Genomic DNA, 57,671 nt, shown 5'->3' with positions numbered 1-57,671 from the left:
AGTCGTCTTTGGCGCCCGACGTCGGCCCTGCTGGGGCCGGTAGCGCCACTATGGATGTCACCGTGACCTTCTCTGACAACGTGGCGATTGATGTGTCCTCAATCGATACCGGTGACATCACCGTCACCGGTCCGGGCGGTGCGCTTTTGGTCAGCGCCGTCAGCGTCGATATCAGCGGTGATGGAACCCCGCGCACGGCGACCTATACGGTGGACGCGCCGGGTGGAACCTGGGATGTGGCGGACGAGGGCAGCTATAACGTTGCCCTTCTGGCCGCCGAGGTTGAGGACACCAGCGGCAATTTCGTGTCGGCCGACCCGTCTATGCAGGGCTTCACGGTTGATCTATCGGCGGCGCCGCCGGATCCGTTCCGGGTCGAAGCTGAGACGTTCACTATCCTCAGCGGTTTTAACGTCAAGAACAACAATCAGGCTTCGGGCGGGCAGTATCTGCAGGCTGGCGGCAGCGGCGAGCAGCGGGCGTCCTACACGTTCGCAGCGGCCAGTGGCAGCTATGATCTGGGGATTGGCCATTTCGACGAGTCCGACGGCCAGTCGCAAATGAGCATCCTGGTGAATGGGACCGAGATCCATAACTTTGTCTGGGACATCGACGCCGGAGGCTCCACCGCCAACCAGACCTCCTTTGTCGAACACGCGATCAGTGGCGTGTCGCTGTCTGCCGGTGACGTGATCGAGATCGTCGGCGTCAAGGATGGCAGTGAGCCGCTGCGCACCGACTATATCGACTTTGTGTTTGTCGATGGCGGCGGCGGCGGTGATACGACATCGCCTTTCATCCAGTCGTCTTTGGCGCCCGACGTCGGCCCTGCTGGGGCCGGTAGCGCCACTATGGATGTCACCGTGACCTTCTCTGACAACGTGGCGATTGATGTGTCCTCAATCGATACCGGTGACATCACCGTCACCGGGCCGGGTGGTGCACTCACGGTCAGCGCCGTCAGCGTCGACATCGGCGGTGATGGAACCCCGCGCACCGCGACCTATACGGTGGACGCGCCCGGCGGAACCTGGGATGTGGCCGACGAGGGCAGCTATAACGTTGCCCTTATGGCCGCCGAAGTTCAGGACACCAGCGGCAATTTCGTGTCGGCCGACCCGTCTATGCAGGGGTTCACGGTTGACCTGTCCGCGGCGCCGCCGGATCCGTTCCGGGTCGAAGCTGAGACGTTCACTATCCTCAGCGGGTTTACCGTTAAGAACAACAATCATGGTTCCGGCGGCCAATATCTGCAGGCCAACGGCAGCGGCGAGCAGCGCGCATCTTATGCATTTGCAGCGGCCAGTGGCATCTATGATTTGGAAATTGGCCATTTCGACGAGTCCGACGGCCAGTCGCAAATGAGCATCCTGGTGAATGGGTTTGAGGTCGACAGTTTTATCTGGAATGCCGATGCCGGATCGGCGACGGCCGACCAGACCTCCTTTACCGAACACATCATCAGCGACCTGTCGCTGACAGCCGGTGACGTGATCGAGTTCGTCGGCTTCAAGGATGGTAGCGAACCGCTGCGCACCGACTATATCGACTTTGTGTTTGTCAATGGCGGCGGCGGAGGCGCACCGACCGATATCGTCTTCCTCCCAGGCCAGGCCTTGGTCGAGAATGCGCCGGGCGTCGTCGCCGGAACTCTCAGCGTGACAGATCCTGATGCGGGCGACACCCACAGCTTCCTGCTCAGCGATCCGCGGTTCGAGGTCGTGGGCAGCCAGCTAAAACTCAAGAATGGGATTCGCCTCGACTACGAGCTGGGCGACGAGATCGATCTCGATGTCACCGCCATTGACCCGGGCGGGCTTAGCGTCACCCGCAGCCTGACAGTCGCGGTCACGGATATCGACGAAGTGCGCTTCGCGGCCTTTGGAGACTACATAGTTAGCCCGGGCATGCTGTCTATGGCTGATATGATTGACGGCATGAATGTCGATTTCATCATTACCACCGGAGACAATGGTTACGCGCTACCAATCGATGACCAGATCGGGCCCTCCTTTGGTGACTATATCGGCAATTATTCCGGGGCCTACGGACCGGGAAGCGAGGTCAACCGCTTCTTCCCGTCGCTCGGCAACCACGACTACAGCGATGTCGGCTTGGGTGCTTACCTGGATTACTTCTCCCTTCCGGGCAACGAGCGCTACTATGATTTCCAGACGGGCCCCGTCCATTTCTTTGCGCTCAACAGCAATGGTCAGGAACCCGATGGTCGATCCAGCACCTCAGACCAAGCACAGTGGCTCGAAACGGAGTTGGCAAATTCCGATGCGTTATACAAGATCGTCTACTTTCACCACGCGTCCTATTCCTCCGGGTTTCACGGATCGAACTCGGCTCTGCAGTGGCCCTTCGAGGACTGGGGCGTCACAGCGGTCCTTACCGGCCACGATCACGATTACGAACGGATTCTGCGCGACAACAATGGCGACGGGGAGACGCTGCCTTATTTCGTCACGGGGCTTGGCGGGCGCATTATACGTGAATTCGACACCCCGATCCCGGGCAGTGAGGCGCGCTACAATGACGATTACGGCACCATGTTGGTCCAGGCCAGCGACGCGTCGATCACCTTTGAGTTTTGGTCGATTGCGGATGGCGGCACACTGATTGACAGCTACACAATCGACCTGCCGGGCGCTGATCCGTTACTTGCTGGCAGCGCTGACTTGATCTACGGCGACCCATACAACGACAGCTTGAACGGGCTTGCAGGCGACGAGCAACTCTTTGCGCAGGGTGGCGACGGCGAACCCGTTGGTGGAGCAGAAGACGATGCGCCATCCGGCAATCCTGGCAACGATTGGCTGTATGGTCAGGATGGCGCGGACGTTTTTCAATTCACTGACGAGTCTGACGGGGCGAATTTTATTACCGACTTCGAAGACGGCATCGATGTCATCCGCTTCGAGAACATCACCAATGTGAGCGACTTCGAGGATCTCGGTTTTGCGCAATCGGGCCCTGATACCGTGATCACACTAGATGCGTTCACGATCACTTTGCGTGATATCGATATCGATGTCCTCGGCCCACCTGACTTTGTCTTTGCCTAATCTCCCGCTGACGCTGCCTGACTGCGAAGATATAATCCTTCACGATTCTGATGCCGCCCGTAAAATGATACTTATCACGCAACCGTTCAAAGATGCGCTTTGACGTATGGCTCTGCTTCTTTGGAACCCGTTTTTTCGGCAGTGTCAGACGGATGCGAACCAGTCTCTGTAAGGTCAGTAACGCTGTCCCTTATAGCGCACAAAGCTGGCGCCACTCGGCGAGAGCGGTAGCGCGGTTGAGCGTGAAACTGACGCGTGAGTAAAGGGGGCGCTTCACCCCTCTCGGGCATGTAAACATACCCTGCCGGGCAGTGGGTGAGAATTCTCCCCCCAATTATTTAGCCAACGGCCAGTTTCCTGGTTCTGTGCATTGCCTACGACTTTCATGGCAGCACCGTAGGATCGAAGTTTGTCCGTTACGATGACATGCGGACCCCCACAGCGTTTTATGGTTTTTCGTAGGGGTTTCAACGCCACCTTTCGATCCCGGCGTTTGGTGACATAGGTTTCCAACTCCTCAGCTTGGTGATCCACAGTACGCCAAAGACTTGCGTCTTGCCGTTGATCTTCACAAAAACTTCGTCCATGTGCCATTGCCAATTGGACTGGGCGCGCATCTGCTGGATACGTTTTCTGCGGGTCTGCGCGGCGAACAACGACCCGAACCTATTCCACCAGAAACGGACCGTCTGGTAACGTATTGTATATGCGGTGATATATTGATTGCGGGAGTAGGATTTATACCTACGACCTTCAGGCTATGAGCCTCATAGGCGAGTTATTGACGAACATTGAAAACCAGTAAATTTCGTTATTTATCAGTATGATATCAAACTATCAAGCCACCCCGCCCACTCCCTACGTTGCGCTAGATCGCTCAGAAACGTAGCACCAGTGTAGCACTGTTGTAGCACGAGATTTGAGGGATACATTTTGACCAACCATAGATTGAACTTCACCAAGGCCGCTTTGTTGAAGGCCCCGAATGCTGACAAAGGCAAGAAGGATTACTATTACGACGACCGGGAAAAGGGCCTGGTGATGGCGGTGACGCAGACCGGAACCAAGAGCTTCTACCTTTACAAGCGGATTGACGGACGCCCTGAACGCGTCCTCCTGGGGCGGTTTCCGGATATCAGCATCGAGAACGCCAGGAAGGCGGCAGCGGCGGCAAAGGGTGATATTGTCAGCGGTCAAAATCCGCAGAAAGAGCGCCGCGCCATTCGGGATGAAATGACCTTTGCGGCGCTGTTCACCGAATATATGGAGAAGTACTCAAAGGTGCATAAACGCTCATGGACCTATGACGAGCGTGAGGTGAACAAATTCCTGTCGCATTGGTTCAAGCGAAAGATATCGTTGATTGATCGAAGTGAGGTGGAGCGACTTCACGCCAAGATCGGCAAAGAGAATGGACTTTACCAAGCTAATCGCTTGCTGGAACGCATCCGCTCCATCTTCAACAAGGCAATAGATTGGGGCTGGGATGGATCAAACCCAGCCGTTGGCGTCAAAAAGTTCAAAGAAAGGAGCCGTGATCGGTTCTTGCAACCTGATGAACTGCCTCGCTTTTTCGAGGCACTGGCCAATGAGCCAAACGGGGCCGCTCGGGATTTCATCATGATTTCCCTTCTCACCGGGGCGCGGAAGTCGAACACCTTGGCAATGCGGTGGAAGGATATCAACTTCAGCGTTGAGACCTGGCGTGTGGAAGAGACCAAAAACGGCGAAGCACAGACCATCCACCTTCCCAAGCAGGCAATGGCAATCCTGACCGAACGCAGGTGGCAAAGTGAAAGCCCCTGGGTGTTTCCAGGGGCGGGCAAAACGGGGCATTTGGCGGACCCCAAGAAAGCCTGGGCACGCATCCTGATCGAGGCTGGCATTGAAGATCTGCGCATTCACGATCTGCGGCGCACATTGGGCAGCTACCAGGCCGCGACGGGGGCAAATGGCTACATCATCGGTAAATCACTGGGGCACCGCAGCCAGCAATCAACTGCGATTTATGCACGGCTCAACCTAGACCCGGTTCGTGAATCCGTGAACAAGGCGACGGATGTAATGTTTGGATATATGCAACCGGAGCAAGGCGACGATGAGCAAGAAATTACGGAATGAAGTCTGGCAACGATTGATGGTCAGCAATGATCTATTTTCTGACCTAAGCGACGTCTACACGCCTGATTTTTTTATTAATTTCACCCGCCTCTTCGATAAATCACCGCAGCCAGTTGAGCTTGTATTGGGAGTTCACAACACTGCACGCGCCTACCTGTCCGGAAAGCAGGCAAAGACCATCGAGAAAAGCGGATTTCTCAAGCACACAGGCAAGCATCTATTTAGTGCAGGTCTTGCTGCACAGCAATTGGCCTATGCCCTTCGCCAAGTATCCAAAAGCGATATCGCGGCATCCATGATCCAAGAGGGCGTTAGCAAGTACCTCACCTCTTCTCAAGTAAGGGGAACGCAAGCACATCGGTCTGCCGAGGCGCGAAACGGGCCAGAAAAACCTCTGAACTATCTCCAAGACATTTCAGAGGCGCTGACGCAATCGATTGGAGAGATCATTCCCCTTCCTGGCGAGGATGATGACGAAAGGGAGTTTCGCCACGAAGCCAAGTTCCATGCGATGGCCCTCAACAAGGAACTCTCTGAGCGCCGAGAGCCTCTTCCCAAGTTCCATGCCCTCGAAACCGCAGCAAGTGCCTTCCGACCCATCTGGGAGACCTACTCCAAACAAAAGTACATCAGGGGCAGATATCATCACGACCGTGGCGGCTATGTTTCAGAGCCAGGCTATACGCTCTATCAGATCATCTCCAAAATGGATTCCCAAGTGGCGGAAAGTCTTGCCGGTACGGCCATCGAAAATATCCGATCACAACTAAAGGACGAAACCCGTAGCGTTTAGAGGCAGTGTTTTCCCCGGCGTAGAAATAACCCTCTAGGCTCAGGAGCCATTAATCTGCTTGAGGCTATCTGTTCTGCATGATTCAAGGCCCCAAATTACGGGGGTTTTATGAGTAATCTTTTCTGGCTGAGCGAAGATCAGATGGCTCGGCTTCGGCCCTATTTTCCGAAGAGTCATGGCGTGCCACGGGTCGATGATTGTCGAGTGTTAAGTGGTATTATTTTCATCAATCGCAATGGGTTGCGTTGGTGTGATGCGCCCAAGGAGTATGGTCCACACAAGACGCTCTACAACCGCTGGAAACGGTGGAGCGACATGGGAGTGTTCGCGCGGATTATGATGGGGCTGGCAGCCGAGGTTCCTGACAACAAGACGATCTCAATTGACGCAACTTACCTCAAGGCACATCGCACGGCCTCCAGCCTGCGGGTAAAAAAAGGGGGCGTGGACGTCTGATCGGACGTACCAAGGGCGGTATGAACACGAAGTTGCATGCCGTGACCCCTCTCATGGTTTGCAGGCAAACCACTGCCGGGCAGTGGACGCGATTGGGCGGCCGATCCAGTTCTTCCTGACCGCCGGTCAGGTTAGCGATTACACTGGGGCAAGAGCTCTGGTGAATAGTCTGCCAGCGGCCGACTGGCTATTGGGAGATCGCGGATATGACGCGGATTGGTTCCGAGAGGCCCTTGTAGATATGGGAATAACGCCCTGCATCCCTGGACGAAAGTCGCGAGACAAAACCATCAAGTACGACAAGCGTCGTTACAAAAGACGTAACCGGATTGAGATCATGTTTGGTCGCCTGAAAGACTGGCGGCGCGTGGCTACCCGTTGTGACCGATGCCCGAAGGTCTTCCTGTCCGCCATCGCTCTCGCAGCAACCGTGATCTTCTGGTTATGAGTCCTGAGCCTAGGGGATGCGAATTGGCAGGCGGTCGCAATTACCGCCGAGGGTTGGCAGGTGGTCACCCATCCAATGGCCCGGTTTCGCCGGTCACCATCCATGGATGCTCTCCCCGTTCCAGAACGGCACAGCGGCGGCATCGAGCTTCTGCGCCCCTTCCTCAATGTCAAAGATGACGATGACTTCCGGATGCTTGTCGCCTGGGTTGTCGGCTGTTTTCACCCCAAAGGCCCCTACCCCATCCTGATCCTGTCAGGTGAACAGGGCAGCGCCAAAAGCACGACAGCGCAGATCTTGCGCAGCCTGGTTGATCCAGCCAATCCCAGCACCCGCAGCACACCTTCAACTGAACAGGATTTGGTAATCGCAGCCAAACACAACCATGTCCTGTCTTTCGACAATCTGTCTAACATCCGCCCAATGATGGCTGATGCTTTTTGCCGGATTGCCACTGGTGGTGGCTTTGGCACAAGGAAACTGCACACAGACACAGATGAAGTCTTGTTCAACGCGACCCGTCCCTGTCTGTTGAACGGCATTCCCGATCTGGCGGCGCGCCCCGATCTGGCCGACCGCTCTATTGGCGTCACCCTGCCGGTGATCTCATCACGTGAACGCCGCACACTTGGTAGTTTCAATCGAGACTTCGCCAAAGCGGCCCCCTTCATTCTGGGGGCGCTCCTGGATGCGGTTTCGACGGCCCTTTCCCGAATTGACTCCGTGAGTCTCTCAGAAGCCCCCAGAATGGCGGACTTTGCAAAATGGGTAGTAGCCGCCGCGCCAGCCTTAGGGTGGCCTGAGGGGGCATTTCTGGACTCCTACGCAGCAAACCGAGAGACCAGCGACCAATCCGCAATCGAAAACAACCCAGTAGCCCTGGCAGTCATGCGCCTCATGGGCGCTCAGAAGCATTGGGAAGGCACCGCGACCGATCTCAAACAAACCCTGCGCCAACGCTTTCCGACGCTCACAGATGACCCGTACAGTTTTCCACGCCAGGAAAACAAACTCAGTGCAGCGCTTCGACGTGTGCAACCGCCCCTTCGCAGAGGGCGCATTGCAATCAGCTTTGAACGTCGCGGGAAATCAGGCGAACGGCTCATCCAGATCACAAGCATTTAATCCATCTTCAGCATCGTCAGCCATGCACACGACCTCAGTCGGCTGACGATGCTGACGATGCTGACGATGCTGACGATGCTGACGATAAAATTTGAGATAGTGCCATGATACGACCATAGCCGACCTTCGTTTGGATCACAGCTTATGGTCGGAACGAGCCCATTGGGACCAATGCTGCTGTCGCACTCAGCATTCAGACGATCCCGCACTTCCGGACAATTCGATTGATCAAGCGTCCAGGTTGGTAAGTCATAACGCCGGATATGGACTTCTGTTGTCTACCGCGCCCTGTCGAGCGGGCGTTGCACCCTAAACCAGTCAGTCATCGACCCGCTCTTTTTCTGGATCAAGTTCCTGCAACAGATGTGCCACATTATGCTACATTAAGTCACAATTTCATGCTGAATTCCGCCGTTTTTTGTTGCGACCGTCCTTCTTAGCGTCGGCACGATGAAGGATTCCCCTCTTCGAAAGCCGACGAACGAAGAGTTTTTCAATTTGGAGTGTCCCAAATGCCATCAGATCCGGTACAACCTCGCCAAAGGCACCCCATACCCGCGCCACGCCTGCTGCTTCAGTTGTTGTTGGTGGCATTGGCCTCTGTGGCCCCCAGCATGGCTGCCGCGACAGGTAATGCCTATCTGACGGCCACCATTCAATTGCCACCGCCATCTGGAGCCAAAGCGCTGTGCCGACAGTACTCCTGGGCCTGTGAAGGTTCAAATTCTGCTAACTTGACTTATCCACAAGAATGGCGATTGATCCGCACTATTAACGCTAATGTAAATGCACGCACACGGAGCATTAGTGACCAAAGTCAGTACAATCGTGCGGAGCTTTGGGCACTCCCGACCCAGCGTGGCGGCGATTGCGAGGACTTTGCTCTTCTCAAAAAACGCGAACTAATTCGGCGCGGCGTCGATCCAAGAAAATTGCTGCTTGCCACAGTGCTGGACAGGCGGCGCAACGCACACGCCGTGCTGGTTTATCGCTCGGAGAACGGCGACCTAGTGCTGGACAACCTGACAAATAAAATTCGTTCTTGGAAAGACACGCGGTACCTGTTCCTACGCATGCAGAATCCGCAACTTCCATCTGCTTGGGTTGGCGGCTTCAAGACGGGCTGAATATCGCCTAACCAATAGACACGCGCCTAAAGGCGCGTGTCTGCATGCAAGCGGGCATTTATTACCTTAGGCGTAACCTAGGCCAGTTCATCCTTAGGTTTCGTCGTCATTGGCGCCACTTCCTTGACCAGGGCTGCCACCCTCGGGACCGTTACCGCCCCCATTATTGCCGTTAACTCCGCCACCACCGCCGCCACCACCGCCGTTACCACCGCCGTTGTCGCCGCCGTTGTCGCCGGAGCCACTATCACCGCTGCCGCTTTCGCCGGAGCCACTATCACCGCTACCGCTGTCGCCGGAGCCACTATCACCGCTACCGCTGTCGCCGGAGCCACTATCACCGCTACCGCTGTCGCCGGAGCCACTATCACCGCTGCCGCTGTCGCCGGAGCCACTATCACCGCTGCCGCTGTCGCCGGAGCCACTATCACCGCTGCCGCTGTCGCCGGAGCCACTATCACCGCTGCCGCTGTCGCCGGAGCCACTATCACCGCTGCCGCTGTCGCCGCTGCCGCTATCACCGCTGCCGCTGTCGCCGGAGCCACTATCACCGCTGCCGCTATCACCGCTGCCGCTTTCGCCGGAGCCGCTATCACCGCTGCCACTATCACCGCTGCCGCTGTCACCGCTGCCGCTGTCGCCGGAGCCGCTGTCGCCGGAGCCACTATCACCGCTGCCGCTATCACCGCTGCCGCTGTCGCCGGAGCCACTATCACCGCTGCCGCTATCACCGCTGCCGCTTTCGCCGGAGCCACTATCACCGCTGCCGCTATCACCGCTGCCGCTGTCACCGCTGCCGCTGTCACCGCTGCCGCTGCCGCTATCACCGCTGTCGCCGCTGCCACTATCACCGCTGCCACTATCACCGCTTCCGCCTGAGCCGCCATCACCGCTGCCGCTCTCACCGGCTTCGCCATCACCGCTGCCACTGTTACCACGACTACCGCGTTCCCCGGCCTCAGTTTCGCGATCTTCGCCTGACCTCTCTGGTTCGTCCGCTGCGAACGAAGCCGTAGGCAAATCGGTAAGAACAGCTGCAAAGGCGGGGCATTCGACAGACGTTCGCAGCAGAATCTCATCGAAATCCGGCCGCCTCTGTATGTAGCGGAGCATCCCAGTTGTAACCACGGTACACCCGCACAGTGCATCAGTAGCAACAGATTGCTTTACCGTTTTTTTCGTGCAGCGCTGTTCAGCACTAGCCGTTTGGCCTACCAAAGCCAGCGAGGAAACGCTGATAATAAGCGCTACAAAATTTACTCGACCAATCATGAATAACTCCACTATTAGTTCAAAAACCGAGCCAACCAAGCTCGATAAAAACGCGCAAATTCGGAAATACGCGATAAATGCAGGTCAGAAACCCTTACAATCTTAACGGATATTTAGGACAATTTACATCTAAGCCAAGGGAAGCACTTCGAATTAGTTAACAAATTTAATGAAACCGCCCGGCGGGCAAGTGATTTTCCCGCTCGGCTTTTAGATGAAATCGAAACCCCAGCCTTCACGAGTTGCCAAAGGGAGGGTCTGAGGCCCGGCTTGGCGCGGCCCTGCGCCGGGTTCAACCAGTGTTAAGGCGTAAGGGTCTAAACATAGGCTTTAGCCGCGAGGGAAAGGCAGGAATGAGGGTGGTTGAGTTGACCAGCAGGTAAGGGTCACACATCAGCTTCACACTGCAAAGGATGCTCAACCGGCAACGGCCGGGCACTTTTTCGACTGCTTCGCCCCGATTGGCTGACAGTGCTGACGGTAAATGCGCCGATCCGTTGTGGTTGGGTGATCTTCAGCATTCAATGGCCGCAAGATTCGCGTCCTTCATAGCGGCTCAACGTTGCTGTACTTTGCTGCACAGTGTAGCACCAGCGTAGCACCAGCGTAGCACCGAGCGAGATATCACAAACGCAAGCGACCACCCGTAGGTGGCGTTAAGTATCTGTGTTTGCTGCATAAGATATTGGTTGCGGGAGTAGGATTTGAACCTACGACCTTCAGGTTATGAGCCTGACGAGCTACCGGGCTGCTCCATCCCGCGACACTTATAGTGGGCTATCGCTTACGCTACTTGAGCCCTGGTATTTGTTTGTTCACCACGAGGGTGATTTCGAACATCTACCTTAGCCTCTTGCTATCGTAGCTTTCGGCCGTTTGTCTCTTCACCGGTCTGCGGAGAGACGTGTCATCCTTCAGGAGGTTTTGATTGTTCTGAAGGTATTCTATTTGTTTTATCGTTGGGGATTTTTCTAGGTTTGGCGGTGCCCTACTCTCCCACACCTTAAGATGCAGTACCATCGGCGCAACAGTGCTTAACTTCCGGGTTCGGGATGGGACCGGGTGTTTCACTTGCGCTATGACCACCAAACCGAGGAAAATCCCCGCTTTGGAGAGATATACGGCGTGCTTGCAGAGCAAGCGCGCCGAGCAGGAGACAGTGTCTTTGCGAAGCAAAGGCGCGTTCCTGCACCAACAATGTTGTGGCCTGCCCGGGGGCAGATGCCTTCGTTTTGTCCAAGTCTCGTATAGTCTGATACGTGTCGTGCCGCCAGTTATGGCGACCTATGACACGGTTGGAATGTATGCTTTGATTGTCGTTCACAGAGTTTTTGTTATTGCTAACAGTCTGTCTATTACTGGATCAAATCAAGCCTATCGGGCAATTAGTACCAGTCAACTGAACGTGTTACCACGCTTACATCTCTGGCCTATCGACGAGGTGGTCTACCTCGGCCCTCAGGGATACCTTGTTTTGAGGGGGGCTTCCCGCTTAGATGCCTTCAGCGGTTATCCTGTCCGAACATAGCTACCCAGCACTGCCGTTGGCACGACAACTGGTCCACCAGTGGTTCGTTCACCCCGGTCCTCTCGTACTAGGGGCAACTCCTCTCAAGTATCCTACACCCACGGCAGATAGGGACCGAACTGTCTCACGACGTTCTAAACCCAGCTCACGTACCTCTTTAAACGGCGAACAGCCGTACCCTTGGGACCTGCTCCAGCCCCAGGATGAGATGAGCCGACATCGAGGTGCCAAACACTGCCGTCGATATGGACTCTTGGGCAGTATCAGCCTGTTATCCCCGGCGTACCTTTTATCCGTTGAGCGATGGCCCTTCCACTCGGGACCACCGGATCACTATGACCGACTTTCGTCTCTGCTCGACTTGTCAGTCTCGCAGTCAGGCTGGCTTCTGCCATTGCACTCAACGACCGATTTCCGACCGGTCTGAGCCAACCTTCGCGCGCCTCCGTTACGCTTTAGGAGGCGACCGCCCCAGTCAAACTACCCGCCACACAGGGTCCCGGATCCGGATAACGGACCGCGGTTAGACATCAAGCAGAGCAAGGGTGGTATCTCAAGGGAGGCTCCACCAAAACTAGCGTTTTGGTTTCGAAGCCCACCACCTATCCTGCACATGCTCGGCCTAATGCCAATGTGAAGCTGTAGTAAAGGTGCACGGGGTCTTTCCGTCTAACCGCGGGAAGCCTGCATCTTGACAGGCAATTCAATTTCGCTGAGTCTATGTTGGAGACAGCGGGGAAGTCGTTACGCCATTCGTGCAGGTCGGAACTTACCCGACAAGGAATTTCGCTACCTTAGGACCGTTATAGTTACGGCCGCCGTTTACCTGGGCTTCAATTCAGAGCTCTCACCCCTCCTTTTAACCTTCAGGCACCGGGCAGGCGTCAGACCCTATACGTCGTCTTACGACTTCGCAGAGCCCTGTGTTTTTAATAAACAGTCGCCACCCCCTGGTTTGTGCCCCCAGCTTCCACTTGCGTAGAAACCGGGCCTCCTTCTCGCGAACTTACGGAGGTATTTTGCCGAGTTCCTTCAACATAGTTCTCTCAAGCGCCTTGGTATTCTCTACCTATCCACCTGTGTCGGTTTAGGGTACGATCTCATGGAAGGGCTATTTCCAGGGACCTCTCAGCAGCCCATTCAATCCGATAAGGATGAACTACCTCTGAGATCCGTCACCACTTCCTGGCCCAGGAATATTAACCTGGTTCCCATCGACTACGCCTTTCGGCCTCGCCTTAGGGGTCGGCTTACCCTGCTCAGATTAGCTTTAAGCAGGAACCCTTGGATTTTCGGCGAGAGTGTCTCTCACACTCTTTGTCGCTACTCATGTCATCATTCTCACTAGTGATCTCTCCACCGGATGGCTTACGCCCCGGCTTCATCGAAAGATCCGGTCCTCCAAAATGCCCCGAAGGACACTAAAGAGGATAGGATCTATGTCACACTACGCTCTGCTACCATGCACTTACGTGCATCCTCGGCTTCGGCTCATGGCTTGAGCCCCGTTACATCTTCGCCGCAGGACAACTTATTTAGACCAGTGAGCTGTTACGCTATCTTTAAAGGATGGCTGCTTCTAAGCCAACCTCCTGGTTGTTTTGGTCGTCCCACCTGCTTTCCCACTTAGCCATGAATTAGGGGCCTTAGCCGGAGGTCAGGGTTGTTTCCCTCTTCACTACGGACGTTAGCATCCGCAGTGTGTCTGCCATCTAGTACTCCTCGGTATTCGGAGTTTGGTTAGGGTCAGTAAGGCTGTATGCCCCCATTGCCCATCCAGTGCTCTACCCCCGAGGGTATTCGGATGACGCTCTACCTAAATAGATTTCGCAGAGAACCAGCTATCTCCGAGTTTGATTGGCCTTTCACCCCTTGGCACAGCTCATCCCGATCTTTTTCAACAGATGTGGGTTCGGTCCTCCAGTGCATGTTACTGCACCTTCAACCTGGCCATGCCAAGATCACTCGGTTTCGGGTCTGATCCCACAAACTCATGCGCCCTATTAAGACTCGCTTTCGCTGCGCCTACACCTAACGGCTTAAGCTTGCTTGTGAGACCAAGTCGATGACCCATTATACAAAAGGTACGCTGTCAGGCCTCCGGATCCGAAGATCATTGGGGCCCTCCAACTGATTGTAGGCGTTCGGTTTCAGGTACTGTTTCACTCCCCTCGTCGGGGTGCTTTTCACCTTTCCCTCACGGTACTGGTTCACTATCGGTCAGTAAGGAGTACTTAGCCTTCGAAGGTGGTCCTCCGATCTTCAGACAGAATTTCACGTGTTCCGCCCTACTTAATACGTCCATCAGAGCTTAGAATACGGGACTATCACCCGCTATGGTCATGCTTCCCAACATGTTCTTCTCACTCATCTGGCTCGGCTGGTCCCCGTTCGCTCGCCGCTACTAGGGGAGTATCATATTGATTTCCTTTCCTCCGGGTACTTAGATGTTTCAGTTCCCCGGGTTTGCCTTTTTAACCCTATGTATTCAGGTTAAAAATACCTGGTTTACCAACTTATTTTGCCCTACCGCGCGGAGCGCTACTTGAGGGCGAACCCTTTCGTAGTCTCAACAAAGTAGTATAAATAAGAAAGTATCAGGTGGGTTGCCCCATTCAGAAATTCATGGATCAAAGCTTATTCTCAGCTCCCCATGACTTATCGCAGAGTATCACGTCTTTCATCGCCTCTTACTGCCAAGGCATTCACCAAACGCCCTTTTCGCGCTTGATTTGATCCAGAAATAGAAAGACTTGCGTCAATCAGAGAACAGAAGCTGGTAAGAAACTGTTCCCATATATCTCTGATATCAAAAGCATACTTTCCCGCTCGCACCATAGTAATGATGCGAACAATTTGAGCACGTCCCGTATGCAATCACCATCCGTGCGGGAGGTGACTGAAGAACGTACTCGGGTTAGTTTACTTGACTTGGACAACACCGTCGTTTCAGTCCGGCATACCCATAAACATCCGAGGAAACAGATGTCGTACAGGCTTGCATCACGCCCCCGAAGGGAAGATCAGCACCAATCTGAGGTCTCTCCCTTACTCGGGCGACCAACAGTATTGTTGATTATATCTCTCTAAACGATGTCAAGGCTTCTTGCGAAGCCACGTCCGATTGGACGTTCAAACATTCAAAGGAATGCTTGAAGATCTAATCAAAGTAAATTGGTGGAGCCTAGGAGGATCGAACTCCTGACCTCCTGAATGCAAATCAGGCGCTCTCCCAGCTGAGCTAAGGCCCCAGTTAATTTGCGCCGCAAATTGACTGGGCGTGCTGGCAGCCGACTTTCAGGGAAAGTCTGCGAGAAGCACTCAGTCATGTTCTGCGAGGCAGGGTGTAATCCTGAGACCCGCTGTCGGGACAGTCCACTGCGTAGACTACCCTGTCGCTTGTCACCAAGAGGACCTGTTATTCCCACTTGTCCGCGAAGCGGAAAGTGGGGTGGTGGGTCGAGGAGGACTTGAACCTCCGACCTCACGCTTATCAGGCGTGCGCTCTAACCACCTGAGCTACCGACCCGATTTTCATTCTGCATAAGCAAAACAAAACCAGTGTGCGAGCAGCACTCAGTGGTTATGTCACCGAACAGCTGCCGATAACGGCTGCTGCCGCGTGTTTCTGAAGAGATATGAGGACGGCCTGGCTCTGTCTGAGATCTTGCGATCCCAAACTGAGACTTGCGTCTCTATGATCATACACCCATTTCGGGCGCCGCTTCGTGAGAAGCGGAGATCTGCTAAGTGTTTCACGAGATCAGCAAGCTGATCTGGCTAGAAACATCCTTAGAAAGGAGGTGATCCAGCCGCAGGTTCCCCTACGGCTACCTTGTTACGACTTCACCCCAGTCGCTGAACCCACCGTGGTCCGCTGCCTCCTGTTGCCAGGTTGGCGCACGGCCTTCGGGTAGACCCAACTCCCATGGTGTGACGGGCGGTGTGTACAAGGCCCGGGAACGTATTCACCGCGTCATGCTGTTACGCGATTACTAGCGATTCCGACTTCATGGGGTCGAGTTGCAGACCCCAATCCGAACTGAGACAGTTTTTTGGGATTAACCCATTGTCACTGCCATTGTAGCACGTGTGTAGCCCAACCCGTAAGGGCCATGAGGACTTGACGTCATCCACACCTTCCTCCCGCTTATCACGGGCAGTTTCTCTAGAGTGCCCAGCTTAACCTGCTGGCAACTAAAGATGTGGGTTGCGCTCGTTGCCGGACTTAACCGAACATCTCACGACACGAGCTGACGACAGCCATGCAGCACCTGTCACTATGTCCCGAAGGAAGGCTCCATCTCTGGAGTTGTCATAGGATGTCAAGGGTTGGTAAGGTTCTGCGCGTTGCTTCGAATTAAACCACATGCTCCACCGCTTGTGCGGGCCCCCGTCAATTCCTTTGAGTTTTAATCTTGCGACCGTACTCCCCAGGCGGAATGCTTAATCCGTTAGGTGTGTCACCGAATAGCATGCTACCCGACGACTGGCATTCATCGTTTACGGTGTGGACTACCAGGGTATCTAATCCTGTTTGCTCCCCACACTTTCGTACCTCAGCGTCAGTATCGAGCCAGTGAGCCGCCTTCGCCACTGGTGTTCCTCCGAATATCTACGAATTTCACCTCTACACTCGGAATTCCACTCACCTCTCTCGAACTCTAGACCAGGAGTTTATGAGGCAGTTCCAGGGTTGAGCCCTGGGATTTCACCCCATACTTTCTGATCCGCCTACGTACGCTTTACGCCCAGTAATTCCGAACAACGCTAGTCCCCTCCGTATTACCGCGGCTGCTGGCACGGAGTTAGCCGGGACTTCTTTACTAGATACTGTCATTATCATCTCTAGCGAAAGTGCTTTACGACCCTAAGGCCTTCATCACACACGCGGCATGGCTGGATCAGGCTTGCGCCCATTGTCCAAGATTCCCCACTGCTGCCTCCCGTAGGAGTCTGGGCCGTGTCTCAGTCCCAGTGTTGCTGATCATCCTCTAAAACCAGCTAAAGATCGTAGACTTGGTAGGCCATTACCCCACCAACTATCTAATCTTACGCGGGCTGATCCTTCTCCGATAAATCTTTCCCCAAAAGGGCGTATACGGTATTACTCTCAGTTTCCCGAGGCTATTCCGTAGAGAAGGGTACATTCCCACGCGTTACTAACCCGTCCGCCGCTCGATCCCGAAGGATTGCGCTCGACTTGCATGTGTTAGGCCTGCCGCCAGCGTTCGTTCTGAGCCAGGATCAAACTCTCAAGTTGAAACGATCTTGCGATCGTGTCCTTGACGTCGAACCTCTGCACATATCGTCCCATTGTTCAAATGGGACAGTTTAACCGTTTGGTTGTGCTTCAGTTTCAAAAGAAACCGAAACCCTCCAAACAGTGAAGCTGACACTGGTCATCGGTTCGTATGCATATACGACCCTACCAGCGTTGATATATGCACAGGTTGATCCATCGAATGAACCAAACCGCCCACATATCTCTTCAGATATATAAATTTTCAAAGAGCAACAGACCAAAGGTCCTAGGCTCGTAAGCCCCAGAGACCAAAATCAAACCGATGCGCCAATCTCTCAGCACGCCCGCTTCAACCCCAATCTCCACCCCCCGTCTCTCCGAAGCGTCCCCGGTAGCACATCTGCGCCGCCGGTAGGGGGGTTCTAGGGTTATCGCACCCAGCCCGCAACAGCTAAATTACGCAAACAGCATCTTTTTTCCAAACAAGTGAATAAATTTATGAAATCAATATGTTATGATCTTATATTCGGCTCCCTCACGGATCTGGCTGATAGTAAATGAAGCGCCCATTGAAGCCTGCGCAACGAAGCCACCAGATCTTGTGGGGTGATTGCGACAAGACACAAGGCGGCAGCAAAGCGGCGGTGAAAATCAAGGCGCCGACTGAGTCGGAATCAGTGAATACCCGGGCCGGTTGGCCGCCCTGGAGCTCGCGTCCGACCCCGGATCCGATCTCAGGCGCGATCTCAGGCGCGCTGTCGTCGGGGGCTGGAGGTCGGCCTGATGCGGCGAACTGGCAGCCGCAACAGCAGCAATCCGACGATCAGAGCGAGGTAGATCAGCGGTTCAAGCTGCAGGCCTTTGACCAGCATGACAAAATGCACCGCCCCCAGCACCCCGATCACATAGCTGGCCCGGTGCAGCTTGCGCCAGCTGGGGCCCAGCCGTCGGATCGACCAGTTGTTCGAGGTCAGAGCCAGTGGCAACAGCAATAAGAAGCCCGCCATGCCGATGGTGATGTAGGGGCGTTTGATAATATCCGCCACGATCTGTTCCGGCAGTTGCACATCCAGCAGTAGCCAGACCAGCAAGTGACAGGACACATAGGAGAAACACAGCAACCCGACGGCACGGCGGAACTTCAGCAGATTAACCCGCAAGTATTTGCGCAGCGGGGTGATGGCGAGGCCAAGCACCAGCAGCTGCAAGGCCAATTCGCCGTACTCATGCTCGAGCGCCTTGATGGGTTCAACGCCCAGCCCTCCGGTCAACCCCTGATAGAACAGCCAGGGCGCCGGCAGCAGGCCAAGACCATAGACCACCCAGGTCGGTAAACGGCGCAGCAACTGATTGAGCCGATCCCGCATCAAATGAATTCCGCCAGATCCATGCCGTCATACATGGACGCGACCTCGCCCTCGTAGCCATTGAACATCAGGGTTGGCTGGCGCTTGGAAAACAGGCCGCCGCCGATCCGGCGCTCAGAGGACTGGCTCCAGCGCGGATGGGACACCTGCGGGTTGACGTTGCTGTAGAAACCATACTCGCGGGAATTGGACATGTTCCAGCTGGTTGGTGGCTGCTGATCACTCAGGGTAATGCGGACAATCGATTTGATTGACTTGAAGCCGTATTTCCACGGCACCACCAGACGCAGTGGCGCACCGTTCTGATTGGGCAGATCCTTGCCAAAGATGCCGGTGGCCATCAACGTCAGCGGGTTCATTGCCTCGTCCAGACGCAGGCCCTCGCGGTAGGGCCAGTCGAGCACCCGGTAGGCGGTGCCGGGCATCTCATCAGGTCGGTACAGGGTTTCAAAAGCGACGTATTTGGCACTGTCCTGCACTCCGGCCATGGCCAGCAGATCTGCCAGCTCAAAGCCGTTCCAGGGCACCACCATCGACCAGGCCTCGACGCAGCGAAAGCGGTAGATCCGCTCTTCTATTGTCATCTCAGACAGGATGTCCTTGAAGTCATAGGCGCCGGGGCGATCCACCAGACCGTCAATGGTGACGCTCCACGGCGAGGTGGTGAGCAGATGGGCGTTGTCCGCCGGGTCATCCTTGCCGGTGCCGAACTCATAGAAATTGTTATAGCTGGTGACCTCGTCCCAGCTGTTGGGCTGCAGCGCCTCCTGGGCCTGAGCACCGCCAGCCATGGCGCCAAGCCCCAATCCGGCCATGCCCGCCATGATCTGACGGCGGTTCAGAAAGGCACTCTGAGAGGTGACATCATCATGGGTCAGGTCATTGGTCCAGCGATAGGCCATTTGGGGCTCCTTAAATCTCGTTTTCCCAGAGATACCCACAACGGACTAAACAACCAAAACATATCCTGTCACAATTCAGCGACGGAACTGTAACCTGGCATCAGCTCGTTCATCGGGCGGGAGCGCCCGCCCTCCATCATGATGCGCACATGGCGGCGGTGGATCTGGCGTGGCTCGGCCACCCCGACCGAGTGGGCGATGATCTCCACCTCGTGGATGATCTCGCGGGCATATTTGGCAACACGGGTATATTTGTCCGCGACCACCAGCCCCTTTTGGAACCGGGGATCATGGGTGGTGACACCGGTTGGGCAGGTGTTGCGATTACATTTCAGCGCCTGAATGCAGCCCAGCGCAAACATGAAGCCGCGCGCCGAGGTGACAAAGTCGGCCCCCGCCGCCAGCGCCCAGGCCACATCACCGGGGTTGACCAGCTTACCGGATGAAATCAGCCGGATCCGGTCTTTCAGCCCATGTTCATCGCGCAGGTTGGCCACCATCGGCAGCGCCTCGCGCACCGACATGCCGACCAGATCAATCAGCGGCATCGGCGCCGCGCCAGTGCCGCCCTCGCCGCCATCAATGGTGATGAAGTCCGGGGCGGCCTCATCGCCGCGTGCCACAATGCATTCAAACAGCTGGCGCATGACCGCCTCAGAACCGACAACGGTTTTGATCCCTACCGGCTTGCCCGTCACCAAACGGATGTGACTGATCATATCCAGCAGATCGCCAAAATTCTCCATTTCCGGGTGACGGTTGGGCGACAGGCTGGCCTGCCCGGCAGCAATCCCGCGAATGGCGGCGATCTCCTCGGTCACCTTGGCGGCTGGCAGGATGCCGCCCTTGCCCGGCTTGGCCCCCTGCGACAGTTTAAGTTCAAACATCCGCACCGAGTCATGGGCGGCAACCTGCTTCAGCTTATCATCGCATAACCCGCCCTGATCGCTGCGCACGCCGTATTTGGCAGTGCCGATCTGAAACACGATGTCGCAACCACCCTCAAGATGAAACGGGCTAAGCCCGCCCTCACCGGTGTTCAGCCAGACCCCAGCCTGTTTGGCGCCCCGGCTCAGCGCCTGTACGGCGGGTTTGGAAATGGCACCAAAGCTCATCCCTGAGATATTAAAGATCGACGGCGCCAGATAGGGGATGCGCGCCGTCGGGCCTATCTGCAAAGGTGTGGTGCGGGCACTTTCATCATCCAGTGGTGGAAACGGCGCATTCACAAAGATTGGCGTGCCCGGCACGTTAGTATTGCGGGTTGAGCCAAAGGCGATGGTATTGTCCGCCCCCAACGAGGCCCGCTTTACCCAATCGCGCTGTGCGCGGTTGAACGGCAGCTCCTCGCGGTCCATGGCAAAGAAATACTGGCGAAAGAACTCACCCAGCTCGCTGAACAGATGCCGAAAGCGCCCGATCACCGGATAGTTGCGCCGGATAGCATCGCTGGTTTGCAACCGGTCCACCACAAACAGCCCCGCAACACAGACCGCAATTGCGCCGAGAAGAAAGACAAAGCCCAGCGCCATAAACTCGATAACGTTTGCAGCAAAATCCATGCGCGATCTCCTGTATAGTAAATGTGGGGCCTGTTAGGTGCCGAAGATGGGTTTGATGTTGAGCGCGATCGCCGGCCTGCGCAAGCCAATGTTGCCGCAGGGCGGGATCAGATCCATCGCCGGAGCTTGGCCCAGTGGTGCAACCCACAGACCAAGATCACCCCAACAGCCGAAACAATCAGCAGCATTGGCCAGCTCAGCTCCTTCATCTGCGCCCCAAGATAGGCCAGCATCACGGTAAACGGCACGATGCCCAGGCCAGTGGTCCAGACAAAGGTCCACAATCGCACCCTAGTCAGGCCAGCGGCATAGTTGATCAGGTTAAAGGCAATCACCGGAATGAAGCGGCTGATCAACAGGGCAAGCGCCCCCCGGTCCTGGGTCCAATCGTTCAGTCGCTGGGCCTGGGCCGGTGCCAGCCATCCGAGAATAACCCTCTGCCCCAGCTTGCGCGACAGACCAAAGGCGGCAAGCGCCCCCAGCATGGCGCCAATCCAGATCAGCACACTGCCCATAACGGTGCCAAACACCGCCCCGGCACAAATCGCCAGGATCTCGGCCGGGAACGGCACAAAGCTGTGCAGGATCATCAGCACGATCACCGCCACCGGAGCCCAGGCGCCAAGGGCCCGCAACTGCTGCGCCAGCTCGTCCGGGGTCAGGGAATATTTACTCACCACGAAGCCCAGCGCGCTCCCGAATATGAGAAGCAGAACGGCGGCGGCAAAAACAGAGCGGCGGGGGCTGGATTGGTGAGAGTTTTCTTGTTGGTTGGACATATCGCTAAATATAGGAAGAGCGGCAGCATTGGCCACAGCCAAACGGATGGCATCAATGCCCCCCACTTACACGCAGCCACGCCGAAGCGCCCGGCTGAGCCACTGGCCCATCGGGTTGTGGTGGATATTTGTACTGTCTTGACTGCCTGTGTCGGCGCCTGTGTTGGTTACGAGTGGCGACGTCGCCAGAGCGGGTTTGGACGGGGATTTTATCCCCCGTGCGTAGATGCATCCCATAGCGCCCGCGGTACAACGCTAGGCCCTGTTCCTGTGCCGGGGATGTGAATCCCAGCGGTAATCGCGATTGCCGGGCAGTATGGGGGTCAGAGATAAAACTGCGGTGATCAGGGCGTGCGGTGGGGTAAGGTCCCAGACAGCCGCCGCTTTGGTCCCTTTGGCAAGACAAGAGAGCACTTTGCGCCCTCGTCTCGCTGGTTCGGGCGAAGTGGTACTAGCTGGCCAGTGCAGATCCAACCCGGTTTGAGCGAACCCTGTCGGCAAGGCCCTTGAGGTTACCGTCCAGGATCTTGCCCATCATCATTTTCATCATGGTCTGCCCCAACAGCCATCCTAAAGGTCCGAACTTCACCCGGTAGTCCATGCTCCATATCACCCGTGTCTGCCCGTTCAGCATTGGAGTGAGCGACAGTTCGGCGTGGCATTCATGAAGAGGCATCGCATCCATTTCCGACAAACGGACGCGATACCTGCGATTGACCTCCCACGCGGTCACCTCTTCTACCACCGAGTTGCCATCGTCGAAATGACAGCGCCGTTTTGAGCCGATCCCATCGGCGCCATTGGTAAGCGCCTCGACGGATTTCACCAGTGGTGCAAACTCGTCTATGTGCATGTAGCGACCGATGATCGCCCATACGGCGTCAGGAGTGGCTTGGATATCGCGTGTTCGTTGATGATGTATCACGTGTGGTACCTGCGGTTATGAAGATCGTGCCCAACGGAGGACTTGGGATCACGATAACACCCCCCTGATGACAGAAACTGTCACCAGCACAGCACCCTCACCGCAAAAAGGCCCGCCATTTCTGACGGGCCTGTTCTTGTTTAATGCACCACCGCGTCGTCCGGTTTGGGGCGGTTGGTACTGCCAAGGCGGTCGCCGATGATCAGACCTTCGGGGCCGGCCGAGACCGGCACGGTGTCGCCATCTTTGACATCGCCGCCCAGCAGCATTTCGGCCAGCGAGTTCTGCAGCGCGCGTTGGATCACCCGTTTCAGCGGCCGAGCACCAAACACCGGGTCATAGCCTTCATCCGCCAGCCAGGTCTTGGCCTCCTCGTCCAGCTGCAGGGTGATCTTGCGCTCAGCCAGACGTTTGACTAGCCGGCCCAGTTGGATATCAACGATACCGTCCATATCCTCGCGCTTGAGCCGGTCAAAGATGATGGTTTCATCCAGACGGTTCAGGAACTCGGGGCGGAAGTGCCCGCGTACCGCCTCCATCACATGGTGACGCGCCTCCGAGGCATCAGCCCCGTCTGGCAGTTGGCTCAGCGCCTGAGCGCCAAGGTTCGAGGTCAGCACGATCAGCGTCTGCTTGAAATCAACGGTGCGGCCCTGACCATCGGTCAGCACCCCGTCGTCGAGCACCTGCAACAGCACGTTGAACACATCCGGGTGCGCCTTTTCGACCTCGTCAAACAGCACCACCTGATAGGGGCGACGGCGCACCGCCTCGGTCAGCGATCCACCCTCGTCATAGCCGACATAGCCCGGAGGCGCGCCGATCAGGCGCGAGACCGAGTGTTTCTCCATGTATTCCGACATGTCGATGCGCACCATGGCATGTTCGTCGTCGAACAGGAACTCGGCCACCGCCTTGGTCAGCTCGGTTTTACCGACACCTGTGGGGCCAAGGAACAGGAAGGAGCCCAGCGGGCGGCCTTCGTCGTTCAGGCCCGCCCGCGCACGGCGCACCGCATTGGCGACGGCAGTGACCGCGTCGTGCTGGCCAATCACCCGGCCATGCAGCGCATCCTCCATCCGCAGCAGTTTCTCGCGGTCGCCTTCGAGCATTTTCGAGGTGGGGATACCGGTCCAGCGCTCGACCACCGCAGCGATCTGTTCCGGGCGCACCGCTTCGGCGACCAATCGCTCGCTGTCTTCGCGGCCCTCAGCCTGCGCCAGCTGTTTTTCCAGCTCGGGGATGACGCCGTAAGACAGCTCCCCCGCCTTGGCGAGATTGGCCTCGCGCTTGGCGATTTCCAGCTCGGCGCGGGCCTTTTCCAGCAGCTCTTTGATGTCGCGGGCGCCGGCCAGTTTGTCCCGTTCCGCCTGCCACTGCGCCGTCATCTCGGCACTGCGGTCCTGCAATGCGGACAGATCCAGCTCCAGCGTTTCCAGCCGGTCCTTGGAGGCGGCGTCATCTTCCATCCGCAGAGCTTCGCCCTCGATCTGCATTTGCAGGATCTGACGATCCAGTTGGTCCAGCTCTTCGGGTTTGCTGTCGACCTCCATCCGCAGACGGCTGGCGGCCTCGTCCATCAGGTCGATGGCCTTGTCCGGCAGAAAGCGGTCGGTGATATAGCGGTTCGACAGAGTGGCCGCCGCCACCAGCGCCGCGTCCGAGATCCGCACCCCGTGATGCAGTTCATATTTCTCTTTGATGCCGCGCAGGATCGAGATGGTGTCCTCAACCGTGGGCTCAGAGATCACCACTGGCTGGAACCGACGCGCCAGGGCGGCGTCTTTCTCGACGTATTTGCGGTATTCATCCAGCGTGGTGGCGCCGATACAGTGCAATTCACCGCGCGCCAGCGCCGGTTTGATCAGGTTGGCCGCATCCATCGCGCCGTCGCCCTTACCCGCGCCAACCAGCGTGTGCATTTCGTCGATGAACAGCAGGATTTCACCATTGGCCTCGGTCACCTCGGTCAAGACCGCCTTGAGCCGTTCCTCAAACTCGCCCCGGTATTTGGCACCGGCAATCAGCGCCCCCATGTCCAGCGACAGCAGTTGCTTGTCGCGTAAGGATTCCGGCACATCGCCATTGACGATGCGCAGCGCCATGCCCTCGGCGATGGCGGTTTTACCAACGCCGGGTTCGCCGATCAGCACCGGGTTGTTCTTGGTGCGGCGCGACAGCACCTGCATGGCGCGGCGGATTTCCTCGTCGCGGCCAATGATCGGGTCAATCTTGCCCTGGCGTGCCGCCTCGGTCAGGTCATGGGCGTATTTCTTCAGCGCCTCATAGCCGTCTTCGGCGCTGGCACTGTCAGCAGTGCGGCCCTTGCGGATATCGTTGATCGCCTCGTTCAGCTTTTGCGCAGAGACACCCCCGGCATCCAGCGCATCCTTGGCCTTGGATTTCACCATACACAGCGCCATCAGCACCCGTTCAACCGGGACAAAGCTATCGCCAGCCTTGGAGGCCAGCTTCTCGGCCTCGGCCAGCACCTTGGCGGTCTGGCCATCCAGATAGATCTGGCTGCCATCGCCGCTGACCTTGGCGTGTTTCGACAACGCGGTTTCCAGCGAGTCCACCACCCGCGACGGCTCGCCGCCAGCCCGGCTGATCAGATTGCTGGCCAGCCCCTGGTCGTCATCCATCAATGCTTTTAGAATGTGTTCAGGAACCAGTCGCTGATGCTCTTCACGCACCGCAATAGTCTGAGCGGCCTGCACAAAACCGCGTGCCCGCTCGGTGAACTTGTTCAAGTCCATCTGTCTCTCCTTTTATAAGCGCCCGGTTATTTGAAACGCCCGCTTGGCGGCACGCCCCGATCTGGGCCTCTGCATCAATGTGGGTAGTGTTGCCATCTGTTCAAGGGGCATAATCCCCGGAAATGATGAGAATTTCACTTACAAAAATCAATGCCGGCTGCCCCCGATCACCGCCATAGTTTCGCCGGCATTTTATGAGAATTTTAGAGAATCACAGCCGGAGGCCCTCATGCTTGCTCCCAAAACTCAGCCCGCTCAGCACCGCAATGGCGCCAATAGCGCCCGCCGCCGCGCCAACGCATCGCTCTCGATGAGCTATCGAGGCGTCAGCCTGTATTGTCAGATTACCCTGCCCAAGCGAAACACGGCCGCATCGCAGTTCACCAGCGCGGCCATCGCTCAGTTGCAGCCAATGCCCGGCAGTCGGTCAGGGCAGCCGGACCTCAGACTGGTGGGCCAATTGCGGCAGCGCCACTGATCCAAAAACTCGACAAATCCTAGGCCCTTGTGCTGGATCGCCGCTGACCTTAGACAGGCGCAACCCCCATCACACCCGGAGCTTTCCCCATGTCCGACGACCGCCTGATTGTTGCAATGGATGTCCCCAACGCTGTGCAAGGCCTGCAACTGGCCGAACAGCTGGGCGATGCCGTATCGTTCTACAAGATTGGTCTGGGCATGTTGACAGGCGGCGGACTGGCGCTGGCCAACGAGCTGAAGCACGAGATGGGCAAGCGCATTTTCCTGGACATGAAACTGTTCGACATCGGCGCCACCGTTGAGAAAGCGGTTCGCGGACTGGCGCAGTTTGATCTCGATTTCCTGACAGTGCATGGCGACCCCTATGTGGTGTCCGCCGCCAAGCAGGGCGCTGCGGGCAGTGATATGAAAATCCTGGCGGTGACCATCCTGACCTCGCTGGACCGGCAGGATCTGGACGGCGCGCTGATCAAAGACGGGGCTATTAAGGATCTGGTGCTGGAACGGGCCGGCAATGCCTTTGCCGCCGGAGCCGACGGCGTTATTGCCTCGCCCCAAGAGGCCGCAGTGATCCGCGCCCTGCCCGAGGCAGAGGGCCGCCTGATCGTCACCCCCGGCGTCCGTCCCGCAGGCGCCGATCTGGGCGATCAGAAACGGGTGGCAACCCCGGCCAGTGCCATTGCAGATGGCGTGGATCACATCGTTGTTGGGCGCCCCATCTGGCAAGCCAAAGATCCGCAGGCCGCTGCCCTGGCTATTCTGGATGAAATGAGAAACACAGCGGCCAGCCCTTTAAACCAGGGCTGAGGGCGCAAAAAATGACAGCTTGCCCGTGATATCGGGCAGCTGCACATTTTATCAGCAGAATAAAAACTTTCCGCAAAACCAGCATCATTTGCGGTTCAGGCTGTCAAAAAGAGAGTTGACGTCAGGTCAACCTCCTTACTGTAAACGAAAAATCGAATAACCGGCCGCAAAAGCGCGCCAAATTGTCCCTGTGCCGACAAAGGCACATTTATGACTCTCAATTGCGCTGGCTAACATTCCAGCCTTTGTGATTTGCCGAAAATAGAAGATCGTCAAAGTAAGACACTCCCCTACGGGCTCTCTTCCTGAGGTCCGTGACTATACCCCCGCCTCAGCAGCGGGGGCTTTTTCTTTGGGCTCAGGTCTCAGCCTCCTCAAGATACTCTTGCAACTGGATTGCGAAATGCGGCACCGCCAGCGGATTGATCTGGCTGCCAGATAAAGACAATACCTGGCCAACAGGCTAGACTGCAGCCACAGACGCCAGATCCAGACCCACCAGCGCCCAAATGAGCCCCACCATGCCTGCCATATGCCGAGATTGCCTGAGCCAGATCGCGCCGGCGCGACGCTGCCCGCACTGCGGCAGCCCAAGGGTGAAGGCGCATGACGAACTGTTCGCGCTGAACATTGCCCATATGGATTGCGACGCATTTTTTGCCAGCGTGGAAAAGCGCGACAACCCCGATCTGGCCGACAAGCCGTTGATCATCGGCGGCGGTAAGCGCGGGGTGGTGTCCACCGCCTGCTATGTCGCCCGCATTCGCGGCGTCCGCTCGGCAATGCCAATGTTCCAGGCGCTGAAGCTGTGCCCCACTGCAGTGGTGATCAAACCGCGTATGGAGGCCTATGTCGAAGTCTCACGTCAGATCCGCGCAATGATGGATGAATTGACGCCGGATGTTGAGCCGCTGTCGCTGGACGAGGCCTTTATGGATCTGAGCGGCACCGAGCAGCTGCACGGCGCGCCCCCGGCAGTAATGCTGGCGCGGCTGGTGAAGCGGATGAAGGATGAACTGGGGATTACCGGATCCATCGGCTTGTCCCACAACAAATTCCTCGCCAAGGTGGCCTCGGATCTGGACAAACCGCGTGGATATTCGGTGATTGGCAAAGCCGAGACCGGCGCCTTTCTTTATGACAAGCCCGTGGGCTTGATCTGGGGCATCGGCCCCGCAGCACAGGCCAGCCTGGACCAGGCCGGGATCCGGATATTTGCGGATCTGCTGCGCTGGGAGCGCCGCGATCTGGCGGCGCGCTTTGGATCAATGGGCGATCGCCTGTGGCATCTGGCCCGCGGCGAGGACCGGCGCCGCGTTTCAGCCAATACGCCGATGAAATCCATCACCAATGAAACCACATTCAATGAGGACACCGCCAATATCGAAATACTCGATGGTCATTTGTGGCGGCTAGCCGAAAAAGTATCGGGCCGGGCGAAAGCCAAACACTTGGCGGGGCGCGTGGTCACACTTAAGCTGAAGCGCGCCAACCATTCTGCGCTGACCCGGCGCCTATCCCTGCGCGATGCCACTCAGATGGCCGAAGTGATTTACCGCACCGCGCGGGATCTGCTGGATCAGGTCGGCGATCAGGGGCCCTATCGACTGCTTGGCTGCGGCATCTCTGATCTGGTGCCTGAATCCCAGGCGGATATTACCGGTGACCTTCTGGACCCTCAGGCCGCCCAACGGGCCAAGGCCGAACGGGCGACGGACGCGATTCGCAGCCGCTTTGGGGCCAGCGCCATCCTGAAAGGTCGGGCGCTCCGCTAATCCGCCTCCGGCGGCTGGGGCTTTGCCCCAGACCCCAGGATATTTACCGGCCAGATGAAAAGGATCCCTGCTTCATCTGGCCAGAAATATCCCGGGGGAGGAGCAGGCTTTGCCTGCGAAGGGGGCAGCGCTCCCTTATTCTGCGGCCAGAGAGGCCGGTTCGGCGCCAATCTGCGAGATTTCGATGATGACCCCCCGCAGCAGCGCCTTCAGGGCGGCAAAATTGCTGCTCGGTTGTATCGCCGCCTCATCCATATAGAGTGCCCGGTCAATTTCCACCTGCACCGCATGTTGACCGCGTGAGGGACGCCCATAGGCCTGAGTAATATAGGCGCCGGCAAAAGGTGTATTGCGCCACACATTCAGACCTGCGGCAACAAAGGCCGCCTCAATCTGGTCGGTCACCGCGCCGCTGGCTGAGGTGCCGAACCGATCTCCCAGAACCACCTGGGGCAAAGGACCACTGCCTTTGCCCATCGTTTGGAGCGCCTCATGCGGCATCGAGTGGCAATCCACCAGGATCGCCTGGCCAAACTGGCTCTGCGCCTGTTGCAGCAATCGTTGCAGTTCAGAATGATAGGGGATCCAGTAGCGGTTGATCCTCTGCTGCGCCTCAGCCAGCGTCAGCTTGCCCCGATGAATCGGCCGCCCCTGGGCGACAACACGGGGAATCACCCCGAGCCCGGAGGCAATCCGCGGGTTTTGCCCTCGGCGCGGGACATCCTCAATCAAGGCCGGGTCCAATTCGTCAATGGCGCGGTTGAGATCCACAAAGGCCCGGGGCGCCACCGCCGTCAGCAATGGCACTCCAAAGTCCGGCGCCGCGGCAAAAAGCTGGTCTACAAATGCATCTTCCGAGCTTCGGATTTGATGCGGCGACAGAATCGACCGGGAGATAAACGCGTCCGAGTATTCCGCACCGCTATGTGGCGAGGCAAAAACCACGCCAGATAGCAGTTTTTTCGGAGAAAATACGTGAAATGCAGCCTTGGACATCCTATCTCCGGTGCGTCTGGTTCAAGAAACAGCATAGAGCGGAAATTTCTGTGGTCAAAAGCTCTTGCGCCCCTGCACGACTCCTTTTATAGACCCCTTCACTGGCGCAGACCTCTCGGCCCCGATTAATTGGGGCTGGAAATAAACGCCGGTATTCATGGGCGCTTAGCTCAGCGGTAGAGCACTTCGTTGACATCGAAGGGGTCACAAGTTCGAACCTTGTAGTGCCCACCATGAATTCATTGTTGTGACTGTAAGGTCATGACACCCGTAACCCAGGCGCTGGTTCGCGCCGCAGAACAGGAGAAGACTGATGAAAGTCAAGAACTCGCTCCGCTCGCTCAAGAACCGGCACCGGGATTGCCGCATTGTGCGTCGTAAGGGTCGCGTCTACGTGATCAACAAAACTCAGCCCCGCTTCAAAGCACGTCAGGGCTAAGTTCTCGCATTGCTAGAGACGTTTTGAAAACCGCATCCCTGGGATGCGGTTTTTTGCGTTTAACAGCAATGTCTTGGCCGGGCCATTTAGCCAATGCCTAGCCGCCTATTTTCCGCTCCGCTGGACATCAGTTTTAGACACCTTCATTTTTCTGACTAATTTTGTCAGTTTAGATTTGCATCTGGATCAATTTCGTATAATTGACTAAATCAGTCGGGAATACTCTCCGAATCCGTGATTCACATTGGGACATGTCATGCTGAAATCTACTACAATCATCGCCTCTGCGCTCACTGCCGTGGTGGCCACTTCGGCTGCTGCAAGCGGCGAGTTGAACCTGTATTCTTCGCGCCATTATGACACCGACGAGCGGTTGTATTCTGATTTCGAAGAGGCCACCGGCATCACCATCAACCGCATCGAAGGCAAGGCCGACGAGCTGATTGCGCGGATGCAGGCCGAAGGGGCGAACTCGCCTGCTGATATCCTGCTGACGGTTGACACCTCGCGTCTGGCCCGGGCCAGGAATGCCGGTATTCTGCAGGCCATCGACAGCGACGTTCTTGAAGACAAGATCCCTGCCAACCTGCAAGACACCGACAATATGTGGTTTGGCTTCTCGCAGCGGGCGCGGATCATCTTTTTCGACAAGGCAGAGGTTGCCAACCCACCCGCAACCTACCTGGACCTGGCCAAGCCTGAATACAAAGGCATGGTTTGCATCCGGTCGTCGACCAACACCTACAACCAGACTCTGCTGGCGTCGATCGTGACACACCACGGTGAAGAGGTTGCCAAGGACTGGGCTGCAGGCGTGGTGGCCAATATGGCGCGTGACCCGCAGGGCGGTGACACCGACCAGCTGCGCGGCATTGTCTCTGGCCAGTGCGAAATCTCAGTTGCCAATACATACTACTTTGCCCGCTCGATCCGCAAAAATGTCAAAGGCCTTTCAGACAGTCGCGAGATGATCGGCTGGGCATTCCCATCGCAGGACGCTGAGGGGGCCCATATGAACCTGTCCGGCGCCGGTGTTGCAGCCCATGCCCCAAACAAAGCCAACGCCATCAAGTTCCTGGAATATCTGGCCTCGCCTCAGGCGCAGCAATACTTCTCGAACGGCAATGACGAATTCCCGGTAGTTGCCGGTGTAGAGCTGGCCCCAAGCGTGGCTGCGCTGGGTGACTTCAAGGCCGACGATGTTATTCTGGCTGACGTCGCCAAGAACATCCCTGTGGCCCAGAAGATCTTCAACGAAGTGAACTGGAAATAATCTCTCTCCCTTTGAGTGGATATAATTTGGACAAGGCGCGGACCGTTTCGCGCCTTGTTTGCGTTTGCCCTGATCTGACCTGACCTGAAGACATTTGGCAGCCAAGGCTCGATATGGTCGAACCTCTGTCACCAAACAGTTGGCCGCCGATAGAAGCCCCCCCCCGGTAGAAGGCCCCCCGGTAAAAAGCCAGAAAATGGGTGTTGAGCTGCGCTCCCAGGCGGGCCTGCCCGCAAGGCGGCAGCTGCGGCGACTGCGGCGGCTGCGGCGGCTGAGCCCGCTTTAGCGGCGGCGTCCGACCTGTCGGCAGATCAGGATGACCGGCAGCAGCCCCACCGCCATAATCACCAGTGACGGCACTGCAGCGCCCTCCAGCCGCTCGTCCGAGGCCAGCCGGTAGGCCTGGATCGCCAGCGTGTCATAATTGAATGGCCGCATGATCAAGGTGGCCGGCAGTTCCTTCATCACATCGACAAAGACAATCAGCAGCGCCGTCAGCAGGCTGGGCGACAGGATCGGCAGGTGGACCCGGCGCAGCATGCCAAAGGGCCCCTGCCCCAGCGATCTGGCGGCGGCGTCCATGTTGACATGTACGGTGCTCTGACCGCCCTCATAGGCGCCCAGGGCGGCGGCCAGGAAGCGCACCATATAGGCGGCAATCAGCAACCAGATCGAGCCGGTGATCAACAGCCCGGTGCGGATGTCAAAGGTGCTGCGCATCCAGGCATCCAGCGTGTTGTCAAAAGCGGCAAAGGGCACCATCAGGCCAACCGCAATCACTCCGCCCGGCACCGCGTAGCCCAGCCGCGCGGCATAGGCCGCAGCCGTGGCGGTGCGCCCCGGTTGCAGTCGCAGATAGAAGCCAATGCAGACCGCCGCGCAGACCGTCAGCAGCGCCGCGACACTGGCCAGTGTCAGGGAGTTCAGGATAAAGCCGATGTAACGGCGGCTGAACAGGTTCTGCTCCGACTCCAGCCCCATATCGACCAGAATAACCACCGGCAGCAGAAACCCCAACAGAACCGGAATGGCACAGAGCCCCCAGGCAATCAGCATCTTGCCGCCCGTCAGGGTGCTCGGTGGCATCTTGTTGTGTTGCTTGCCGGCCTGATGGTAGCGGGCTTTGCCACGGGTCGAGCGCTCAACCACGGCCAGGGTCAGTGCGAATCCCAGCAACACCAGGGCCAGCTGCGCCGCGCCAGCCCGGTCACCCATGGAAAACCAGCTGGTATAGATGCCGGTGGCAAAGGTCTGCACGCCAAAATAGGACACGGTGCCAAAATCGGCGATGGTCTCCATGATCGCCAACAGCACTCCGGAGGCAATGGCCGGCCGGGCCATCGGCAGGCTGACCCGCCAGAACGCCTGCCAGGCAGTATTGCCCAAAGCCCGCGCCGCCAAAAAGGCCCCGGCGCTTTGCTGCAGAAAGGCGGCGCGGGCCAGCAGGTAGACGTAAGGGTACAGCACCAGCACCAGCATCAATGCGGCGCCAACGGTCGAGCGGATCTCGGGGAACCAATAGTCGCGCGGCCCCCAGCCGGTGACCTGTCGCAGGGTGGACTGCACCACTCCGGGATGATCCAGAACAAAAGTATAGGCATAGGCCAGAACATAGGCGGGAAAGGCCAAGGGCAGGATCAGCGCCATTTCAAAGAAACGCACCCCCGGAAACTTGGTCATTGTCACCAACCAGGCGGCGCCGACGCCAAACAAAAACGTCCCCACGGCTACCAGACAGACCAACACAATGGTGGTGCCGGTATAGCGCAGCAACACGGTCTCCATCAGATGCGAGACAGTGTCGGTGCCGCCGGTCACTGCGGCCAGAACCACCGCCACCATTGGCAACAGACAGGCCAGCGCCACGGTCCAGGCCAGCACCGACAACAGGCGGCTGCCGCCTTTTTTGCCACGGCGGCTGCCCTTGCGGGCGTAATCAGGGGTATCGCTCACGGTTCAGTTGATCCGTCTTTGTAATTGGGACTGGGTAATAGGACTGGCCTCTTATGCGACAAAATTGCTCGGAAACTCCAGATCGAAAGCTCATCCAAGACAAAAAGCCCCGAATACCGGCGGGCATTCGGGGCTTCTTTGGCAAAATCCAGCGGGATCAGTCGTATTTTCGCTGATCCTCGATCACCAACCCGTCTTTGGGAAGGCTTCCCGGCGACACCATCTCGACCTTGGCCTTCAGTTTCAGCACCTCGATCACAGACCGCCCATAGGCGATCTCATCGCCGCCCGGAGTTTCGATCTGAACCGTCATCGCGTCCATCTCGCCCTCACGGCGGACAATCACCCGCGCTCTGGTCACCTCATCATGCCTGGCCACCAGTGTCGCCACCTGTTCGGGGCGCACAAACATGCCCTTGATCTTGGTGGTCTGGTCGGCGCGGCCCATCCAGCCCTTGATCCGCATATTGGTGCGGCCACAGGGGCTGAGGCCCGGCATCACCGCGCTCAGATCGCCAGTGGCAAAGCGGATCAGCGGATAGTCAGTGTTCAGCGTGGTGACCACAACTTCGCCGACCTCTCCCGGTGCCACCGGAGTGCCGGTGCCCGGCGTGACGATTTCGACGATGACCTTTTCGTCAACGATCATGCCTTCCATTGCCGCGCTTTCATAGGCGATGTTGCCCAGATCTGCGGTGGCGTAAGATTGCAGGCAGGCAATGCCGCGATCGGCGTATTCCTGACGCAGGCTGGGGAACAATGCGCCACCGCCCACCGCCGCCTTGGAGAAGTTCAGCTTGATCCCCATGCTGTCGGCCTTGTCCAAGATCACCTTCAGGTAATCCGGCGTGCCGGCATAAGCGGTGGCCCCCACATCGCGGGCCGCCGTCACCTGCAGTTCGGTCTGACCGGTACCAGCCGGCAGAACCGTGGCCCCAACCGCCCGGGCGCCGCTTTCAAAGATCATCCCCGCCGGGGTCAGGTGGTAGCCAAAGCAGTTCTGCACCACATCACCCGCACCGATACCGCAGGCATGCAGGAACCGGCCCATGCGCCACCAGTCATGGGTGATGCCACCGGGTTCATAGATCGGCCCCGGCGACTGAAAGATATGCGCGACATTGGACACCGCAATGCCCCCAAAGGGCGGATTTGCCTTTTGCCATGCGCTTAGCTCTGCCTTGCGCAGCACCGGGTATTGCGCCAGATCCGAGAGGTCTTGCACTTCGGGTCCGTCCAGATTGCAGGCATTCTTGGCGGCGCGGGCGCGGTCAATCTGCCCGCGCAGCCCGTCAAGCTGAGCCTTGGCCCGCTCATCTGCTGACCGGGTTTCAAGCGCGTCATAATAGGTCATGTCAGCACTGTTATCCATTAACTGAGCCACCGTTTACGGCGGCGATATGAGCGCACATCACGGAAGGATTTACGGCCCTCATCTGACATGCCCAGGTAAAACTCTTTTACATCGGGGTTTTCGCGCAGTTCAGCCGCAGGGCCGTCCATCACGACGCGACCGGATTCCAGAATATAGCCATAATGGGCATATTTCAGCGCCATATTGGTATTCTGTTCGGCCAGCAGGAAGGTCACGCCTTCCTTTTGATTGATCGATTTCACGATCTCAAAAATCTGTTCCACCAGCTGCGGTGCCAGCCCCATCGAGGGTTCGTCCAGCAGCACGGTTTCAGGGCGGCTCATCAGGGCGCGCCCCATTGCCACCATCTGTTGTTCCCCGCCTGAGGTATAACCTGCCTGGCTTTTGCGACGATCTTTCAGGCGTGGGAAATAGGTGTAAACCATCTCCAGATCAGCGGCGATATTGGCCTTGCCATCAGTACGGGTATAGGCGCCGGTCAGCAGATTTTCCTCGACCGTCAGGTGTTCGAAACAATGGCGGCCCTCCATCACCTGGATCACCCCCTGTCGCACCAGCTCGGCCGGGTCAGACCCATGCACGTCCACACCACGATATTTGATCGACCCCTTGGTCACCTCACCGCGCTCCGAGAGCAGCAGGTTCGAGATCGCTTTCAGCGTCGTTGTCTTGCCCGCGCCATTGCCCCCCAACAGGGCAATAATACCGCCTTTGGGGACCGTCAGGCTGACGCCTTTCAGCACCAGGATCACGTGGTTGTAGATCACTTCGATATTGTTGATCTCAAGCAGGGTCTCGGCCTGCACATCAGTCGTTTTGGCTGCATCCAGCATCAGGCTTGTCCTCATCCGTCCCGGGTCAGATCCCGGATCTCTTGGCGGAGTGTGGTGCGGCAGCGAACCGCCGCACCGTTTCGATTGGGTCCAGAGCAGGGTCTGGACCCCACCGGGTTTACTTACAGCTTGGAGCGATCTTGTTTTCCGCTGCATAGGCCGCGGAATCTTCGGCGATCAAGGCACCAATAACGTCACCGTCTGTGGCTTTGAAGTCAGAGATCAGCGACCAGGTTTTGCTACCCGCATCCCACTGAGTCACACCAACCAGGCCGGGGCCACCGTGGTTTTCACAGGACACATTGAACGTTGGACCAAAGTTGGGCATGCCCAGATCGATCATCTTGGCTTCATTCATCTCCAGCGCTTCCATACCATCGCGCATCATTGCTGCGTCGATGTCGGCAGTGCCGTGGATGCCTTGGGCTGTTTTCACAGCTTCGGCGGCCAGCATCGCGGCGTACATGCCACGGTTATACAGAACGGTACCGATCTGATCGCCAGCGCCCGCGGCTTTGCCAGTATCAACAACAAACTTCTGGATGTGGTTGAACACCGGGAAGTCACGACCAACATTGTGGAAGGTCAGCGCCTTATAGCCATCAGCCGCATCGCCAGCAGACATCACGTCATGCTCGGCACCGGACCACCAGACACCGATGAAGTTTTCCATCGGGAAGCGGATGTTGGCGGCTTCCTGAATGGCAACCTGGTTCATCACGCCCCAGCCCCACATGGTGACATAGTCCGGCCGCTCGCGGCGGATCTGCAGCCACTGGCTTTTCTGCTCCTGACCGGGGTGGTCAACAGGCAGAGCCATCAGCTCAAAGCCATGTTTGGCGGACAGCTCTTCCAGGGTGCGGATCGGCTCTTTGCCATAGGCCGAGTTGTGGTAAACCAGAGCGATCTTCTTACCCTTGAGGTCGCCATCATTGGCTTCCAGCAGGTAGTTGATCACGCCAGAGGCACCGTTCCAGTAGTTGGCCGGGTAGTTGAAGACATTCGAGAACACTTCGCCGTTGGCAGCCGAGGTCCGGCCATAGCCCATGGTGTGCAGAGGAATATTATCCGCCGTCACTTTGGGGATCAGCTGATAGGTGATGCCGGTCGACAGCGGTTGATAAACCAGCGCGCCTTCGCCCTTGGTGGACTCGTAGCATTCCACACCTTTTTCGGTGTTATAGCCGGTCTCACATTCGATCAGCTTGGTCATCACGCCGCCGATGCCGCCATCGCGCTCGTTCAGCAGGGTAAAGTAATCGGCATAGCCATCCGCAAAGGGAATGCCGCCAGCCGCATAGGGGCCGGTGCGATAGCTAAGCGATGGAAACACCAGATCCGCCATCGCGGGGCCAGCGGCCATCAGGGCGCTCAGCGCCAGTGTGGTCAGTTTCAATTTCATCGGTATTAATCCTCCCATGGTATTATCCGATGTGGATAAAAACGGGGGTTTGATCTTATTATCCCCCCGCAGCTTAGGTGCCTGCCCCGCTAGTGCGGGAAAGGCCAAAGTCGTAGTTTTTCTTTGGCGACACGCCAGAGCTGTGCCAGACCGTGTGGTTCGACGATCAGGAACACAATGATCAATGCGCCGACGATAACCAGCTGAAAATGCGCCACGATATCCGTGGGCCAGCCCAGCACGTCAACGCCGACAACCTTAAGCACCACCGGCAGCAGCACCAGGAACGCCGCACCGGCGAATGAGCCAAAGATAGAGCCCAGCCCACCGATGATCACCATGAACAGCACCAGGAACGATTTGGTGATGCCAAAGGCCTCGCCGACCTCAACCGCGCCCAGATAGACCGAGAAGAACAGCGCCCCCGAGATACCAATAAAGAAGCCAGACACCGCAAAGGCGGTCAGTTTGGCCTTCAGCGGGTTCACCCCGATGATTTCGGCGGCGATATCCATATCGCGGATCGCCATCCAGCTGCGGCCAATAGTGCCGCGGGTCAGATTGCGGGCGACCAGCGCACAGAAGGTCAGGAAAATCAGGCTGAACATATAGGTGGCCCAGGCCGGCGCATTGGGGCCGGTGATCAGAATGCCAAACACATCCCGCTCAGGCGCGCTGATCTGGCCCGAGGCCGAGTAGTTGTAAAACCACGGCACCCGGTTGAACAGCCAGACCAGAAAGAACTGCGCCGCCAGCGTTGCCACCGCCAGGTAGAACCCCTTGATGCGCAGGCTGGGCAGGCCAAACACCACACAGACAATGGCGGTCATACCGCCGGCCAGCAGCACATGCACGAACATCGACACCTCGGGCATCATGGTCATGAACTTGTAGCAGGCATAGGCCCCGACCGCCATGAAGCCACCGGTGCCCAGGCTGACCTGACCGGCATAGCCGACCAGAATGTTCAACCCGATCGCGGCAATCGCATAGATCAGAAACGGCAGCAGGATGGCGTTGGCCCAGTAATCATTGATCACAAAGGGCACCACCAAAAAGGCAATCGCCAGCACCACATAATACCGGAACCGGTCAAACTTGATCGGGAAGGTCTGGCTGTCTTGCTCGTAGGAGGTTTTGAAATCTCCGGATTCACGATAGAACATGTCTTAAATGCTCCCCTGTTCCTGAGCGCGGTTCAGAGCCGCTGCCTCCAGTTGTTGCGTCTGGTCTGCGGAGCCGCTGTCGTCAGCACCCCGCGCCGCGAAGATCAGGCTGGTGTTAAACCCTTTCAATGATCTTCTCCCCAAACAATCCTTGCGGACGGAACACCAGGAACAGCAGCGCCAGCACATAGGCGAACCAGTTCTCGGTGGCGCCGCCGACCATCGGGCCGATGGCGAATTCAAACATCTTCTCACCGACCCCAATGATCAGCCCGCCAACAATGGCACCGGGGATCGAGGTGAAGCCGCCCAGCATCAGCACCGGCAGCGCCTTGAGCGCGATCAGCGACAGCGAGAACTGCACCCCCGATTTGGTGCCCCACATGATACCGGCAACCAGCGCCACGAAACCCGCAACCGACCACACCAGCACCCAGATAAAGTTCAGCGAGATGCCAACCGACAGCGCCGCCTGGTGATCATCCGCCACCGCCCGCATGGCGCGGCCCTGTTTGGTATACTGCGAGAACAGCACCAGCCCGGTCACCAGCAGCGCGGCAACAACGGTCGCCACCATATCGAGATTGTCGATAAAGAAGCCGTAGAAGTTGTCACTGCCCAGACCGGCAGTCATATCCTCGATCCAGAACGAACCACCCTGCGGCAGGCCGATATCCAGCTTCTTGATCTCAGAGCCCCACATCAGGTCCGAAACACCCTCAAGGAAATAGGCCAGCCCAATGGTGGCCATGAACAGGATAATCGGTTCCTGGCCCACCAGATGGCGCATCACCAAGCGCTGCACCAGCCAGGCAAACAGCACCATCACCCCGGCGGTCAGCAAGATCGCCAGCAGTGCCGGCACATGCCAGCCAAAATGATGCAGATTGGTGCCAAACACCGAGTTGATGATATGGCTGAACGGCACCTGGCCATCCATGATGCCAACCAATGTCATCGCCGCAAACAGCGCCATAACACCCTGGGCATAGTTGAAAATACCCGAGGCCTTGTAGATCAACACAAAGCCCAGTGCCACCAGCGCATAAAGCACCCCGGACATCAGACCGTTGATGAATACCTCGACGGCAAAAAGAAACTGATCAGGCATCATAGCCCCCTATAAAGTCTGTCAGAAAATCAGTCATTCGACACCCCCAGATAGGCATCAATCACTGCCTGATTGTTGCGCACCTCATCGGGGGTGCCGTCGCCGATTTTCTTACCATAATCCATCACCACCACCCGGTCGGACAGATCCATCACCACGCCCATGTCGTGTTCGATCAAGGTGATGGTGGTGCCAAATTCATCATTCACATCCAGAATAAAGCGGCTCATGTCCTCTTTTTCCTCGACGTTCATGCCCGCCATCGGCTCGTCCAGCAGCAGCAGTTTTGGCTCCGCCGCCAGCGCCCGCGCCAGTTCCACCCGCTTTTTCAGCCCATAGGGCAAGCGCCCGACCGGAGTCTTGCGGATGTGCTGGATTTCCAGGAAATCAATGACCCTCTCCGCCACTTCGCGGTTGGCCACCTCTTCCGCCTCGGCCTTGCCCTTCCACAGGGCCTGGGCAATCAGGCCGGACTTCATGTGTCCCAGTCGCCCGGTCATCACATTGTCCAGCACGCTCATACCCTCGAACAAAGCGATGTTCTGAAAGGTACGGGCGATGCCCTGCTGCGCAACCTCATAGGGGCGCAGCTGCGGCCGTTTGGCGCCGCGATACCAGACTTCGCCCTCAGACGGGATATAGAACCCCGAAATCACGTTCAGCATTGATGACTTGCCGGCGCCATTGGGGCCGATAATCGCGCGGATCTCGCCCTCGCGAATGTCAAAACTGATGTCCTTGATCGCCACCACACCGCCAAAGCGCAGGGTGATGTTCTTCATCTCCATCACCACGCCGCCGATCTTGCGCCCGTCTGCGGTGGTATATCCCTCTTGCATATCCTTCACGACACCGCGTCCTTCTTTTTGCCGGCAATACTCCCGCCGGAGGCGTCTTTGTGCCGCGTAGCGGCTCCCGTCCCGGCGCTACTCATTCTGCTGCCACCTTCTGCACCGTCACCGGCACCACCACGGCGTCACCGATACTCAGGGTGGCATTGATCGCCCCCTTGCGACCGTCTTCATAGGTCACCTCGGTGGTGGTCGAGATCTGCGCCGAGCCGTCATAAAGCGCGGCAATGATATCGGCGAATTTCTCTTCGACCACCCGGCGACGCACCTTGCGGGTGCGGGTCATTTCACCATCATCGGCGTCCAGTTCCTTGTGCAGCACCACAAAGCGATGCACCTGGCAGCCCGACAGCATCGGATCGTCAGCCACCGATAGGTTCACCGCCGAAACATGCTCACCAATGCTGGCCAGCACCTTGGGATGACCGGCCAACTCCTGATACGAGGCATAGGCGATATTGTTGCGTTCGGCCCAGTTGCCCACCGCCGTCAGGTCGATGTTGATAAAGGCCACGCAGCGGTCCTGACCATTGCCAAACAGCACCGCCTCCAGAATATCGGGGTAGAACTTCAGCTTGTTCTCGACAAACTTGGGCGCGAACATGCTGCCATCGGCCATTTTGCCAACGTCCTTGGCGCGGTCGATAATGCGCAAATGGCCCGAGCTCTCCTCAAAGAAGCCCGCATCGCCGGTCGCCACCCAGCCGTCGGCGTCTTTGGTCTCGGCGGTGCTTTTGGGGTTCTTGTAATATTCCACAAAGCTGCCGGGCGAGCGATAGAAGATCTCGCCATCCTCGGCAATTTTGATCTCGACGTCCGGCGCCGGAATACCCACCGTATCCGCCCGCACCTCACCGTCGGGCTGTACGGTGATGAACACCGTCGCCTCGGTCTGGCCATAGAGCTGTTTCAGGTTGATACCCAGCGAGCGATAGAACTCAAAAATCTCCGGGCCGATGGCTTCACCGGCGGTATAGCCAACCCGCACCTTGCCAAAACCTAAGGTGTCTTTCAGCGGGCCATAGATCATAAAATCGCCCAGCGTGTATTTCAGCCGGTCCATCACCCCAACCGGCTTGCCATCCAGAATGGCCGGGCCAACCTTTTTGGCATGCGCCATAAAGTAACGGAACATCGAGCGCTTCAGGCTGCCGGCGTCCTCCATGCGGATCATCACATTGGTCAGCTGCGTTTCAAACACCCGCGGCGGTGCAAAATAGTAACTCGGGCCGATCTCACGCAGATCGGTCATCATGGTCTCGGCGCTTTCGGGACAGTTGACACAGAACCCGGTCCAGTAGGCCTGACCGACGGAAAAGATGAAATCACCCACCCAGGCCATCGGCAGATAGGCCAGGATCTCGTCATCTATCCGCAGCTTGTCGAATTCCGAGGCGTTCTTGGCGCTTTCAATCACGTTGCGGTTGGACAGCACCACGCCCTTGGGCTTGCCGGTGGTGCCCGAGGTATACAGCATCACGCAGGTGCTGTCATAATCCAGCTCACCACGGCGCCTGTCCAATTCGGGCATATATTCATCATAGGCGGCGCGGCCCTGATCCTGCACATGGCTGTACTGATGCAGCTGCGAGTGATCGTATTTCCGCAAGCCGCGTGGATCAAGATAGATCAGGTGTTCGAACTGCTGCAGTTGATCCTGCACCTCGATCACCTTGTCGACCTGTTCCTGATCGGTGACCACCACAAAGCGGGCGCCACAGTGGCTCAGCACATAGGCCATCTCTTCGGCATTGGCGTCCTGATACAGCGGCACCGGGATGGCACCCACAGATTGTGCGGCAACCATCGACCAGTACATATAGGGACGGTTGCGGCCAATCACGGCGATAAAATCACCCCTGTTGACGCCAAGATTGATGAAACCAAGCGCCAGGGCTTCGATCTCTTTTGCTGCCTCAGCCCAGCTCCAGCATTGCCAAATGCCAAATTCCTTCTCCCGATATGCGGGTGAATTCGCGAACTGCGTTGCGTTGCGTTGAAGCAGCGCCGGCAGGGATAGCAATCCCTCGGCGCCCGACTGCATCTGAGCCAATTTAATTCTCCTCCCTCTCCGACCCCCTTTGGCCGGATTGATCGCTTGTGGCGATTCTGATCCCAATAAGGGACGCGACAATGAGTGACCGTCAAGTTTTTCGTGAAGGTTTCCCAATTGTTACGAATTGTTACACGGCTAGATCTATTTCGATCGCGGCACAATTATGCAGCAACGCCCCTTTGACTGATCGGCGCAGGATGATAGCCCTATTGCGAGGGCAATGATGAACACGACCAGCAAACAAACCACAGCAATGACCATGGCGGGACTGAACCTGATTGCTCAGGGCCTGTCGATTTACGACGACGACCTTAAACTTGCCGTCTGCAACCACAGGTTCCAGGAAATGTTCGGCCTGCCGGATCATCTGATCACCCCCGGCGCCCGGTTTGACGACACCATCCGCTTTATTGCACAAAGCGGTGAATACGGGCCGGTTGATGATCTTGACGATCTGGTCCAGCAACGGGTCAATCAGGCGATGGATTTTGCACCGCACTATATGGAGCGGGAACGCGGCAACGGCCAGTTCCTCTCGGTTGAGGGCGCCCCCTTGCCCAATGGCGGCTGGGTCACCGTTTACACCGACATCACCCCCACCAAACAGGTCGAGCTTTTGCTGCGGGCGCGCTCGGAAGAGCTCTCGGAACAAGTGCTGGCCCATACCGAAGAGCTGTCGGCTGCCAACCGGAAACTCGCCGCCTCAAACACCTCGCTGGAAGAAACCAAACGGCAATTGACCGACATCGAACGCCATACCCGGCTGACCACCGAAATGATGCCGGCCCATATCGCCCATGTGGATCTGGAGGGGTATTATACCTATACCAACCGTCGCCTGAGCGCGGTGTTTCCCGGTCGGCCCTCCAACATTCTGGGGGTGCATATCTCTGAGGCCCTGGGTGCCAGCAGCCATGCGCGGATCGAACCACATCTGCAAGCCGCCTATACCGGCAAAAGCCCGGTCTTTGAGTTCACCGAGGACCACAGCAGCCGTCGCATCCGGGTGGCGCTGACCCCCGACCCGGCGGGCGGCATCTATGTGCTGTCGATGGACATCACCGAAGAAACCCAAACCCGCGTCGCCCTGCAACAGTCGCGCCGCCGCGAAATGGCGGCACAGATGATCAGTGGATTGGCGCATGATTTTTCCAACCTTCTGACCATCATCCTGGGGATGCAGGGCCGGTTGCAGAAGATCCCCCTAAGCCCCGAGGCCAATGATCTGGTGCAGGGCACCCTGTCAGCGGCGCGGCGCGGCGGCCGGTTGCTGAACCGGATTGCCGATATGACCGGCCATCGAACCCTGCGACCGCAGGCCACCGACATGCATAGCCTGCTGCACGAGTTGAAAATCCTGGCCTCGCCGTCACTGCCGCAGGCGATGGGGCTCAGCGTGCTGGACAATACCCCCGACGGAGCGCTGTTGCTGGATCCCGGCATGCTGCAAGATGCATTGCTGAATCTGATCCTCAACGCCCGCGATGCCTGCAGCGCCACCGGCCAGATCACCGTCAGCGCCCATATCGTTGGCGAAACCTGGCTGGAAATCAGCGTCACGGACACCGGCCCCGGCTTCTCGACCGAGGCGCTGGCCAAGGCGCTCAATCCATTTTTCACCACCAAGGGCAGCGAAGGGTCGGGCCTGGGCCTGCCGATGGTCTATGACACCGTGAAACTGGCGGGCGGCGACGTCAGCATCGGCAACACCATCTCGGGGGCCCGCGTCACCCTGCGGCTACCCTATCGCAAGGCCCCAGACGCTCGCGGAGGCCTGGTGTTGCTGGTTGAGGACAGCGAGGATCTGCGCGCCACCTTCCGCGACATGCTGGTAGATCTGGGCCACTCGGTCATCGAAGCCACCTCGGTCGACGAGGCCTGCGCGCTGATGGCCGATCTCGAGGATATCTCGCTGGTTCTGTCCGACATCCGACTGCAGGGCGAAGCCACCGGGCTGGATCTGCTGACCCGGTTGCAGGGCTCGGGGCGACCGATCATCCTGATGACCTCGCTGCCGCCCCAGGACCCCCTGCACCGCACCGCGTTGAAATCGGGTCCGGTGCTGCAAAAACCCTTTTCCACCGGGCAGCTCTCGGCGCTGCTAAACTCGGAGACCGCGGCATGAAGACGCCCCTGATCACCATTCTGGACGACGAACCTGAAATCCGCCAGATCCTGACCGAGGCCCTGGAAGAAGCCGGATTTCGCACCCAGAGCTTTGCCCGCGCCCGCGAATTCGAGGCCTCGCTGAAACGGGTCACCCCGGATGTCTGCCTAGTCGATCTGTCGCTCCCCGATACCGACGGATTGTCGCTGGTGCACCGGCTGGCGCTAGAGCAGGGGGCGGCCGTGATCATCATCTCGGGCCGGGCCCAGGTGCAGGACCGGGTGACCGGGTTGGAGCTGGGGGCGGATGACTATATCACCAAACCCTTTGACCCGGTCGAGGTTGTCGCCCGGGTGCGGGCCCGGCTGCGCAGCGGTCCGCGTCCGGCGACGCAATCCGGCAATACCGCGCATTTTTCGGGCTGGATCGCCCATTTCGACCGTTACATGCTGGAAGATGACAGCGGCACCGAGACGCCGTTTTCCCATGCCGAAGGCGAGGTACTGCGGCTGTTTCTGGACAGCCCCAAGCGGCTCATATCGCGCGGTCAGATGCAGGAAATACTGGGAGGTGCCGCCGGGGACAGCTTTGACAGGGCGATGGATGTGCGGATTTCACGCCTGCGCACCAAACTGCGTGAAGATCCCAAAAACCCGCGCCTGATCAAGACCATCTACGGGGCCGGCTACATCTTTCTTGGCGATGTCAGTTGGAGCTGATTGGCCAAAGACGGAATTCCCAACGTAAACAAAAGCATTTTTAGCAAGGAATTTGTTGTGAAGAAGAACATTTTTATCGTTGGCGGAACCTCTGGGGTCGGTAAGGAACTGGCCACACACTATGTGTCAGAAGGGCACAACGTATGCGTCACCGGACGCAAGGATCCAGGTCTTGCGGGCGCCACCTACGCGGAGTTGGCAATAACAGATGACAGCGCAACTTTGTCAGGAGACATTGATCGGGTGCTGGGGAAGTTTGAACAAATCCACACCCTGATCTATGCCGCTGGTTTCCTTCAGCGGGGGCACATTGATCAGCTAAGCGATCACAGTCTTCGAACAATGACGAATGTCGGTCTGTTGGCACCAATGATGTTGATCCAACGTCTCAAGCAATACGCTCCTACGCCGTTAAAGGTCATGCTGATCACATCCAGTTCACAATACACCCCACGAGAACATGAGCCTGCATATAGCGCCACGAAGTCTGGCCTGGGAATGCTAGGAGCCTCTCTCGCCCGAGATCCAGAAATCGGAAAAGTGCTTGTCGCTGCTCCTTCTGGTATCCGCACGCCGTTTTGGGAAGACACCGGCGAAGACACGCAAACCATGTTGGATCCGAAATGGGTTGCTCAGCAAATTGTCGATCTATCGAGCGGCGCGTTTAAGTATAAATATGCCAAGCTCCTGCGAGACCCGGTGCGCACAGAAATCGTCGAATGTTTGGATAGTGATCTCTGTAGAATATAGATCAGCGCCTGGCCTTGGGAGGCTGGGCAAAACAAACATTAGGGCACCTTTTGTACCTTACCGGCTCTCAGCACTTGCTGTCCCGAATCGAGCTTGTTACGATTCTCCATGGCCACCTGTCTGCTCTATCGCCAAATCCCCAGGCGCCTGCCGCGGTTCTATCGCGTCGAGCTTGCGATGACCCTGTTTAACGAAGTCTCGGTTCTGCGCGAATGGGGTGTGGCTGGCCGCAATGGCCGAAGCGTCATCAACAATTACAGCAACCTGCGCGACGCCTCGGCAGCGGCTGACCAGCATCGCAGCCAGGCGTTGAAGCGCGGTTACGCCAGAGTCTGAACCGCGCCTGCCAGCACCTTGAGCCCCAGGGTCAGATCCGCCTCGTCGGTGTCTTCGTCAAAGGCATGGCTGATGCCGCCGATCGAGGGCACAAACAGCATCGCCACTGGCATCACCGCCGCCATGTTCGACGCATCATGCAAGGCGCCGGACGGCATGGTCCGCCACTGACCGGGGGCCGCAGCTTCGGCAGATGTGGCCAAAGCGGCCTGCAGACCGGCATCCATCGGCACCGGCTCGATCCCCATGACCGGCTCAAGCACCGCTTCCACCCCCCGCTCGGCAGCTACTTCCTGCGCCAGATCGTGAATGATCTCACCCATCTGCCGCAACCGCTCGACGTCCCGGTCACGCCATTGCATTGAAAATGTCACCCGCCCCGGCACCACCGAAGAGGCATTGGGGTGCAAAGACACATGACCAATGGTCCAGACCGTTGTCGGCGTCACCAGGCTGGCCAGACGCGCGTTCAGTGCGGCGTTGAACGCCGACAGGCACTGAAACGCATCCTGACGCAGGTGCATTGGGGTGGTGCCGGCATGATTCTGGCGGCCGGCAAAACTGATCCGCATGTCGCGGATACCAACGATATCGCTGACCACACCAATCCGGTCGTCGCTCTGATCCAGTGATGGGCCCTGTTCGATATGCATCTCCAAAAACCCACTGAACCGCTCATGCGGCAGGAAATCCGCCGCCAAATCAGCCATTCTTGCCCGCGCCTCCCGCAGGGTGACACCATCGTCATCGGCGAGGTCATCCGCCTGCTGCAGCGACAGATGGCCCGACCAGACATCCGATCCGGTGGTCACCCCAAAGCGGCCCTCCTCGTCCTGAAAGCTCACCACCGAGACCGGCGCCGCGCCCGCCTCTTTGGCAGCGCGGGCGATTTCCAGTCCAGCAATCACCCCCAACGCCCCATCCAGCCAGCCGCCCTCGGGCTGGGTGTCACTATGCGAGCCGACCAACACAGAGCGGTCGCCGCCGAGGCCAAACAGGTTGCCGATCGGGTCATAATGCACCTCGAGCCCGGCCTCCTTCATCCGTGAGGCCAGCCAGGCACGGGCGGCGATATCGGCCTCGCTATAGGCCCGGCGCACCACGCCCTTGCCGCTGCCCGCCGCGCCAAAACTGCGCAGCTTGTGCAAGTCAGCCAAAAATCTCTCAGCATTTACCATCATTTTCGACCCGCTTCCCTAATCTGATAATCCGTTTGTTCCACAGCGTTTCATCCGTAGCAACAGCTGCTCACGCCGCCGCCGCATTCGAAACTTGCGCCGCAAGTGAAAGCCTCCCTTTTCACTGCCGCAAACCTCGCCTAAGACTTGCAGTCAGATATAGGAACTGCTGCATGTCTCACATCACATTAGTCCGCCACGGTCAGGCCAATACTGGCGCCCGGGACGAAATCAGCTATGATAAGCTGAGCCCACTTGGCCACCAACAGGCGGCTTGGCTGGGGGATCAGTTGCGCGACAGCGCGGCGCATCATCCGCGCGTCTATTGTGGCACCCTGATCCGCCATTATGAGACGGCGCAGGGCATGGGCGCTGCTGACAATATCACTCGCGACCCTCGGTTGAACGAGATGGAATATTTTTCACTGGCGCAACTGATGGAGCAACAGCACGGTTTGGAAATCCCAACCGAGCGCGAAGGCTTTGTGCAACACCTGCCAGCGGTTTTTGCCGCCTGGGCTGCGGATGAGATCGACAATCCCCCCGAAAGCTGGGGCGACTTCAACAGCCGCGTCAGCTCTGCCCTGACCGAGATTTCCAAAGGCGACGGCCCGGCGCTGGTGGTCACATCCGGCGGGTTGATCGCGATTGCCATGCGTCACGCGCTGGGACTGGACACCAAGGCGACGGCGCGCATGGCGCTGGCCATCATGAACACCTCGATGCACCGTTTGCACCCGATTGGCGGCCACCTGTGTCCGGTGCTGTTCAACGCGGTGCCGCATCTGGAGACCCCGGACCGCCACTACGCCCAGACTCATCTGTAAATCCAGACTCATCTGTAAATCCAGCCCGCACGAGGACCTGAACATGCAGCTCTATTACGCCCCCGGCACCATCTCAATTGCTGTCGTCATCGCCCTGAACGAGGCGGGGCTGGACTATGAGCCTATCAAAATCGACTTTGCGACCAAGCAACAAGCCAGCCCCGGCTATGCCCAGATCAACCCCAAGGGCCGGGTACCGGCGTTGGTTGTTGATGGCGGCATCCTGACCGAAACCGGGGCGCTGCTGGACTATATCGCCGACCTCGCCCCCACCGCCAACTTGCGGCCCAGCGATCCCCTTTTGCGGGCCCGCATGGGCGAGGTGATGTTCTATCTGGCCTCGACCATGCATGTGGCCCACGCCCACAAGATGCGCGGCAACCGCTGGGCCAGTTCCCAGTCCTCTTACAAGGACATGAAGGCCAAAGTGCCGCAGACAATGACCGACTGCTGCCGCTACATCAGCTCAAACGGGCTGCGCGGACCCTTTGTGCTGGGGGCGCAGATCAGCCTCGCCGATTGCTATCTCTACGTCATTTGCACCTGGCTGGCCGGCGACGGCGTCAAACTCGGTGACTTCCCCAAAATCCAAACCTTCATGACCGCTATGGAGCAACGCGACTCGGTGCGCGCGGCCTATGCGGGTGATATGCTGTAAAGGACATTACTATGACACATCTCTGGGTTCGGGCTGAACAACGCCTTAACGAAGACCGCGTCGGGCTGACACCGGCAGGTGCTGCGGCACTGATGGAGGCTGGCATCAAGGTCACCATCGAGCAAAGCACGGTTCGGGCGATCCCGCTGCAGGGCTATATCGACGCCGGCTGCGCCATTGCGCCGGAAAACAGCTGGCCGCAGGCGCCATCCGATGCCATCATCTTTGGCCTTAAAGAGCTGCCCGAAGATGGCACTGCACTGCCCCATAACCACATCATGTTTGGCCATGCCTACAAGGGTCAGCATTCGGGCAAGGCGCTGCTGGACCGGTTCAAGGCCGGTGGCGGCGCCCTCTATGATCTGGAGTATCTGGTGGAGGAGAACGGCCGCCGGGTTGCGGCCTTTGGCTATTGGGCTGGCTACGCAGGCGCAGCGGTGACCCTGAAAACCTGGGCGGCGCAGCAGGGCGGCGGCCTTTGCGGGCCGGTTGGCGTCTACCCCAGCAAAGACACCCTGCTGGATGAGCTTGGCGCCGAGCTGGACGCCACCGGTGTGGATCGCCCCAAGGCCATCGTCATTGGCGCCATGGGCCGGGTCGGCACCGGGGCTGCAGATCTCTGCGAGGCACTGGGCGTCACTGTGACCAAATGGGATATGAATGAGACCGCCAGCGGCGGACCCTTCCCCGAGATCCTGGCCCATGATCTGTTCCTGAACTGCATCTTTGCCCGCCCCGGCACCCCGGTGTTTGTGCCGCTTGAGGCGCTGAATGCGCCACGCCAGCTCAGCGCCATTGGCGATGTTGCCTGCGACCCGGACAGCGATTACAACCCGGTGCCGGTCTATGACCGCGCCACCACCTGGGAGTCCCCGGCGCTGCGCGTAGCCTCTGACCCGGTGCTGGACGTGATGGCGATCGACAATCTGCCGTCGATGCTGCCGGTGGAAAGCTCGCAGGACTACGGCGCACAATTGCTGCCGTCGCTGCTGACGCTGGATGATCTGCAGGCCGGGGTCTGGGGCCGGGCAGCGGCCAGCTTTGCCACCCATACCAAAGACTGACAAAAACAGCAGTGGTCGCGGCAATCGCCGCCACTGCCCCAGCTACAAAAATCAAATGAGGGAGAGATACTCATGACCATTCACTGGTGCGGCACCGGCCTTTCGGCCATCCCCGGCCTTCGCCGCCTGCTGCAGGCAGGACATGATGTTGCGGTATGGAACCGCACCATCGACAAGGCCCAAGAGGCCGTCGGCGACCTGACCAAGAACATCCAGGCCTTTGACATCGACAGCCTGGCCGCTCAGGTCACCGCCAAGGACGTTATCGTCTCGATGCTGCCCGGCGACTGGCATGTGCCGCTGGCTGAACTGGCGATCGCCAAGGGCGCCCATTTTGTCTCGTCCTCCTACATCGCACCCGAAATGCGGGCGCTGAACGACAAAGCCCGCGCCGCCGGGGTTGCCCTGGTCAATGAGGTCGGCCTTGATCCCGGCATTGACCACCTGATGGCGCATGCGCTGGTGGACGACTACAAGGCTTCCGCCGCCTATGACGCCAGCAACGAGATCAGCTTCATCTCCTATTGCGGTGGCGTGCCCAAGATCGCCAATGACTTCCGCTACAAGTTCAGCTGGTCACCGCTGGGCGTGCTCAAGGCCCTGCGCTCACCGTCGCGCTCGATCCGCGACCACAAAACCCTGGACACTGCCCGCCCCTGGGACGCGATCTCCAGCTATACCGCGCCGCTGCCGACGCCGGAAAGCTTCGAGGTCTACCCCAACCGCGATTCACTGCCGTTCATGCAGCAATATGAATTTGGCGATGACTGGTCGGTCAAAAACTTCGTCCGCGGCACCCTGCGCCTCAACGGCTGGACACAGGCCTGGGACGGCGTGTTCAAAGAGGTCGAAACCCTGTCCGGCCCCGAGGGCGACGCAAGGCTCAAGGACATGTCCGACCAGTTCTGGCAGGACCACTCCTATGACGAAGGCGAACCCGACCGGGTGGTTCTCTGCGTTGACCTGAAGGCCGAAAAAGACGGCGCCGAGGTCTGGCACAAGTCTTATGTCATGGATGCCTGGGGCGACGAGAATGGCACCGCCATGGCGCGTCTGGTCTCGGTGCCGGTGTCACTGGCAATCGAAGCCGCAATGACCGGCCAGATCACCGCTGGCGTGCACGCCGCCCCCAGTGATCCCAAACTGGTTGCCAACTGGATGTCGGAAATCGACAAGCTGGCTCAGCACCTGGCGCTAACGGATCAATTGGCCTGACGCCAATCCAGGGGCCTGCCAAACGCGGGCCCCTGGCACAGCTCGCCCCTTTATTCATCTGGCTGAAAATATCCCGGGGAGTTTGAGGGGCCGGCCCCTCAACACCGCAACCCGGGTTTGCCGGAGGCATCGAGGGACACCGCTTTGTAGCACTCTGCGCCGCCCGGGATCACTCGGTAGCCAACATCTTTGGGCTCCGCCCGTCAGGGCCTGAAATGCTCTCCCAGAGCCTTTCCTGAACGGCGATCTTTGGGCTCCGCCCGTTCTCACCTGAAAGGCTCCCCCGGAGCCTTTTCCAAGACGGCGATAACTACATAAGATCATCCTCTACGGCTTGGGCGGAGATGCCCAGGGCATCCAAGCCGTTCTCCAGATGATCCGACAGATGCGGCGTCCCCAACAGATAATCGGCACATGGGGTAGAGGCATCCCGCTTTGCGGTCATGATCGCCTCGGCCAGATCCTCGACAAAAAAGCTCTCACGACCAATCCACATGATTGCCACCAACTCGGCCTGCTCATCTTCGTTCAGTCGATCAATAAAGGCGCGCAACTCGCCCTCAGAACGGTGTAGCTCCCGCCCCATCATCGCCACCTGCGCAATTTTGCGGGTAGAAATTTCCAACATGGCTTGGCTCCTTTCCATCTGCCTGACCTCAGCATAACAGATAGCGCCGCCATCAAGTATATCTTTGATCTGAAACAACTCAAACGCGACGTTCTCTTAGCGACGACCAAAGATTTCGATGCCGCCGCTACGCCCGCGTAGCTCCGCAGCTGGCAGCGGGTTCCACCCTTGCGACGCGGGCGCCACCGATGCGGCCTGCAACACCGCAGCCGAGACGATGATGCCTTGCTGCTCCTGCTTGGTCAGCTGCTCCAGCCGCGCCGCAATATTCACAGTGTCGCCAAACACCGTGTATTCCAGCCGCTGCGGATCACCGACCACCCCCGAGAAGACCTCGCCCCAGTGCAGACCAATACCCACAAAAACCGCCTCGTCCCCGGCGGCCAGCCGGGCGTCAGACCACTCCGCTATGCTCGCGGCCAGGCCCGTGGCGCAGTCCACTGCCCGAACCGCCGCGTTATCGCCTTCAAACAACACCATGGCCGCATCGCCGATGAATTTGTCGATCATGCCGCCATGGGTATCGGTACATCCCTGCACCCGGCTGCGAAAATCGGTGATGTAGCTGCCAACCTGATGTGGATCCCGGCCCTGCGACCAGCGGGTAAATCCCCGAATGTCGATAAACAGCACCGCCATGTCCTGACGGTTGCCGCGGCGCAGCTCTTCCAGTCCGCTCTCCGCCAGCCGCGCCGTCAGCTGGGCTGGCAAATAGCGGGTCAAATTGGCCTTTTGCTGCGCCTCGGTGATGGAGCGGTGCAACAGGCGCCGCATCCGCCAGGCGGCCACCACCAGCACCAGCCCACCAAGGACAATCATGGTTATGCGAATGACATTGGGCGGCCCCGAAAGCAAATCCCGCGCCCGCTCAACCACAAATGGCGTCACCTCCTGCGGTTGCCACAGCGATAACGCCGCCAGTCCCGCCGCAATCACCGCAACACAATAGGCCTGCAAGAACGGGTTGAACCGCAGCACCGTAAAGCCAAAAATAGCCGGCACCAGCCAGGTCGGCGGTAGAATAAACGTCAACTCACCCGGCAGACCGGTGTTTTCCAACCCGGCCCAAGTGTTGGCCAGCATGAACAGGCAGTCCAGAGTGACCAGCGGCCAGACCATCCAGCTGCGAATGCGTCCGCTACGCGCCATCCACAGCGAGATCACCCCGACCAATAGATATGAAATTATAGTGACCAGGCCAAACAACCATCGCCGCCGCAAATATTGTTCGGGGGCCACCTCGCTGCCGCCGACCGCCAGAATGAACATTCCAATCAGCCCCAGAGCAACGGCAATCCGCAGCAAGGAAACAACTTGCTCTGCTTCCACTTCAGCCTGCTTCAGCAAGCTATTATCCCGTGCCAGTATGCTCATTATTCTGCTGATCCTTGTGGCGTGACTGTTTGGAGATCCCTGCAATAGCTGACACGGTGAACGGCCTGATTTCCGCCGCACTGGGCGGGTTTTATTCGCTCCCCAGCAGGTCCGTCACCCGCCGCGTATCACTTTCCACCTGGGCCGGAGTGGCCAGTTCGGATCCCTTCGCAACCACCCCCATCGCCTCAAACTTGCGGGCCGAGGGCAGCACCCGTGCCTCCAGCGAGCCCACCGCCTTGTTGTAGCTGCTGACCGACGAGGACAGCGCCCGGCCCACCGAGGCCAGATTGGCAGAGAACGTCACCAGACGTTGGTACAGCTCCTTGGCGGTTTCCTGCACCTGCAGTGCATTCTCGGCCATCTTTTCCTGCTGCCAGCCATAGGCGATGGATTTCACCAGCGCCATCAGGGTTGTCGGCGTGGCAATCAGCACCTTGTGCTCAAACGCATATTCGATCAGCCCGGGATCCACCTCAGCCGCCGCCGACACAAAGGTCTCGCCGGGGATGAACATCACCACAAAATCCGGGGTCTCGCCCAGCGCACTTTGATAGGCCTTTGAGGCCAGCTGTTTCACATGGGTGCGCACATGCCGGGCATGGCGCAGCAGGCATTCCTGCTGCTGCTCCGGGGTCTCTGCCTCCAGCGCATCCAGATAGCCATCCAGCGGCGTCTTGGCGTCCACCACGATGCTTTTGCCACCAGGAATGCGCACAATCGCATCCGGGCGGCGCAGCCCATCGTCGGTGCCCAGAGATTTCTCCAGGTCATAATCCACATGCTCGGACATGCCTGCCATGTCGAACACCTGCCGCAACTGCATCTCCCCCCAGCGGCCGCGCGTCTTGGGGGCGCGCAGCGCCTGCACCAGCTTGCGGGTCTCGCCGCCCAGCGCCGCCTGCCCTTCGGTCAGGGCCTTTACCTGCTCGCGAATGGCACCGTAGGCCTCGGTGCGGGCCTGTTCGATTTCCTTGATCCGGTCACCAAACTGGCCCAGCTTCTCGTCCAGCGGCTTGACCAGCCCCTCAATCGCTGCGTGGCGCTTGGCCAGATCCGCATCCGCCGTCTGCGAATGGGTCTTGAACCGCTCGCTGACCAGGGTCAGGAAGTTCTCCGAGTTCTGCTTCAGCACCCCCGAGGCCATCGCCGCGAATTTATGCTCCAGCTGCTGGTTCATCCGCCGCAGCTCTTCCAGCCGTGCCTCGTGCTCGCCCTTCAGCGCCCGCACCTCGGCCTCGGCCTGGTGCCGCGCCGCCAACTCGCCGTCCCGCAGCTGACGCAGGGCGGCCAGCTCTCCGCTCAATTCCGGCAGCCGCGCCACCTCAGTCTGCATCGAGGCACAGGCCTGTCGCAGCTCGATATTCTCGTGCCGAAGCGCGTCAACCACAGGGAGGTGCTTGCGCGTCATCAGCCAGAGCACCGCAAACATCACGGCGGCCACAGCAAAGGCCAGTGCGGCCAGCGGCCACCAGGTAGGATCTATCTGCACGGGGAGGCTCCCTGTTCTGTGCTCTGGCGCTTAAGTGCGGCCAAACAGCCGTTCAATATCGGCCAGTTTCAATTCAACATATGTCGGGCGGCCATGGTTGCACTGGCCGGAATGCGGCGTGGCCTCCATTTCGCGCAACAGGGCATTCATCTCTTCGCCGCGCATCCGCCGACCCGACCGGATCGAGCCATGACAGGCCACCCGGCTCAGGATCGCCTCGACCTTGGCCTGCACCAATTGACTGCTGCCCTGATCGTCCAGCTCGTCGAGAATATCGCGGATCATCGCGCTGGCATTGACCTCGCCCAGAATGGCCGGGGTTTCGCGCACTGCCACGGCACTGCCGCCAAAGGACTCGATGCCAAGGCCAAATTTCGCCAGCTCCGGCGCCACCTCCAGCAGCCTTGCACAGTCATTCTCGCTCAACTCGACAATCTCGGGGATCAGCAGTGCCTGCGCGGCAACACCGTTTTCCGCCATCTGGCGTTTCAGTTTTTCATAGACCAGCCGTTCATGCGCGGCGTGTTGGTCAACAATCACCATACCGTCGGCGGTCTGGGCGATGATATAGTTTTCATGCACCTGGCCGCGCGCCGCACCCAGTGGCAAATGTTCGGCCCCGGGCGCACTGTCCTCACCCGCAGGTGACGCTGGCCCCGGGGCATCGATCAGCTGGCCGCTATAGCTCTCGGACAGCTCGGCGAACCCCATGCTGGGCGGCATATCCGCCGGCCGCTGACCGGCATATGACGCACCGCGCGCCGCCATTGACGGGCGATCCATCTGATAGATCCGCGGGGCGCCGCTGGCACTGGGCGGCTCCGGCCGCAGCGCTCCCAGAGTGGCGCCGCCAACGGTGGTTGAGGCCCGGTGCCCGGCCTCGGCCAGCGCGTGGCGCAGGGCGGAGACGATCAAACCACGGGCAATGCCGGGATCGCGAAACCGCACCTCGGATTTGGCCGGGTGTACGTTGACGTCGACCAGCTCGGGGTCACAGTCAAGGAACAGCGCCGCCGCCGGGTGGCGGTCGCGGCTGAGGAAATCAAAATAGGCGCCGCGCAGCGCCCCCTGCAGCATCTTGTCTTTCACCGGCCGGCTGTTGACGAACAGGAACTGCGCCACCGCCGCACCGCGCGAATAGGTTGGCAGTGCCGCATAGCCAAATAACCGGATACCGTCGCGAGTGGCGTCGATCTTCAGCGCGTTCTCGGCAAACTCCCGGCCCAGGACTGAGGCCAGCCTTCCGTGCAGCGCGTCAAACAGATCACCGCTCAGCGGGTCCGCCCGGAACGTCACCCGCCCCTGACCGCCGCCCGAGACATCGCGCAGGGTAAAGCCAATCGACGGCTCCGCCATCGCCAACCGTTTCACCACATCCGAGATCGCCTGCGATTCGGCGCGGTCGCTGCGCATGAACTTCAGCCGCGCCGGGGTGGCATAAAACAGGTCTGACAGCTCCACCACAGTGCCCGATCGCAGCGCCGCCGGACGCACCGGCTCCAGTGCGCCACCCGCCACCCGGATGGTGGCCGCCGCATGGCCTTTGGCCCGGCTGGTGATGCTCAGCCGCGCCACCGCGCCCAGACTGGGCAGCGCCTCGCCGCGAAAGCCAAAGGTATGGATGTTCAGCAGGTCCGAGCCGTCGATTTTTGAGGTGGCATGGCGCGACAGTGCCAGCGGCAGATCCTCGGGGGACATGCCGTAGCCATCATCGGTGACCCGGATCAGGGTTTTGCCGCCATCGGCAATATCAATGCCAATGCGGGTGGCACCGGCGTCGATGGCGTTCTCCACCAGCTCCTTGACCGCCGAGGCCGGCCGTTCCACCACCTCACCCGCCGCAATCCGGTTGATGGCGGCGTCATCCAGCTGGCGGATGACGGGGCGCGCGGGGTCACTGATCTGGGGGTCGGGGATGCTCATAGTGTCAAATTTAGCAGAGCGGCGGGATTCTACCAGCCGAATTGCAGCAGCAAAATTCGCCTCACCGATGGGCTCGGTGAGGCAATCGGCTACACGCCCACTGGCGCGCCACTGCGGTTGCGGCAGGGGCCAAACCGGGCGGTTATCGCCAGCATCAGCCCCGAAACGGTGGCAATCATCCCCGCCGCGCTGATCGCATCCTGCGCTCCCAGCCACAGCGGGCCATAGCCGGCCAGCACATAGCCCAGCACCGCAGACGACACCGCAAAGCCAACACTCCAGGCCACTTGGCCTTCCAGTTGGTTCGACATCATCCGCGCCGCTGCCGGTGGACAGATGAACATGGCAATGACAATGATCGAGCCCACCGCATCAAAGGCCGCCACTGCCGCCACCGCTGCGGTGATCACCAGCGCCAGTCCCAGCAGATTGGTGCGAATGCCCAGGGTGCGGGCAAAGCCTTCGTCAAAAGTGGAGATTTTCAGCACCCGCCAGAACACGGCAATGAACAGCGACACCGCCAGCAGCGTCAGCGCCATGCGCGACAGTTCCACCGGCAGATAGGCCAGCGCCACCGGGTCCAGCAGCGACGACCAGCCAGTGGCATCCAGCCAGATCAGGCTTTCCAGATTGCCATATAGCGCGTGTTCCACATCCAGATGCACCGACGAGGTATCTGTTTGCTCCAGCAGCAACACACCGCCGGCAAACATGGTGGTGAACACCACCCCCATCGCAGCACCGGGTTCAATCCGGCCCAGACGACGGATCGCCTCAATCAGCACCACCGCCACCACCGCCGCGCCAGCGGCACCCAGCATCATCGGCGCCGCCGAGATGGCTCCGGTCAGCAGAAAGGCCACCACGATGCCCGGCAGCACCACATGGCTGATGGCATCACCGATCAGCGCTTGTTTGCGCAGCAGTAGGAAATTCCCCGGCAGCGCACAGGCTACGGCGGCAAAGATGCCAATCAACAGCGGTGTCAGCGACAGGGGGACAAACTCTTCACCGCTCATGCCAGAACCTCCTTGGGGCCGCCAATTTGGCGATCGATTTCGGTAATTTGATCCTGAGTCAGCACAGATTCGATCTGGCGCAAGCCATCATACAGTGCCGCCGCCGCCTCGTGCGCATGATCACTGCGTACCACCGCCCAGCGCCGCTCGTCGCGCAGCGCCTTGGCGGCGCGGGCCTTGCCGATGCTGGTGGCGACCCCATCGGCGCGCACCAGCCCGCCCCGGCGCAGCAGCCGCAGGGTCAGTTTTTCATAGATCGGTTGCCCCTGAGCCAGTGCCAGCAGACCCTGGCGCAGGTGAACCCGGCGCTGGAACCGCAGATGCCGCAGCACCGCAGCCAGCACGCCTCGGTTGGGGGCAAACAGCAGCGACAGCAGGAACAGC

43 protein-coding genes, 4 tRNA genes, 3 rRNA genes and 2 pseudogenes (2 of these 52 only partly in view) are annotated in these 57,671 nt (G+C 58.6%); 20 read left to right on the top strand and 32 right to left on the bottom strand.

The genetic code is table 11. The features are described 5' to 3' along the window. Positions 1-3,071: the 3' portion of a metallophosphoesterase gene (locus QPJ95_RS09285; RefSeq protein WP_286018255.1), read on the top strand. 451 nt of this gene lie to the left of the window's left edge; 3,071 of the gene's 3,522 nt are visible here — the last part of the coding sequence; the start codon falls outside the window, past its left edge; it ends in the stop codon at positions 3,069-3,071. A 190-nt stretch (positions 3,072-3,261) separates the two neighbouring features. Here QPJ95_RS09285 and QPJ95_RS09280 read toward each other — a convergent pair. Next, positions 3,262-3,772: pseudogene (locus tag QPJ95_RS09280) on the bottom strand (DDE-type integrase/transposase/recombinase); the annotation flags it as partial. 232 nt (positions 3,773-4,004) lie between these two features. Here QPJ95_RS09280 and QPJ95_RS09275 point away from each other — a divergent pair. The 3 genes and pseudogenes from QPJ95_RS09275 (at position 4,005) to QPJ95_RS09265 (ending at position 6,889) form a co-directional block, all read left to right on the top strand. Next, positions 4,005-5,192, top strand: a complete 1,188-nt coding sequence (locus QPJ95_RS09275) for a tyrosine-type recombinase/integrase (RefSeq protein ID WP_270921201.1) — start codon at positions 4,005-4,007, stop codon at positions 5,190-5,192. After that, on the top strand, positions 5,170-5,985 hold the full coding sequence (locus tag QPJ95_RS09270; RefSeq protein WP_270921202.1) for a hypothetical protein: 816 nt from the start codon (positions 5,170-5,172) through the stop codon (positions 5,983-5,985). Before QPJ95_RS09275 ends, QPJ95_RS09270 begins: the two co-directional genes overlap by 23 nt. A 108-nt stretch (positions 5,986-6,093) precedes the next feature. Further along, a pseudogene (locus QPJ95_RS09265) lies at positions 6,094-6,889 on the top strand (IS5 family transposase). Positions 6,890-6,982: 93 nt separating this feature from the next. Here QPJ95_RS09265 and QPJ95_RS09260 read toward each other — a convergent pair. Then, positions 6,983-7,114 carry a hypothetical protein gene (locus QPJ95_RS09260; protein ID WP_270921223.1) on the bottom strand — a complete coding sequence of 44 codons (132 nt, stop codon included), beginning with the start codon at positions 7,112-7,114 and terminating at the stop codon, positions 6,983-6,985. A 72-nt stretch (positions 7,115-7,186) separates the two neighbouring features. On the opposite strand from QPJ95_RS09260, the gene QPJ95_RS09255 reads away from it, so the two are divergent. Next, positions 7,187-8,014 (top strand): DNA-binding protein, encoded by an 828-nt coding sequence (locus tag QPJ95_RS09255; RefSeq protein WP_270921224.1) that lies wholly within the window; start codon positions 7,187-7,189, stop codon positions 8,012-8,014. A gap of 512 nt (positions 8,015-8,526) precedes the next feature. Continuing rightward, positions 8,527-9,141, top strand: coding sequence for a transglutaminase-like cysteine peptidase (locus tag QPJ95_RS09250; RefSeq protein WP_270921225.1), 615 nt, complete (start codon positions 8,527-8,529; stop codon positions 9,139-9,141). A 93-nt stretch (positions 9,142-9,234) separates the two neighbouring features. Here the strand turns inward: QPJ95_RS09250 and QPJ95_RS09245 are convergent, their stop codons facing one another. From QPJ95_RS09245 to clpB, 13 genes are all read right to left on the bottom strand, one after another. Then, a complete protein-coding gene (locus QPJ95_RS09245) occupies positions 9,235-10,254 on the bottom strand; it encodes a hypothetical protein (protein WP_286018254.1) in 1,020 nt (339 codons plus the stop codon). Positions 10,255-11,099: 845 nt separating this feature from the next. Continuing rightward, positions 11,100-11,176: transfer RNA gene (locus QPJ95_RS09240), tRNA-Met, on the bottom strand. Positions 11,177-11,388: 212 nt separating this feature from the next. Continuing rightward, a 5S ribosomal RNA gene (gene rrf / locus QPJ95_RS09235) occupies positions 11,389-11,503 on the bottom strand. A 274-nt stretch (positions 11,504-11,777) separates the two neighbouring features. Further along, positions 11,778-14,674: ribosomal RNA gene (locus tag QPJ95_RS09230) — 23S ribosomal RNA — on the bottom strand. Between the two features lie 442 nt (positions 14,675-15,116). Continuing rightward, a tRNA-Ala gene (locus tag QPJ95_RS09225) sits at positions 15,117-15,192 on the bottom strand. A 201-nt stretch (positions 15,193-15,393) separates the two neighbouring features. Further along, positions 15,394-15,470: transfer RNA gene (locus QPJ95_RS09220), tRNA-Ile, on the bottom strand. Between the two features lie 267 nt (positions 15,471-15,737). Continuing rightward, positions 15,738-17,204 (bottom strand): 16S ribosomal RNA (locus QPJ95_RS09215). The 16S, 23S and 5S rRNA genes sit together here with 3 tRNA genes alongside, the layout of an rRNA operon. A 728-nt stretch (positions 17,205-17,932) precedes the next feature. Then, a complete protein-coding gene (gene msrQ / locus QPJ95_RS09210) occupies positions 17,933-18,553 on the bottom strand; it encodes a protein-methionine-sulfoxide reductase heme-binding subunit MsrQ (RefSeq protein ID WP_270917512.1) in 621 nt (206 codons plus the stop codon). After that, positions 18,553-19,455, bottom strand: a complete 903-nt coding sequence (msrP, locus tag QPJ95_RS09205; RefSeq protein WP_270917511.1) for a protein-methionine-sulfoxide reductase catalytic subunit MsrP — start codon at positions 19,453-19,455, stop codon at positions 18,553-18,555. The genes msrQ and msrP overlap by 1 nt, the downstream gene beginning before the upstream one ends. Before the next feature lie 68 nt (positions 19,456-19,523). Beyond that, on the bottom strand, positions 19,524-21,017 hold the full coding sequence (locus QPJ95_RS09200) for an FMN-binding glutamate synthase family protein (protein ID WP_270917510.1): 1,494 nt from the start codon (positions 21,015-21,017) through the stop codon (positions 19,524-19,526). A 107-nt stretch (positions 21,018-21,124) separates the two neighbouring features. Continuing rightward, positions 21,125-21,694: a TVP38/TMEM64 family protein gene (locus QPJ95_RS09195; protein ID WP_270917509.1), complete on the bottom strand. Its 570-nt coding sequence runs from the start codon at positions 21,692-21,694 to the stop codon at positions 21,125-21,127. 553 nt (positions 21,695-22,247) lie between these two features. Further along, positions 22,248-22,721 carry an SRPBCC family protein gene (locus tag QPJ95_RS09190; protein ID WP_270917508.1) on the bottom strand — a complete coding sequence of 158 codons (474 nt, stop codon included), beginning with the start codon at positions 22,719-22,721 and terminating at the stop codon, positions 22,248-22,250. A gap of 140 nt (positions 22,722-22,861) precedes the next feature. Beyond that, a complete protein-coding gene (clpB, locus tag QPJ95_RS09185) occupies positions 22,862-25,480 on the bottom strand; it encodes an ATP-dependent chaperone ClpB (RefSeq protein WP_270917507.1) in 2,619 nt (872 codons plus the stop codon). A 229-nt stretch (positions 25,481-25,709) separates the two neighbouring features. On the opposite strand from clpB, the gene QPJ95_RS09180 reads away from it, so the two are divergent. The 3 genes from QPJ95_RS09180 (at position 25,710) to QPJ95_RS09170 (ending at position 28,542) form a co-directional block, all read left to right on the top strand. Continuing rightward, positions 25,710-25,958, top strand: a complete 249-nt coding sequence (locus QPJ95_RS09180; RefSeq protein WP_270917506.1) for a hypothetical protein — start codon at positions 25,710-25,712, stop codon at positions 25,956-25,958. 89 nt (positions 25,959-26,047) lie between these two features. Then, positions 26,048-26,767, top strand: coding sequence for an orotidine-5'-phosphate decarboxylase (gene pyrF, locus QPJ95_RS09175; RefSeq protein WP_270917505.1), 720 nt, complete (start codon positions 26,048-26,050; stop codon positions 26,765-26,767). A 521-nt stretch (positions 26,768-27,288) separates the two neighbouring features. Continuing rightward, positions 27,289-28,542, top strand: coding sequence for a DNA polymerase IV (locus tag QPJ95_RS09170; RefSeq protein WP_270917504.1), 1,254 nt, complete (start codon positions 27,289-27,291; stop codon positions 28,540-28,542). 135 nt (positions 28,543-28,677) lie between these two features. Here the strand turns inward: QPJ95_RS09170 and QPJ95_RS09165 are convergent, their stop codons facing one another. Next, entirely contained in the window at positions 28,678-29,538 is an 861-nt protein-coding gene (locus tag QPJ95_RS09165) for an N-formylglutamate amidohydrolase (RefSeq protein ID WP_270917503.1), read from the bottom strand. A 159-nt stretch (positions 29,539-29,697) separates the two neighbouring features. On the opposite strand from QPJ95_RS09165, the gene QPJ95_RS09160 reads away from it, so the two are divergent. From QPJ95_RS09160 to QPJ95_RS09150, 3 genes are all read left to right on the top strand, one after another. Further along, positions 29,698-29,772 (top strand) — tRNA-Val (locus tag QPJ95_RS09160). 79 nt (positions 29,773-29,851) lie between these two features. After that, entirely contained in the window at positions 29,852-29,977 is a 126-nt protein-coding gene (ykgO, locus tag QPJ95_RS09155) for a type B 50S ribosomal protein L36 (RefSeq protein WP_008205324.1), read from the top strand. 256 nt (positions 29,978-30,233) lie between these two features. Next, a complete protein-coding gene (locus tag QPJ95_RS09150) occupies positions 30,234-31,250 on the top strand; it encodes an extracellular solute-binding protein (protein WP_270917502.1) in 1,017 nt (338 codons plus the stop codon). A 282-nt stretch (positions 31,251-31,532) separates the two neighbouring features. On the opposite strand, the gene QPJ95_RS09145 is transcribed toward QPJ95_RS09150, so the two are convergent. The 9 genes from QPJ95_RS09145 to QPJ95_RS09105 all read right to left on the bottom strand — a co-directional run bounded on the left by QPJ95_RS09145 (position 31,533) and on the right by QPJ95_RS09105 (position 41,985). After that, positions 31,533-33,092: an ABC transporter permease gene (locus tag QPJ95_RS09145; protein ID WP_270917525.1), complete on the bottom strand. Its 1,560-nt coding sequence runs from the start codon at positions 33,090-33,092 to the stop codon at positions 31,533-31,535. Between the two features lie 268 nt (positions 33,093-33,360). Then, positions 33,361-34,557 carry a phenylacetate--CoA ligase family protein gene (locus QPJ95_RS09140; protein ID WP_270917524.1) on the bottom strand — a complete coding sequence of 399 codons (1,197 nt, stop codon included), beginning with the start codon at positions 34,555-34,557 and terminating at the stop codon, positions 33,361-33,363. A gap of 17 nt (positions 34,558-34,574) precedes the next feature. After that, positions 34,575-35,411, bottom strand: a complete 837-nt coding sequence (locus QPJ95_RS09135) for an ABC transporter ATP-binding protein (RefSeq protein WP_270917501.1) — start codon at positions 35,409-35,411, stop codon at positions 34,575-34,577. Positions 35,412-35,529: 118 nt separating this feature from the next. Next, entirely contained in the window at positions 35,530-36,813 is a 1,284-nt protein-coding gene (locus tag QPJ95_RS09130; protein ID WP_270917500.1) for an ABC transporter substrate-binding protein, read from the bottom strand. Positions 36,814-36,902: 89 nt separating this feature from the next. Beyond that, on the bottom strand, positions 36,903-37,979 hold the full coding sequence (locus QPJ95_RS09125) for a branched-chain amino acid ABC transporter permease (RefSeq protein WP_270917499.1): 1,077 nt from the start codon (positions 37,977-37,979) through the stop codon (positions 36,903-36,905). Positions 37,980-37,982: 3 nt separating this feature from the next. After that, positions 37,983-38,108: a hypothetical protein gene (locus QPJ95_RS09120; RefSeq protein WP_270917498.1), complete on the bottom strand. Its 126-nt coding sequence runs from the start codon at positions 38,106-38,108 to the stop codon at positions 37,983-37,985. Then, positions 38,095-39,090 carry a branched-chain amino acid ABC transporter permease gene (locus QPJ95_RS09115; RefSeq protein ID WP_270917497.1) on the bottom strand — a complete coding sequence of 332 codons (996 nt, stop codon included), beginning with the start codon at positions 39,088-39,090 and terminating at the stop codon, positions 38,095-38,097. Before QPJ95_RS09115 ends, QPJ95_RS09120 begins: the two co-directional genes overlap by 14 nt. A gap of 29 nt (positions 39,091-39,119) precedes the next feature. Further along, on the bottom strand, positions 39,120-39,929 hold the full coding sequence (locus tag QPJ95_RS09110) for an ABC transporter ATP-binding protein (protein WP_270917523.1): 810 nt from the start codon (positions 39,927-39,929) through the stop codon (positions 39,120-39,122). Positions 39,930-40,020: 91 nt separating this feature from the next. Next, positions 40,021-41,985 (bottom strand): AMP-binding protein, encoded by a 1,965-nt coding sequence (locus QPJ95_RS09105; RefSeq protein WP_270917522.1) that lies wholly within the window; start codon positions 41,983-41,985, stop codon positions 40,021-40,023. A 235-nt stretch (positions 41,986-42,220) separates the two neighbouring features. Here QPJ95_RS09105 and QPJ95_RS09100 point away from each other — a divergent pair, with 235 nt between their 5' ends. The 4 genes from QPJ95_RS09100 (at position 42,221) to QPJ95_RS09085 (ending at position 45,909) form a co-directional block, all read left to right on the top strand. Continuing rightward, positions 42,221-44,122 (top strand): hybrid sensor histidine kinase/response regulator, encoded by a 1,902-nt coding sequence (locus tag QPJ95_RS09100; protein ID WP_270917496.1) that lies wholly within the window; start codon positions 42,221-42,223, stop codon positions 44,120-44,122. Then, positions 44,119-44,823: a response regulator transcription factor gene (locus QPJ95_RS09095; RefSeq protein WP_270917495.1), complete on the top strand. Its 705-nt coding sequence runs from the start codon at positions 44,119-44,121 to the stop codon at positions 44,821-44,823. The genes QPJ95_RS09100 and QPJ95_RS09095 overlap by 4 nt, the downstream gene beginning before the upstream one ends. Before the next feature lie 57 nt (positions 44,824-44,880). Further along, positions 44,881-45,573, top strand: a complete 693-nt coding sequence (locus QPJ95_RS09090; protein WP_270917494.1) for an SDR family NAD(P)-dependent oxidoreductase — start codon at positions 44,881-44,883, stop codon at positions 45,571-45,573. Positions 45,574-45,681: 108 nt separating this feature from the next. Continuing rightward, positions 45,682-45,909, top strand: coding sequence for a WGR domain-containing protein (locus QPJ95_RS09085; protein ID WP_270917493.1), 228 nt, complete (start codon positions 45,682-45,684; stop codon positions 45,907-45,909). On the opposite strand, the gene QPJ95_RS09080 is transcribed toward QPJ95_RS09085, so the two are convergent. After that, a complete protein-coding gene (locus tag QPJ95_RS09080; RefSeq protein ID WP_270917492.1) occupies positions 45,894-47,090 on the bottom strand; it encodes a hydantoinase/carbamoylase family amidase in 1,197 nt (398 codons plus the stop codon). The two genes, QPJ95_RS09085 and QPJ95_RS09080, sit on opposite strands and share 16 nt — an antisense overlap. Positions 47,091-47,260: 170 nt before the next feature. Between QPJ95_RS09080 and QPJ95_RS09075 the strand changes: the two genes are divergently transcribed. The 4 genes from QPJ95_RS09075 (at position 47,261) to QPJ95_RS09060 (ending at position 50,851) form a co-directional block, all read left to right on the top strand. Further along, on the top strand, positions 47,261-47,914 hold the full coding sequence (locus QPJ95_RS09075) for a histidine phosphatase family protein (RefSeq protein WP_270917491.1): 654 nt from the start codon (positions 47,261-47,263) through the stop codon (positions 47,912-47,914). A gap of 43 nt (positions 47,915-47,957) precedes the next feature. Further along, entirely contained in the window at positions 47,958-48,572 is a 615-nt protein-coding gene (locus tag QPJ95_RS09070) for a glutathione S-transferase family protein (protein WP_270917490.1), read from the top strand. Positions 48,573-48,583: 11 nt separating this feature from the next. Continuing rightward, on the top strand, positions 48,584-49,636 hold the full coding sequence (locus tag QPJ95_RS09065; RefSeq protein WP_270917489.1) for a saccharopine dehydrogenase: 1,053 nt from the start codon (positions 48,584-48,586) through the stop codon (positions 49,634-49,636). A 72-nt stretch (positions 49,637-49,708) separates the two neighbouring features. Further along, on the top strand, positions 49,709-50,851 hold the full coding sequence (locus QPJ95_RS09060; protein ID WP_270917488.1) for a saccharopine dehydrogenase family protein: 1,143 nt from the start codon (positions 49,709-49,711) through the stop codon (positions 50,849-50,851). A 310-nt stretch (positions 50,852-51,161) separates the two neighbouring features. On the opposite strand, the gene QPJ95_RS09055 is transcribed toward QPJ95_RS09060, so the two are convergent. The 6 genes from QPJ95_RS09055 to QPJ95_RS09030 all read right to left on the bottom strand — a co-directional run. Beyond that, a complete protein-coding gene (locus QPJ95_RS09055; RefSeq protein ID WP_270917487.1) occupies positions 51,162-51,479 on the bottom strand; it encodes a DUF3775 domain-containing protein in 318 nt (105 codons plus the stop codon). Positions 51,480-51,575: 96 nt separating this feature from the next. After that, a complete protein-coding gene (locus QPJ95_RS09050; protein ID WP_270917486.1) occupies positions 51,576-52,853 on the bottom strand; it encodes an adenylate/guanylate cyclase domain-containing protein in 1,278 nt (425 codons plus the stop codon). A 91-nt stretch (positions 52,854-52,944) separates the two neighbouring features. Further along, a complete protein-coding gene (gene rmuC, locus QPJ95_RS09045; protein ID WP_270917485.1) occupies positions 52,945-54,345 on the bottom strand; it encodes a DNA recombination protein RmuC in 1,401 nt (466 codons plus the stop codon). A gap of 30 nt (positions 54,346-54,375) precedes the next feature. Further along, positions 54,376-56,268, bottom strand: coding sequence for a DNA mismatch repair endonuclease MutL (gene mutL, locus QPJ95_RS09040; protein ID WP_270917484.1), 1,893 nt, complete (start codon positions 56,266-56,268; stop codon positions 54,376-54,378). Between the two features lie 89 nt (positions 56,269-56,357). Beyond that, positions 56,358-57,287, bottom strand: a complete 930-nt coding sequence (locus QPJ95_RS09035) for a metal ABC transporter permease (RefSeq protein ID WP_270917483.1) — start codon at positions 57,285-57,287, stop codon at positions 56,358-56,360. After that, positions 57,284-57,671, bottom strand: partial view of a metal ABC transporter permease gene (locus tag QPJ95_RS09030; protein ID WP_270917482.1) — the 3' end only. The gene runs 818 nt beyond the window's last position; the window shows 388 of its 1,206 coding nt (coding positions 819-1,206); the start codon falls outside the window, past its right edge; its stop codon occupies positions 57,284-57,286. Before QPJ95_RS09030 ends, QPJ95_RS09035 begins: the two co-directional genes overlap by 4 nt.

Source organism: Parasedimentitalea psychrophila, assembly GCF_030285785.1.
GTDB classification, from domain to species: domain Bacteria; phylum Pseudomonadota; class Alphaproteobacteria; order Rhodobacterales; family Rhodobacteraceae; genus Parasedimentitalea; species Parasedimentitalea psychrophila.
This window is presented reverse-complemented; position numbering and strand designations above follow the sequence as displayed.

What these genes read in the sequence shown, in the direction of transcription:
- QPJ95_RS09270 (WP_270921202.1), top strand. Translation starts at nt 5,170, where the DNA reads ATGAGCAAGAAATTACGGAATGAAGTCTGGCAACGATTGATGGTCAGC.
- QPJ95_RS09250 (WP_270921225.1), top strand. Translation starts at nt 8,527, where the DNA reads ATGCCATCAGATCCGGTACAACCTCGCCAAAGGCACCCCATACCCGCG.
- QPJ95_RS09245 (WP_286018254.1), bottom strand. Translation starts at nt 10,254, where the DNA reads ATGCTCCGCTACATACAGAGGCGGCCGGATTTCGATGAGATTCTGCTG.
- msrQ (WP_270917512.1), bottom strand. Translation starts at nt 18,553, where the DNA reads ATGCGGGATCGGCTCAATCAGTTGCTGCGCCGTTTACCGACCTGGGTG.
- msrP (WP_270917511.1), bottom strand. Translation starts at nt 19,455, where the DNA reads ATGGCCTATCGCTGGACCAATGACCTGACCCATGATGATGTCACCTCT.
- QPJ95_RS09200 (WP_270917510.1), bottom strand. Translation starts at nt 21,017, where the DNA reads ATGGATTTTGCTGCAAACGTTATCGAGTTTATGGCGCTGGGCTTTGTC.
- clpB (WP_270917507.1), bottom strand. Translation starts at nt 25,480, where the DNA reads ATGGACTTGAACAAGTTCACCGAGCGGGCACGCGGTTTTGTGCAGGCC.
- QPJ95_RS09180 (WP_270917506.1), top strand. Translation starts at nt 25,710, where the DNA reads ATGCTTGCTCCCAAAACTCAGCCCGCTCAGCACCGCAATGGCGCCAAT.
- pyrF (WP_270917505.1), top strand. Translation starts at nt 26,048, where the DNA reads ATGTCCGACGACCGCCTGATTGTTGCAATGGATGTCCCCAACGCTGTG.
- QPJ95_RS09170 (WP_270917504.1), top strand. Translation starts at nt 27,289, where the DNA reads ATGCCTGCCATATGCCGAGATTGCCTGAGCCAGATCGCGCCGGCGCGA.
- QPJ95_RS09165 (WP_270917503.1), bottom strand. Translation starts at nt 29,538, where the DNA reads ATGTCCAAGGCTGCATTTCACGTATTTTCTCCGAAAAAACTGCTATCT.
- ykgO (WP_008205324.1), top strand. Translation starts at nt 29,852, where the DNA reads ATGAAAGTCAAGAACTCGCTCCGCTCGCTCAAGAACCGGCACCGGGAT.
- QPJ95_RS09150 (WP_270917502.1), top strand. Translation starts at nt 30,234, where the DNA reads ATGCTGAAATCTACTACAATCATCGCCTCTGCGCTCACTGCCGTGGTG.
- QPJ95_RS09145 (WP_270917525.1), bottom strand. Translation starts at nt 33,092, where the DNA reads ATGGTGGCGGTGGTTCTGGCCGCAGTGACCGGCGGCACCGACACTGTC.
- QPJ95_RS09140 (WP_270917524.1), bottom strand. Translation starts at nt 34,557, where the DNA reads ATGACCTATTATGACGCGCTTGAAACCCGGTCAGCAGATGAGCGGGCC.
- QPJ95_RS09135 (WP_270917501.1), bottom strand. Translation starts at nt 35,411, where the DNA reads ATGCTGGATGCAGCCAAAACGACTGATGTGCAGGCCGAGACCCTGCTT.
- QPJ95_RS09130 (WP_270917500.1), bottom strand. Translation starts at nt 36,813, where the DNA reads ATGAAATTGAAACTGACCACACTGGCGCTGAGCGCCCTGATGGCCGCT.
- QPJ95_RS09125 (WP_270917499.1), bottom strand. Translation starts at nt 37,979, where the DNA reads ATGTTCTATCGTGAATCCGGAGATTTCAAAACCTCCTACGAGCAAGAC.
- QPJ95_RS09115 (WP_270917497.1), bottom strand. Translation starts at nt 39,090, where the DNA reads ATGCCTGATCAGTTTCTTTTTGCCGTCGAGGTATTCATCAACGGTCTG.
- QPJ95_RS09110 (WP_270917523.1), bottom strand. Translation starts at nt 39,929, where the DNA reads ATGCAAGAGGGATATACCACCGCAGACGGGCGCAAGATCGGCGGCGTG.
- QPJ95_RS09105 (WP_270917522.1), bottom strand. Translation starts at nt 41,985, where the DNA reads ATGCAGTCGGGCGCCGAGGGATTGCTATCCCTGCCGGCGCTGCTTCAA.
- QPJ95_RS09100 (WP_270917496.1), top strand. Translation starts at nt 42,221, where the DNA reads ATGAACACGACCAGCAAACAAACCACAGCAATGACCATGGCGGGACTG.
- QPJ95_RS09095 (WP_270917495.1), top strand. Translation starts at nt 44,119, where the DNA reads ATGAAGACGCCCCTGATCACCATTCTGGACGACGAACCTGAAATCCGC.
- QPJ95_RS09085 (WP_270917493.1), top strand. Translation starts at nt 45,682, where the DNA reads ATGGCCACCTGTCTGCTCTATCGCCAAATCCCCAGGCGCCTGCCGCGG.
- QPJ95_RS09080 (WP_270917492.1), bottom strand. Translation starts at nt 47,090, where the DNA reads ATGATGGTAAATGCTGAGAGATTTTTGGCTGACTTGCACAAGCTGCGC.
- QPJ95_RS09075 (WP_270917491.1), top strand. Translation starts at nt 47,261, where the DNA reads ATGTCTCACATCACATTAGTCCGCCACGGTCAGGCCAATACTGGCGCC.
- QPJ95_RS09070 (WP_270917490.1), top strand. Translation starts at nt 47,958, where the DNA reads ATGCAGCTCTATTACGCCCCCGGCACCATCTCAATTGCTGTCGTCATC.
- QPJ95_RS09065 (WP_270917489.1), top strand. Translation starts at nt 48,584, where the DNA reads ATGACACATCTCTGGGTTCGGGCTGAACAACGCCTTAACGAAGACCGC.
- QPJ95_RS09060 (WP_270917488.1), top strand. Translation starts at nt 49,709, where the DNA reads ATGACCATTCACTGGTGCGGCACCGGCCTTTCGGCCATCCCCGGCCTT.
- QPJ95_RS09055 (WP_270917487.1), bottom strand. Translation starts at nt 51,479, where the DNA reads ATGTTGGAAATTTCTACCCGCAAAATTGCGCAGGTGGCGATGATGGGG.
- QPJ95_RS09050 (WP_270917486.1), bottom strand. Translation starts at nt 52,853, where the DNA reads ATGAGCATACTGGCACGGGATAATAGCTTGCTGAAGCAGGCTGAAGTG.
- mutL (WP_270917484.1), bottom strand. Translation starts at nt 56,268, where the DNA reads ATGAGCATCCCCGACCCCCAGATCAGTGACCCCGCGCGCCCCGTCATC.
- QPJ95_RS09035 (WP_270917483.1), bottom strand. Translation starts at nt 57,287, where the DNA reads ATGAGCGGTGAAGAGTTTGTCCCCCTGTCGCTGACACCGCTGTTGATT.